We start from the raw sequence: 57,671 nt of genomic DNA, 5'->3' as shown, positions 1-57,671 counted from the left end.
CGAGCAGGTTGAACCCCAGGTTCACCAGGTACATCACGGAGTAGATGGTGAGCCAGTCGCCCAGCGCGAACCCGAGGGTCTTGGTGAAGTAGACCGGCAGGAAGACCGGGAAGCCGAACTGTGAGACGCCGTTGATGACGCGGACCAGCCCCGCCACGGCCACCCTCGGCTCCTGCCAGAGCACGGAGACGCCCTTGACCAGGCCGCGCAGCGGGTTCTCCTCCGGGCGGGCGATCGGGCGGTCCCCGCCGGGCGCGCGGACCCGCATCCCGATGGCCGCGCCGATCGCGATCACCAGCAGGGCCGCCCACAGCGTGGATCGCGGGCCGATGAGGGCGATGCTCTCCTTGGCGATCAGCGGGCTCAGCGTGGAGAAGCCGGCGATGTAGGCGAACCAGAACCAGCCCACGGCCACGCCCAGTTTCTCCGGGCGCGCCGTCCGTACGACCCACATCAGGAACCCGTACGCGAACAGCGGATACCCGAATCCGCGCAGCCCGTAGCAGATGAGCAGCGCCGCCCCGGAGTGCTGCGTCACCCCGAAGGTGACGAACAGGACGTGGAAGACCACCCACACCGCGACGCCCACCGCCATGAGGCGGCGCGGGCCGAAGACGTCCGAGAGGGCGGCGGCCATCCACGCGGACACCCCCGCGGTCACGCCGTAGAGCGTGAACATCAGCGCCACTTGGTGGGAGGGGAAGCCCTGGTCGTTGAGGAACGCGGACAGGTAGCCCTGTTCGACGCCGTCTCCGATCATGAAGAACGCCAGAGCCAGATACCCCGCTGCCAGACTTCGCGGAATGCCGATCCTGTCGAGGATGTTGCTGTGTTCGCTTGCGTCCGGCATCGCTCCACCTTCCGTGTTTCTACGAGCGATCAGTAGCGGTGGCTGTCATCAGTCGGGCAGTCAGGCCAGGTCGGGTCGGGTCGGGAGTGGGTGGTCGCGGCCGCTACTCGACATAGGCGGCGTCGTGGAAGCGGATCTCCGCGGCGAGGACCTTCCCGAAGACCGTGACCAGGTCCGACGCGGTCTCCGGCAGGATCTCCAGGGCGTCGATTTCGGCTTCCAGGAACCGCACCTGCGTGGTGAAGGGCTCTACGGTGTGCAGGTGGACCCAGTCCGCGACCTCGGCACGCGCGGAGGGCGAGCGGACGGCCTCGCCGCACCAGTTCTCGTACAGCGACTCCGCCGCGTACATGCACGTCACGATGGCCGGGTAGCCGAGGGCGTCGGCCGCGTCGAGGACCTCCTCGGTCAGCACCGACGCCTGCTCCTGGGCGCGCGGTCCGACCTCCGGCACGCCGGTGGTCTCCAGCGCCCGGTTGAAGTAGTCGTACTGGTCCGTCACGAGGGCGTGCAGCGTACGGGCGTGCCCGGCCAGCGCCGCGGCGCTCGGCGCCTCGCGCACGGCCGCGCCCGCCAGCCGGGCCGCGGTGTCCACGAACTCCCGCTCGAACAGCAGGTACCGGGCGAAGACGGTGTCGCCGACGGTGTCGTCGGTGACCTCACGTACGAACCGCATGGTGCGCGCCTGGTCCCATACGTCCGCGTTCCGCTCCTTGAGGGCCGCGCTGAGGGGGCCGGGCGGTGCCGACCGCGCATGTGTGTGCCGCTCTTGCATAAGGGGGTACCTCCGCTGTCGCTGCCGGGCGTCGCCGGTGTGGGAGAGGGGTCCGGCGGCCGGGCCGGAGGCGGCCCGCCGCGTCGGCGCGGTCTCCCCGGCCGGTGCTGTCACGGCCGGAAGGGAGTCATCGCCGTCGATGAGAACCCGTCGTTCTGTCGGGGCCGGCGGCTGCTGCGGCGCAGCCGCCGGCGAGGCCGGCGGGCCGTCCCCGTGCCAGGCCTCGTGGGCTGCCGGGGAGGGCGGTGGTGCCGTGCGGCCCACCAGCGGTTCAGCTGTCGATCGTGCCGCTGATCACGGCAGTTGGTAGCCCGCGCGCTCGGCGTGCCGGGTGAACGCCCGGACCTTCGCCTGGTCGACCCGGCCCCACCAGCGGCCGTTCTCCTTCAGCGAGGAGGCCACGATGGCGCCGTGGCACAGGGACAGCAGCCGTTCGGCGTTGTTCTCGGTCATGCCTGAGCCGATGATCACCGGCAGCGAGGTGGCGTCCATGATGCCCCGGACCTCGGTCTCGGCGGCCTCGTCGCCGGTGCGGCCACCGGTCGCGATGAGCACGTCCGCGTCGAAGAACTCGTTGTCCTCCGTCTGCTCGGCCAGGCTCCGGTCGGCGATGATGGAGTGCGAACCGTGCTTGACGTGCACGTCCGCGAACACCTTGAGCTGCTCGGCGCGGAGCGTCGCCCGGTACCGGGTGGCGGCGGGGGCCAGTCCCTCCATGAAGCCCTCGTTGGCCACGTAGGCGTTGGCCCACTGGTTGACGCGGACGAAGGACGACTGGGCGGCCTGGGCGGTGGCTATCGAGCAGTGCGCGCCGTTGGCCAGGACGTTGACGCCGACCGGCAGGCCCGTCTTCTCGCGCACGTGGTCGCCGATCACGGCCAGGTTCGCCGCGGTCTCGAAGCCCTGGTCCTCCGGCTTGGGGAAGGGCAGGTCCCAGGCGTTCTCCACGATCAGGCCGTGGACTCCGCCCTGCTGGTACGCCTTCGCCTCCTCGACGGCGAACTTGACGATGTCCGCGATGGACTCGCCGCGGTAGTGCGGGCTGCCGGGGAGCGGCGGGCAGTGCACGACGCCGATGACGACGCGCTCGGTGCCGAAGATCGAGGTCAGCGCCGACTCCTTGGGCGGGAAGACGCCTACCGTTCGCTCGCCTGCGGTGCTGTCGACGGGGTTGTTCATGATGTCCTTTCCATTGCGCCAGGTGCGGACCCGATGGCCGGGCCGGCCAGTCCCACCTGGTTCGAGAATTCGAAGCAGCTGGTGTATCCGGCGGTGACCAGCCGGGACCAGTGATCGAAGGCCTGTTCGGGGGTGGGGAAGAGCCAGATCTCCACCTCGGAGAAGTCGCTCTGCCCCCGGACGTGGTACGCGCCGACCCGTTGTCCGCCCAGCCGCTCGGAGGCGTCGCGCTCCTTCTGGAACGCCGCCTCGTGCCGGGCCCGGATGTCGGGTTCGAGCTCGAACCACGTGGTACGGGGGAGGGAGTAGTGCAGCCAGAGGGTGTTGTTCGTGTCGCTCATGTCATGTCCTCCGCAAGGCGTCTTCGAGCCGCGTGCGACGGCCGATGTAGTGGCGGGACGTCGTGAACTTGAAGTCCGCCACCCGGGTGTGCTCCCGCATCGCCGTCTGCACCATGGCGACGCTCGGCACCCGCCACACCCCGACGTGGTCCCACTCGCTCGCGCCGTCCAGACGGTGCCGGCCGGCGATGGCGGCTCCGGCCGCCACGTCCGCGGCGAACGCGACGTCGCACTCCAGGTCGTACTCGCGCCGCTGCTGGGCGGAGGCGGCCTGCCAGGCGCTGTTCCACTTCCAGAGCGCGAAGAACGCCCAGTCGTCCTCGGGCCGGGACGCGGGGCCGACCACCGGCAGGAACTCCCGCGGCCCGATGAGCCATTCGGTGCGCAGCGCACGCGCCCAGCCCGCCTCTTCGAGGGCGAGCGTCCCGCGCAGGGCGGCCGACGGGGTGGGGGCCTCGAACATGCCGACGAAGTCGACGTCATGGGAGAACCCGGTGGCGTACACGGTGGGAGCGTCCGCCGTCTCGTGCCCGGTCCCGTCGCCCGCGAGGACGCGGTCGACGGAGAGCCGCCAGCCCTCGGCCTTGAGGGCGTCGAGCCGCTTCATGACCGGCCGCAGGGCGCTGTCGGGGTCTTCGTCGAACGGGGCGCGCAGCCGGGCCAGGAACAGGACGGCGCACCGCTGCCCCGGAGCCGCCTCGAAGACGTCCGTCTCCTCACTCAGCAGCGTCATACGAACCTCCGGGGGATGCGGGCCCGGCCTGCGGCTGTGCGGTCGACGGGGTCGGGGAGGGCGGGGGCGTGCCGGTGGGCCGGCGCAGCTCCGTCAGCTCGGCACGCGTGGCGTACGACAGGTGGCCGCCGAGCCCCGAGCAGCTGTGGGAGGCCGCCGCCACCGCGTAGCGGAGGGCGTCGAGCGGGTCGCCGGAGTCGAGCATCATGCCGACGAACGACCCGGCGAGGCAGTCGCCCGCACCCGTCGTGTCGACCACGGGAGCCGCGCCGGGCGCGACCGGGACGGTGACCTCCGCGGCCCCCGGCGTGCACCAGCGGGCGCCGTGCGAGCCGTCGGTGAACACCACCGAGCGGGCGCCGAGGCCGAAGAGCACCGTGATCGCGTCGGGCCCGATGGCGCGTGCGGCGTGCGTGTTGCAGAACACCGTGGCGGCGCCGTCGATATGGTCCGCGAGCGTCTCGATGCCGTCGGGGAACGTCGCCGGCTCCAGGTCGATCGACCACGGAACGCCGCTCTCGGCGCACCGGGCGATGACGGCTCGCGCGGCGACGGGGTCGTAGACCGCGGTATGCAGCCAGCCCGCGTCGGCGAGGGAGAGCTCCCGGCAGACGGACTCGGAGGGGTACATGCGGACGCCGGGCACGAGGATGAGGTGCTTCTCGCCGTCCTCGGCGATGGTGATGACGGCCCGGCTGGAGGGGCCCTGCGACACCTCGGGCCGGAAGTCCACGCCGAGGCCGCGCGCCTGCTCGGCGCTCTCGCGGCCGGCCATGTCCGTTCCCACGGAGCTGACCAGCGCGGTCGGCGTACCGGTGAGGGAGCAGGCGACGGCCGCGTTGGTCACCACGCCCCCGACCGAGTCGGTGAGGTAGTCGCTGACCACCTTCTCGTCGGCGGCGGGCAGGGAGCCCACGCGGAGTGTGGTGTCGAACACCGTGTCCCCGACGAAGACCGCGGTCTTGGCCTTGCGGGTTGTGTTGTTCGCTGCGCTGTTCGGAGGTGGGGCGTTGTTCATGGGCGAGTGAGCTCGATTCGGAAGCGGTATCTGTCGGCCCGGTAGGTGATCACCACGTACTCCAGGGGTACGGCGGCGGCCGAGAGCGAGCGGCGGCGCGCGATCAGGATCGGAGCGCCCTTGGCGACGGCCAGCCGCTGCGCCAGCTGCGCGTCGGCGACGCCGCCCTCGATGTACTCCTCGCCCGAGCTGATCCGCGTACCGGTGGTGCGCTCGATCCACTGGTAGAGCGAGGAGTCCCGCAGCGCCGCCTCGGGCGGCGGCGTCGCGGGGTCGACGGCCAGCGGCGACAGCCACGAGACGCTGGAGGCGATGGGCTCGTCGTCGGCGAGCAGCACCCGGTCCACGCAGACCGCGTCGTCGCCCTCGGTCAGCCCCAGCTCCTTGGCGACCTGCGCGGGAGCGGGCAGCACGGAGACGGCGACCAGCCGGTAGCCCGGCGCCAGGCCGCGGGCCCGCATGTCGTCCGAGAACGAGGACAGCAGGTTGAGCGGCTGCTCGACCTTGGGCGGCAGCACGATCGTGCCCTTTCCGGACCGCCGGCTGACCAGTTGGTCGCCCTCCAGCTCGTTCAGGGCGCTGCGGGCGGTGGTCCGGCTGATGCCGAAGCGCCGGGTGAGCAGCGTTTCGGACGGCAGCGCGTCACCGGCGGTGAACTCGCCGTCGGCGATGGCCGACCGCAGCAGTTCGGCGATCTGATGCCACTTCGGTACGGGGCCGTCCACCAGGTCTTCGTCATCCCAAGCCATGCCGAAAGTATCCGAACGTCATGACGTTTGGTCAACGGGTCCACTCCGTCAACTTTGGGTGCATCGGTGATCGCTCAGCGTTGCCACCCGTACCCCGTTGACGTTCTCGACGAAGCGCGCTTACGGTGCAGCACCACGGCCCGGATCCGCCGCTCAGCGAGGGCGCGACCGACGGGCGACCGGCGCGACGGCGGCCTCGGCTCCGCCGTCGGCCGGGTGTTTCAGGACCGCACGTCGCCGCCTGGTCCCGCGCTGTCCCGACCCGCCCACGAGGCGGTCGGCCGGCGCGGTTCGACGGGCTGCCGGGCGGCGGTTCCACAGCGAATGGGGTGCCCTTCTTTCATGATCGTCTTCTGCGGGTACGGCAACAGCGACCTCACGGTGAACGTGCCCGTCCTCCCCGGCGCGGGGGACCGGGTGCAGGCGCTCGGCATCGAACGCCACGACGGCGGGATGGGCGCGAACGCGGCGGCGGCAGCGGCGCGGATGGGCGCCGACGCCAGATTCGCCGGGGTGGTCGGGCCCGACGCGCTGAGCACCGCCTTCCTGGACGGACTCGGCGCCGACGGCGTGGATGTGGCGTGGACCTCGCGCCGGGGCCGCCTCACCACCGCGGTCATCCTCGTCACCCCGGACGGCGAGCGCTCCATCATCAGCGAGGACGACGACGTCACCGAGAGCCACGTGGCGGAGGTGGTGCGGCGCTGCACCGCGGCCGGCGGCGGCTGGCTCTACCTCGACGGATACCGCTTCCCCTGGGCGGCGGCCCTGCTGGACGGGGCGACGGGCGTACGTACCGTCGTCGACCTGGACGGCTGCGAGAGCGCCGAGGCGGCGCGGGCCGCCCTGTCGGCGGCGGAACACGCGATCATCGGCGCTTCGCAGGCCGAACACCTCCTCGGCCCCGACCTCGCCGCCGCCGCGGTGTCCCACCGCACCCATCTCCTGGTCACCGACGGCGCCCGCGGCTGGCGGCTGCACACGCCGGCCGGCGACACACGGGCCGGAGCCGCCATCGACATACAGGTCCGCGACGCCACCGGCGCGGGCGACTGCTTCGTCGGCTCCTACCTCGCCGAACTGGAACGCGGCGCCGAACCGGCCGCCGCCGCGAGCTTCGCCGCCGTCGCCGCGGGCCTGTCCTGTACGGGCCCCGGCGCCAGGGAGAGCCAGCCGGACCGGGACGCGGTCGCGGCGTACCTCGCCCGCGGCGCATAGGCCCGCGGGCGGCGCACCGGGCCGGAGCGGTGCGCCCCGGCCCGGCGCGGTGCCGCTAATGGAACATGCGGTCACCGCTGTCGGCCATGCGGTGGGTGCCGCTGTGCCGGTTCACCCAGTCGCGGATGAGGGCGATGGAGTTGGCGCACTGCCAGCTGTTGTCGTAGTCGCGCACACCGGTGAAGGCGCCGTAGCCCGCGATGATGCCGTCCACCCGCGCGTCGCCCAGCAGCTTGTCGACGTACCACGGGTCGTTGTAGGTGGTCGTCCAGGACAGCGTGGCCGCGAGCTGTCCGGCGGAACGCTCGGCGGCGCCCTTCTTCAGTTCCGCGCACGTGTTCCAGGTGGCTTCCGTGCAGTTGCCGAACCCGTTGGCGATATTGGTGTCGCCGTAGTCCATCACCCGGCGGCCCTTCGGGAATCCGGCGCCCAGCCGGTTGAACGTGTCCCGGACCTTGTCGCGGGACCCGGTCGTCGTGATGCCCTCCAGCGGGCCGAGCTTGCCCTCCAGGCTCTTCCAGCCCCGGCCGCCGACGTCCGGGGTGCTGCCGCCGTGGTATTCGAGGAAGCCGTAGAGCACCTGGATGCCGGCGGCCGTCAACCGCTGCGCCTTGTCGCGCAGTCCGGCGACGCTACAGGCGCGGTTCGGCTGTTCTCCGCAGTAGTTCGGGTCCTTGATGTCCAGCCAGACCAGCGACAGCCGGTGTCCCGCCTTGGCGTGGGAGAGGATGCGGTCGATCATGCTGTCGAAGCTGGGGCCGTACCGGTTGTCACCGGCCGAGGAGCAGTCGTGCCACGCGCGCCATTCGTTCGGATTCCACCAGGCGCAGGTGTCGATCTCGATGGCGTTGGCGCCGTGGGCGATGGCGGCGTCCACGCCGCCCAGGGTGTCGACGCGGTGCGCGATGGCATAGATCGCCTGCCGCTGGTCGGCCGCCGACGCCGGGCTCGTGCCGAGGGCGCTCGCGCCGATGATTCCGCACAGCGCCGCCAACAGCGCCAGTACTCTCCGGGGGCGGGCGCCATGTCGAAGGTGAGTGTTCAAGAAGGCACTCCTTCAAGCTGCTGAGACGTGACGGCGACGAGCCGTCCATCGATCGCGAAAATATAGCGCCCGAAGTGGTAAGAGTGATCGATCCTCGGTCCGTTCTAACGGCCAAATGGCCATTTCATGGCGCGAGTTGCGCCAGGTCCGCGCCCGTCACCAGTGCGCCCAGGCACTGGTGACGGGCGCGACCGCGTCACCTCGTCAGGACTCGGGAAGCTCCGCCCGTACCGTACGGGCGGCGGCGACCAGGTTCTCCAGCGCGGCTCGGGTCTCGGGCCAGCCGCGGGTCTTGAGGCCGCAGTCGGGGTTGACCCACAGGCGCTGGGCGGGGATGGCCGCCAGGCCCTTGCGGAGCAGGGCGGCGGCCTCCTCGACGGAGGGGACGCGCGGGGAGTGGATGTCGTAGACGCCGGGGCCGGCCTCGCGCGGGTAGCCGTGCGCGGCGAGTTCGCGGGCGACCTGCATGTGGGAGCGGGCCGCCTCCAGGCTGATGACGTCGGCGTCGAGGTCGTCGATGGCCTGGACGATGTCGCCGAACTCGGCGTAGCACATGTGCGTGTGGATCTGGGTGGCCGGGCGCACGCCGCTGGTGGTGAGGCGGAAGGACTCGGTGGCCCAGGCCAAGTAGGCGGGGCGGTCGGCGGCGCGCAGCGGGAGCGTCTCGCGGAGGGCGGGCTCGTCGACCTGGATGACCGAAGTGCCCGCGGCCTCCAGGTCGTCGACCTCGTCGCGCAGGGCGAGCGCCACCTGCCGGGCGGTGTCGCCGAGCGGCTGGTCGTCGCGGACGAAGGACCAGGCGAGCATGGTCACCGGGCCGGTGAGCATGCCCTTGACCGGCCGGTCGGTGAGCGAGTTCGCGTACGAGGTCCAGCGCACCGTCATCGGCTCCGGCCGCGAGATGTCGCCGGCGAGGACCGGCGGCCGGACGTAGCGGGTGCCGTAGGACTGCACCCAGCCGTGCTGGGTGGCGAGGTAGCCGGTCAGCTGCTCGGCGAAGTACTGCACCATGTCGTTGCGTTCGGGCTCGCCGTGCACCAGGACGTCGATGCCCGTGCGCTCCTGGAAGGCGAGGACCTCGCGGATCTCGTCCTTGATGCGCTCCTCGTAGCCGGCCGCGTCGATGCGGCCGGCGCGCAGGTCGGCGCGGGCGGCGCGCAATTCGCCGGTCTGCGGGAACGAACCGATCGTGGTGGTCGGCAGCAGCGGCAGGCCGAGGTGGGCGCGCTGGGCCGCGGTGCGCTGTTCGTACGGCGCCGAGCGGCGGCCGTCCGCGTCGGTGACGGCGGCGGCGCGGGCCCGTACGGCCGGGTCCCGGGTGATCGGGGAGTTCGCGCGGGAGGCCAGGTCGGCCCGGTTGGCGGCGATCTCGGTGGCGATCGTGTCCGTGCCCTGCGCGAGGCCGCGGGCGAGCGTGACGATCTCCGCCGTCTTCTGCCGGGCGAAGGCCAGCCAGCGCAGGATCTGCGGGTCGATGTCGCGCTCGGCGGCCGCGTCGATCGGTACGTGCAGGAGCGAGCAGGAGGCGGCCACGTCGACGCGGTCGGCGAGGCCGAGCAGGGTGGCGAGGGTGGACAGGGACTTCTCGAAGTCGTTGATCCAGATGTTGCGGCCGTTGACGACGCCCGCGACCAGGCGCTTGCCCGGCAGCCCGCCGACGGCGGCGAGGGCGTCCAGGTTGGCGGCGGCGGCCTCGGTGAAGTCGAGGGCGAGGCCGTCGACGGGGGCCTTGGCGAGGACGGGGAGCGCCTCGCCGAGCCGGTCGAAGTAGGAGGCGACGAGGAGCTTGGGCCGGCCGGTGAGCGTGCCCAGGTCGCGGTAGGCGCGGGCGGCGGCGTTCAGTTCGGCGGGCGTGCGGTCCTGGGCCAGGGCGGGCTCGTCGAGCTGCACCCACTCGGCGCCGGCCGCGCGCAGGTCGGCGAGGATCTCGGCGTAGACGGGGAGCAGCCGGTCGAGGAGGGTGAGCGGTTCGAAGTCGGCGGCGACGCCCGGGGCGGGCTTGGCCAGCAGGAGGTACGTGACGGGGCCGACGAGGACGGGGCGCGCGGTGTGGCCGAGGGCGCGGGCCTCGGTCAGCTCGGCGAGCTGCTTGGCGGAGTCGGCCGCGAAGACCGTGTCCGGGCCCAGCTCCGGCACCAGGTAGTGGTAGTTGGTGTCGAACCACTTGGTCATCTCAAGGGGCGCCACGTCCTGGTTGCCGCGCGCCATGGCGAAGTAGCCGTCGAGCGGGTCGGCGTCGACGGCGGCGCGGTGCCGGGCGGGGACGGCGCCGACCATGACGCTGGTGTCCAGGACGTGGTCGTAGTACGAGAAGTCACCGGTCGGCATCTCGTGGACGCCGGCGTCGGCCAACTCCCCCCAGTTCGCCCGGCGCAGCTGCTGGGCGGTCTCCTTCAGGGCGTCGGCGTCGACGCGGCCCTTCCAGTAGCCCTCGATGGCCTTCTTCAGTTCGCGGTTCGCGCCCTGGCGGGGGTAGCCGTACACGGTGGCCCGTGCTGCCGCGGCTGCGGACTTCGCTGTCACGGAAATCTCCTTCGCGAGATGACTCCTTGAGAATCCCGGCGGCGGGACACGGACGCGAAGGCGACGGACCAGGCGGACTCGCGCCGAGCGCGGTGCTCCACCTGGTATGCACGCCGACCCGCCCACGAGGTCACCGGGATTTCCGTACGCAATCGGTCGCGTACGGGCAACGGGCAGGTCTTCGGACTCGCGGGCACACCTGCCGAGGCAGATTCCTACTGGCCGTCGCTTCCCGGACCCATGGCCGGATCCAGTGCGTATGACGGCGGTCGTTCCCGCTCACCGCTGCGGGGCAGTCCCGGATTCCCACCGGGTTCCCTCTTGCGACGCGCCTGCCTGGCGGGCAGGGCGAACCAGCTGCACGGGTCAGCCTAGAGGTCAGGGGGTTTTCTGGGCACCGCTGTTCACATCCCGGAACGTGATGTGGGACACGGGGCGCACCGCCGCGCGGGAGCCGGGCGCCGGAGGGGGGTGGACTTACTAGGACGTCCAACTATATCTTCGTGGCACAAGGTCCGCGGTGCAGGGAAGCCGGTGTGAATCCGGCACGGTCCCGCCACTGTGACCGGGGAGTGTGCTGCCGTCCACACGTCACTGGCGAGGTCTGCCGGGAAGACGGGCGGCGCGCTGAGATCCGGGAGTCAGGATACCGGCCGCGGAATGTTCCGTGTTGTTGTCCACGAGGATGGAGCAGACACGCATGGCACCGGTTTGTACCCACGACCCTGGTGATCCGGCGGAGCGCACCCGACCCACCCCGCGCTCGTAGACCTTCGCGGCCCCTCGGCGGTCCCGACCCCCGCCCGGCGGCCCGACGCTCGCTGTCCCGCGGCCCGCGGCGGCGGCGCACCCACCCGTGCGCCCGCCGCCCGCCCGCCGCGCCGTCCCCGGATCTCCCCTGACGAGAGCAGGCACCCATGGTCCGCGAACTCACCCACTTCATCGGCGGCAAGCACACCGCCGGCACGTCCGGCCTCTACGGCGACGTGTACGACCCCAACACCGGTACGGTCCAGGCCCGCGTCCCCCTCGCGGGCCGCGCCGACACCGAGGCGGCCATCGCCGACGCGGTCACCGCGCAGCAGGAGTGGGGCGAGTGGAACCCGCAGCGCCGCGCCCGCGTCCTGCTGCGCTTCCTCCAACTCGTCGAGGGCGAGCGCGACTCCCTGGCCCGGCTGCTGTCGGCCGAGCACGGCAAGACCGTGGCCGACGCGCACGGCGACCTCCAGCGCGGTCTGGAGGTCGTCGAGTTCGCCGCCGGAATCCCGCACCTCCTCAAGGGCGAGTTCACGGACAACGCGGGCACCGGCATCGACGTGCACTCGCTGCGCGCCCCGATCGGCGTGACCGCCGGGATCACCCCCTTCAACTTCCCCGCCATGATCCCGCTGTGGAAGGCCGCACCCGCCCTCGCCTGCGGAAACGCGTTCATCCTCAAGCCCTCCGAGCGCGACCCGTCCGTACCGCTGCGGCTGGCCGAACTGTTCCTGGAGGCCGGTCTGCCGCCCGGCGTGCTGAACGTCGTCAACGGCGGCAAGGAGGCCGTCGACACCCTCCTGGAGGACCCGCGGGTCGGCGCGCTCGGATTCGTCGGCTCCACCCCCATCGCCGCGCACATCTACGCCACCGCCGCCGCCCACGGCAAGCGCGCCCAGTGCTTCGGCGGCGCCAAGAACCACATGATCGTGATGCCGGACGCCGACCTCGACCAGGCCGTCGACGCGCTCATCGGCGCCGGTTACGGGTCCGCCGGCGAGCGGTGCATGGCGATCTCGGTGGCCGTACCGGTCGGCGAGGAGACGGCCGACCGGCTGGTCGCCGCCCTCAAGGAACGCATCGGCACGCTGCGCATCGGCCGCAGCGACGACCCGGAGGCCGACTTCGGCCCGCTGGTGAGCAGGGACGCCCTCGACCGGGTCCGCCGGTATGTGGACATCGGCGTCAATGAGGGCGCCGAACTCGTCGCCGACGGCCGCGGCTTCACCCTGCCCGGCCACGAGAACGGGTTCTTCGCGGGCGCGTCCCTCTTCGACCGGGTCACCCCGCGGATGCGGATCTACCGCGAGGAGATCTTCGGCCCCGTCCTGTGCGTCGCACGCGCCGCCGACTACGAGGAAGCCCTCCGGCTGCCCAGCGAGCACCCGTACGGCAACGGAGTCTCCATCTTCACCAGGGACGGCGACACCGCCCGCGACTTCAGCCGCCGCGTGAACACCGGCATGATCGGCGTCAACGTGCCCATCCCGGTCCCCGTCGCCTACCACACCTTCGGCGGCTGGAAGCGCTCCGGCTTCGGCGACCTCAACCAGCACGGCCCCGACGCCATCCGCTTCTACACCCGCACCAAGACCGTCACCTCGCGCTGGCCCTCGGGCGCCAAGGAAGGCGCGAGCTTCACCCTCCCCACCATGGGATGAGCGCCATGACCGCCACATCGCTCACCGAGGACCAGCAGGCCCTCGTCGAAGCCACCCTCGACTTCGCGGAAGACCACCTGGCACCGCACGCCGTCCAATGGGACCAGGACAAGCACTTCCCCCTCGACGTGCTGCGCAAGGCGGCCGGACTCGGGCTCGGCGGCGTGTACGTACGCGAGGAGGCCGGAGGCAGCGGCCTCAGCCGGGCCGACGGCGTCCTCATCCTCGAAGCCCTCGCCTCCGGCTGCCCGTCCATCGCGGGCTACGTCTCCATCCACAACATGGTCGCCTGGATGATCGACCGCTACGGCGACCCCGAACAGCGCGCACGCCGGCTGCCCCGCCTCTGCGCCATGGACGACCTCGGCAGCTACTGCCTCACCGAACCGGGAGCCGGATCGGACGCCGGGTCCCTGCGCACCCGGGCGGACCGCGACGGCGACCACTACGTCCTCAGCGGAGTGAAGCAGTTCATCTCCGGCGCGGGCGCCGCCCAGGTGTACATCGTCATGGCCCGCACCGACGGGGACGGCCCCCGCGGCATCTCCGCCTTCGTGATCGAACGCGACGACCCCGGCCTCTCCTTCGGACCCAACGAGAAGAAGATGGGCTGGAACGCCCAGCCCACCCGCCAGGTCGTCCTGGACGGGGTCCGGGTCCCCGCGGACCGGCTGCTGGGCCGCCCGGGCGACGGCTTCCGGATCGCCATGAGCGGCCTGAACGGCGGCCGGCTCGGCATCGCCGCCTGCTCCCTCGGCGGCGCCCGCAGCGCCCTCAACAAGAGCCTCGCGTACCTCGCCGACCGCCAGGCGTTCGGCGCCCGGCTGCTCGACGCGCAGGCCCTCCAGTTCCGCCTCGCCGACATGGCGACCGAACTCACCGCCGCCCGCGCCCTCGTCAACCAGGCCGCCCAGGCCCTGGACCGCGGCGACCCCGAGGCGCCGCAGCTGTGCGCGATGGCCAAACGCTTCGCCACCGACACCGGCTACTCCGTCGCCGACCGCGCCCTCCAACTCCACGGCGGCTACGGCTATCTGACCGAGTACGGCATCGAGAAGATCGTCCGCGACCTCCGCGTCCACCAGATCCTGGAAGGAACCAACGAGATCATGCGCGTCATCGTGGCCCGCGGCCTGACGGAGGCCTTCCAGTGACGGCCGGCGCGGACGCCGAGGAGTCCGTACTGCTCCGCACCGAGGGCCGCGCGGCCTACCTCACGCTCAACCGGCCCCGAGCCCTCAACGCCCTGACGCACTCCATGGTGCGGCGCGTCGACGAGGCGCTCACCGGCTGGGCGAGCGACCCGGCCGTGCAGACCGTGGTCATCACCGGCGCCGGCGGGCGCGGCCTGTGTGCGGGCGGCGACATCCGCTCCATCTACGAGGACGCCCGCGCGGGCGGCGCCGCCTCCGCCGGCTTCTGGCGGGACGAGTACCGGCTCAACGCCCGTATCGCCTGCTACCCCAAGCCGTACGTCGCCGTGATGGACGGCATCGTCATGGGCGGCGGCGTCGGCGTCTCCGCGCACGGCAGCGTCCGCATCGTCACCGAACGCTCCCGGATCGCCATGCCGGAGACCGGCATCGGCTTCGTCCCCGACGTGGGCGGCACCTACCTGCTCGCCCTCACCGGAGGCGAGCTCGGCACCCACCTGGCGCTCACCGGCGCGCGGATCGGAGCCGAGGACGCCCTGCTCTGCGGCCTCGCCGACCACTTCGTCCCGCACGACGACCTGCCCCGGCTGCTCGACGACCTCGCCGCCCGGCCGGTCTGGGACGCGCTCCAGTCGTACGTACGGCAGCCGCCGCCCGGCGAACTGGCCGCCCACCGGACCTGGATCGACGCCTGCTACCGCGCCGACACCATGGAGGAGATCGTCGCCCGGCTGCGCGGCCACGGCGCACGCGCCGCAGCCGAGGCCGCCGACACCCTCGCCGCCAAGTCGCCCACCGCCCTGAAGGTCACGCTCGCCGCCCTGCGCCGCGCACCCCGCCTCGGCCCGCTGGAATGCGTACTGGAACAGGAGTACCGCGTCTCCTGCGCCGCGCTCACCTCGCACGACCTGGTCGAGGGCATCCGCGCGCAGGTCATCGACAAGGACCGCAGCCCGCGCTGGGCGCCGGCCGGCCTCGGCGAGGTCGCCGACGCCGACGTGGCCCGCTACTTCGCCCCGCCCGCCGGCGGCGAACTCCACCTGACCGCAACCCCGCAGGAGGTGCCCTGGTGAACGGCCAGCACACGATCGGCTTCATCGGCCTCGGCCACATGGGCGGCCCGATGGCCGCCAACCTCGTCAAGGCGGGCCACCGGGTCCTCGGCCACGACCTGATGCCCGACCTGCTCACCACGGCCGCCGGAACCGGCGTGGAACCGGTCGCGTCGGCGGCGGACGCCGCCTCGGCCGCGGACGTGGTGATCACCATGCTGCCCGCGGGGCGGCACGTCCTCGGCCTCTACCAGGAGGAGGGCCTGCTGGCCGCCGCCCGGCCGGGCACGCTGTTCATCGACTGCTCCACCATCGACGTGGCCGACGCGCGCGCCGCCCACGAAGCCGCGGCGGCGGCCGGAACACGCTCTCTGGACGCCCCCGTCTCCGGGGGAGTGGTCGGCGCGGAGGCCGGCACGCTCACCTTCATGGCCGGCGGCGGCGAAGCCGAGTTCGCCGAGGCCGAACCGCTCCTCGCGGTCATGGGGAAGAAGGCGGTGCACTGCGGCGGGCCCGGCGCCGGGCAGGCCGCGAAGATCTGCAACAACATGATCCTCGGCATATCGATGATCGCGGTGAGCGAGGCGTTCGTCCTCGGCGAGAGCCTGGGCCTGTCCCACCAGGCCCTGTTCGACGTCGCCTCCACCGCCTCCGGCCAGTGCTGGGCCCTGTCCGTCAACTGCCCGGTGCCGGGCCCCGTACCGGGCAGCCCCGCGAACCGCGACTACCGGCCCGGCTTCGCCGCCCCGCTGATGGCCAAGGACCTGGGCCTGGCGGCCAACGCCGTCAAGGCCGGCGGGGTCAACGCCGAACTCGGCCTGCGCGCGGCAGAGTTGTACGCCGCCTACGCCGAGGGGGCCGGCACGGACCAGGACTTCTCCGGCATCGTCAACGCCATCAGGGAAGCCGGCTCCTGACGCACGGAGGCCGCCTCGCGAGAGGCGGCCGTCAGCCGCCCGACGCCTCCACCGGATAGGGGACGTACGTACGCCGGTCGGGGTCGACGGCCAGCCGGCCGCCCGCCGGCGGCCGGGCCCGCTGCGCGCAGTCGCGGCGCTCGCAGATCCGGCACCCCAGACCGATCGGCGTCGCCGCCCGGGGATCGTCCAGCGCGATGCCCTCCGCGTACACCAGGCGGTGCGCGTGGCGCAGTTCGCACCCGAGGGCGACGGCGAACTCGGCGCGCGGCGCGCGGTGGCCCGCGCCGCCCCGGGTGACGGTGCGGGCCACCCAGAAGTAGCGCTTGCCGTCCGGCATCTCCGCGACCTGGGTGAGGACGCGGCCGGGGGAGGAGAACGCCGCGTACACCGTCCACAGCGGGCACGTCCCGCCCAGCCGGGAGAAATGGAAGTCGGTGGCGGACTGCCGCTTGGAGACGTTCCCGGCCCGGTCCACGCGGAGGAACGAGAACGGCACCCCGCGCCGCCCGGAGCGCTGGAGCGTACTGAGGCGGTGGCAGACCGTCTCGAAGCCGACGCCGAACCGCGCCTGGAGCAGCTCGATGTCGTACCGCAGCTCCTCGGCCGCCGACTGGAAGACGCCGTACGGCATCAGCAGCGCCCCGGCGAAGTAGTTCGCGAGCCCGATCCGGGCCAGCGCCGCAGCCTGGGCGGAGGTCATCGCGGCGGCGCCGACCAGGGCGTCGAGCAGCGGCCGGTACTCCAGCAGCGCGAGCTGCGTGGCGAGCTGGAAGGCGCGCTGCCCCTCCGTCAGCCACGGCGACAGGAACAGCAGGCCGCTCTCCGCGTCGAAGCGCCGGGCGTCCGCCGAGCGGTCGGGGGACGCCCGTACGACCGTGACGCGGTGCCGGTCCGCCAGCCGCCGCCGCAGGACGTCCGCCGCGCCCTGCGCCGAGTCGAGCCCCCAGTCCCGCGCCGCGCGCTCCGCCTCGCCGTCCAGCGGCCCGATGTGGTTGTGGTGGGCGTAGAAGAAGTCGCGGACCTCGTCGTGCGGTTCGGCCGGCGGCAGCGCGGCGGCCGGGGAGTCGGCCGAGGCCAGCGCGGCGACCTGCTCGGCGGCGTCCCGGTAGCGGTGGTGCAGGGCCACCAGCGCGCGGGCCACCTCGGGGTGGTCGCGGGCGACCGCGACCGCCTCCTCCGCCGAGGCGGACACGCCGGCGGCCTCGTCCCCGAGGGCCGCCCGCAGGTCTGTGGCGAGCCGTTCCTCCGCGGCCTCGGAGAAGAACTCCGGGTCCACGCCGAGGACTTCGGCGATGCGCAGCAGGACGGGCGCGGTCAGCGGGCGCTGACTGTGCTCGATCTGGTTGAGATAGCTCGTCGAGATGCCGAGCGAGCGGGCCAGTTCGACCTGGTTCATGCCGTGCTCGGCGCGCAGCCGCCGCAGCTTGGCGTGCGCGTAGATCTTCCGTACGGGAGGCCGTGCCATGGGTGATGAGCCTCCTCGCTCCCGGCGCACGGTCGTACGCCGCTCCTGCGAAGTTAGCATTCGCACGTTTCGCGGAATTCGCGGATTCGCAGCGTGCGAGCGTACGGAATTCGCAGATTGGAGCCATCGCCAGCGGCCCCGGACGGGGGAAGGATCGGAGCGGAAGGCGCGAGCCCCCTCGGCGAGGGAGGCTCAGCCGCTCAGCCGCTCAGCCGCACACCGCGAGGAGCCCCGTGATCGACCACCAGGTACGCGTCCACCCCAGCGCCGACCGGCTGCCCCGCGAGGAGCAGCTCGCCTGGAAACTGGCCGCCGTCGCCACCGGTACGGGAGAGGCCGCCGGACTCGACCCCGCAGCCGCCGCCATGGCGGTCAACCGGGTCATCGACAACGCCGCCGTCGCCGTCGCCTCCCTGCTCCGCCGCCCGGTCGCGGTCGCCCGCGCCCAGGCCCTCGCACACCCGGCCCGAGGCGGCACGGCAGCCTCAGGCGCGTCCGTCTTCGGCGCGCCGGACGGCTCGCGCGTACCGCCCGAATGGGCCGCCTGGGCCAACGGCACGGCGGTCCGCGAACTGGACTTCCACGACACCTACCTGGCCGCCGACTACTCCCACCCCGGCGACAACATCCCGCCGCTGCTCGCCGTCGCCCAGCACACCGGCCGCTCCGGCGCCGACCTGCTGCGCGGCATCATCGCCGCGTACGAGATCCACGTCGCCCTCGTGACGGGCGTCTGCCTGCACGAACACCGCATCGACCACGTGGCGCACCTCGGCGCCGCCACCGCCTGCGGACTCGGCGCGATGCTGCGGCTGCCGACCGGGACCGTGTACCAGGCCGTCGGGCAGGCGGTGCACACCACGACCGCGACCCGGCAGTCCCGCAAGGGCGAGATCTCCAGCTGGAAGGCGTTCGCCCCGGCCTTCGCCGGCAAGGCGGCGATCGAGGCGGTGGACCGGGCGATGCGCGGCGAAGGCGCGCCCGCGCCGATCTACGAGGGGGAGGACGGCTTCCTCGCCTGGATGCTCGACGGCCCCCGGGCCTCGTACACCGTCGCGCTGCCCGAGCTCGGCGAGCCGCGCCGCGCGATCCTCGACACGTACACCAAGGAGCACTCGGCCGAGTACCAGGCGCAGGCGTTCATCGACCTCGCGCGGCGGCTGCGCGAGAAGACCGGCCCACTCGACCGGGTCCGCTCCGTCGTGCTGCACACCAGCCACCACACCCACTACGTGATCGGCTCGGGAGCCGGCGACCCGCAGAAGTACGACCCGGACGCCAGCCGCGAGACGCTCGACCACTCCGTGCCGTACATCTTCGCGGTCGCCCTGGAGGACGGCGCCTGGCACCACGAGCGCTCCTACGCCCCCGAACGCGCCCGCCGCCCGCGGACCGCGGAACTGTGGCGGAAGATCTCCACGGTCGAGGACCCGGAGTGGACCCGCCGCTACCACGACCCCGACCCGCGGCGCCGCGCGTTCGGCGGCCGGGCCGTGATCACCCTCGACGACGGCACGGTCGTCGAGGACGAACTGGCCGTCGCCGACGCCCACCCGGCCGGCGCCCGCCCGTTCGGCCGCGACGGCTACACGGCCAAGTTCCGCACCCTCGCCGAGGGCGTGGCCGAACCGGCCGCGCAGGACGCGTTCCTGAGCGCCGCGGACCGGCTGGCCGAACTGGACGCGCCGGGGCTCGCGGGCCTCTTCCCGGCGGTCGACGCCGCCGCCGTCGCCGCGTACGACACGACCCTCCCGCACGGCCTGTTCTGACCCCGTACGCCCGCCCCCGCCGCCCGCACCCCTCGCCGGAGGACTCCATGGTCACCGCACCGCCCGACCGCCCCGACATCCGCCGCGGCCTCGCCGGCGTCGTCGTCGACACCACCGAGATCTCCACCGTCATCCAGGAGACCAACTCCCTGACCTACCGCGGCTACCCGGTCCAGGACCTCGCCGCCCGCCGTTCCTTCGAGGAGGTCGCCTGCCTGCTCTGGTACGGGGAGCTCCCCGACGCCGGACAGCTCGCCGAATTCCGGGCCCGCGAACGCGCCCTGCGGCCCGTGGACCGCACCACCGCGGAACTCCTGGCCCGGCTGCCCGGCACCTGCCACCCCATGGACGTACTGCGGACCGCCGTCAGCTTCTTCGGCGCCGAGGACCCCGCCGAGGACGACGGCAGCCCGGCCGCCAACCGGGCCAAGTCCCTCGCCCTCCTGGCGAAGCTGCCGACCGTGGTCGCCGCCGACCACCGCAGGCGGCGCGGGCTCGCGCCGATCCGGCCCGACGCGTCCCTCGGCTACGCCGAGAACTTCTTCCACATGTGCTTCGGCCGGGTTCCCGAGCCCGAGGTGGTCCGCTGCTTCGAGACCTCCCTCGTCCTGTACGCCGAACACAGCTTCAACGCCTCCACGTTCACGGCCCGCGTCGTCACCTCCACCCTCTCCGACCTCTACAGCGCGGTGACCGCCGCCGTCGGCGCCCTCAAGGGACCGCTGCACGGCGGTGCCAACGAAGCCGTGATGCACATGCTGGGCGAGATCGGCGACCCGCTGCGGGCCGAGGAGTGGCTGGACGAGGCCCTGGCCTCGAAGCGGAAGATCATGGGCTTCGGCCACCGCGTGTACCGGCACGGCGACTCGCGCGTACCGATCATGCAGGAGGCCGTCGACCGGCTCGTCGCACACGCCGCGACCCCCGAGGCCACCCGGCTGGCCGGCCTGCACACCGCGCTGCGGGACGCCATGACCGCCCGCAAGGGCATCCACCCCAACCTGGACTACCCGGCCGGGCTCGCCTACCACCTCATGGGCTTCGACATCCCCGCCTTCACGCCGATTTTCGTGATGAGCCGCATCACCGGCTGGACCGCCCACATCACCGAACAGCTGGCCCACAACGCGCTGATCCGCCCGCTGGGCGCGTACACGGGGCGGGAGCAGCGGGCCGTTCCCGTGCCGGACGGCGCCTGTCCGTAAAGATCCGTGAAGATCCGTAGAGAACAGCCGGCGCGGAACACGGGGCCGAGCCCGCGACGCGTCCCCGCGAGGGTCAGCCGGACCCGGTGCGGAAGGCGTCGAGAATGCGCTCGGCGGCGAGGGTGGCGGTCAACTCGCCCTCCTGGACCCGCCGTTCGAGATTGGGCGCCAGGGCGCGTACGGCCGGGTCGGCGTGCAGCCGGCTCAGGAGCTCGTCGCGGACCATCGTCCACGTCCAGTCCACCTGCTGGTCACGGCGCTTGGCGGCCAGGCGGCCGGTGGAGTCGAGGAGCGCACGGTGCTGTTCGAGGCGTTCCCACACCGTGTCCAGGCCCGTCGACTCGCGGGCGCTGCAACTGAGCACCGGCGGCGTCCAGGCGGCGTCGGCGGAGTGCATCAGCCGCAGCGCGCCCGCCAGCTCCCGAGCCGCCCCCCGCGCGTCGCGCTCGTGCGGCCCGTCGGCCTTGTTCACGGCGATGACGTCCGCCAGCTCCAGGACGCCCTTCTTGATGCCCTGCAACTGGTCCCCGGTACGGGCCAGGGTCAGCAGCAGGAAGGAGTCCACCATGTTCGCGACCGCCGTCTCGGACTGCCCGACGCCGACGGTCTCCACGAGCACCACGTCGTAGCCGGCGGCCTCCATCACCACGATCGACTCGCGGGTCGCCTTGGCGACCCCGCCGAGCGTCCCGGCGGTGGGGGAGGGGCGCACGAACGCCGCCGGGTCGACGGCCAGGCGCTCCATACGCGTCTTGTCGCCCAGAATGGACCCGCCGGTACGGCTCGACGACGGGTCGACGGCGAGCACCGCGACCCGGTGCCCGAGCCCGGTGAGCCGGGTGCCGAACGCGTCGATGAACGTCGACTTGCCGACGCCCGGCACCCCGCTGATGCCGATCCGCCGGGCCCGGCCGCTGTGCGGCAGCAGCTCGGTGAGCAACTCCTGCGCCAGGGCCCGGTGGTCGGGCCGGGTGGACTCGACGAGCGTGATGGCCCGCGCCACCAGCGCCCGCTTCCCGTCGAGCACACCCTTCACATAGGTGTCGAGGTCGATCGCCATGGGTGCCGTCGCCGGGCCGTCAGCGGCCGTGGCCGGGATCGGCGGGAACGGCGCCGGAGGGACCGGTACCGGTCGCGTCCTGGCCGAGCTCGCCGTGTCCGAGACCGGCGGCGAGCCGCCGCACCAGGTCGTACGCGGCGTCCGGGATGACCGTGCCGGGCGGGAAGACCGCCGCCGCGCCCATCTCCAGGAGCGTGGCCACGTCCTGCGGCGGGATCACCCCGCCGACCACGACCATGATGTCCTCGCGCCCCTCCTCCGCGAGCTGCTCGCGCAGCGCCGGTACGAGCGTGAGATGGCCGGCGGCCAGCGACGACACCCCGACGATGTGCACGTCCGCCTCGACGGCCTGGCGGGCCACTTCACCCGGCGTCTGGAACAGCGGGCCGACGTCGACGTCGAAGCCGAGGTCGGCGAAGGCGGTGGCGATCACCTTCTGGCCGCGGTCGTGGCCGTCCTGGCCCATCTTGGCGACCAGCATCCGGGGGCGCCGGCCCTCGGCCTCCTCGAAGGAGGCCACCAGCGTGCGGGTGCGCTCGATGGACGGGGAGTCGCCGGCTTCGTTGCGGTACACACCGGAGATCGTACGGATCTGGCTCGCGTGCCGCCCGTACACCTTCTCCAGGGCGTCGGAGATCTCCCCGACGGTGGCCATCGCGCGGGCCGCGTCCACGGCGAGCTCCAGCAGGTTGCCGGTGGACTCGGCGGCGCGGGTCAGCGCGTGCAGCGCGTCCTGGCAGACCTGTTCGTCGCGCTCGGCGCGCAGCCGCCGCAACTTGTCGATCTGCTGGGCGCGTACGGAGGAGTTGTCGACCTTCAGGACGTCGATCTGCTCGTCCGTCTCGACGCGGTACTTGTTCACGCCGATGACCGGCTGGCGGCCCGAGTCGATCCGGGCCTGGGTGCGGGCCGCGGCCTCCTCCACCCGCAGCTTCGGGATGCCGGCGTCGATGGCCTGCGCCATGCCGCCCGCCGCCTCGACCTCCTCGATGTGCTGCCACGCCCGGCGCGCCAGGTCGTACGTCAGCCGCTCCACGTAAGCGCTGCCGCCCCACGGGTCGATCGACCGGGTGGTGCCCGACTCCTGCTGGATCAGCAGCTGGGTGTTGCGGGCGATGCGCGCCGAGAAGTCGGTGGGCAGGGCCAGGGCCTCGTCGAGGGCGTTGGTGTGCAGGGACTGGGTGTGGCCCTGGGTCGCGGCCATCGCCTCCACGCACGTACGCGTCACGTTGTTGAACACGTCCTGCGCCGTCAGCGACCAGCCGGAGGTCTGCGAATGCGTCCGCAGCGAAAGGGACTTGGCGTTCTTCGGATCGAACTGCCGGACCAGCTTGGCCCACAGCAGCCGCGCGGCGCGCATCTTGGCGATCTCCATGAAGAAGTTCATGCCGATCGCCCAGAAGAAGGAGAGCCGGGGCGCGAACGCGTCCACGTCCATCCCCGCGGCCCGCCCGGCCCGGATGTACTCCACTCCGTCGGCCAGCGTGTACGCCAGCTCCAGATCGGCCGTGGCCCCGGCCTCCTGGATGTGGTAGCCGGAGATGGAGATGGAGTTGTAGCGCGGCATGCGCTGCGAGGTGTAGGCGAAGATGTCGGAGATGATCCGCATCGAGGGCTTCGGCGGATAGATGTAGGTGTTGCGGACCATGAACTCCTTGAGGATGTCGTTCTGGATGGTCCCCGCCAGCTTCTCCGGCGGCACGCCCTGCTCCTCCGCGGCCACGACGTAGAGCGCGAGCACGGGCAGCACGGCGCCGTTCATCGTCATCGACACGGTCATCCGGTCGAGCGGAATCCCGTCGAAGAGCTGCCGCATGTCGTAGATCGAGTCGATCGCCACGCCCGCCATGCCGACGTCACCGGTCACCCGCGGGTGGTCGCTGTCGTAGCCGCGGTGGGTGGGCAGGTCGAAGGCGACCGACAGCCCCTTCTGGCCCGCCGCGAGGTTGCGCCGGTAGAAGGCGTTGGACTCCTCGGCCGTGGAGAAACCCGCGTACTGGCGGATCGTCCAGGGCTGGTTGACGTACATCGTCGGGTACGGGCCGCGCAGGTACGGGGCGATGCCCGGGTAGGTGCCGAGGAAGTCCAGGCCCTCCACGTCCTGCCCGGTGTAGAGCGGTTTGACGGAGATGCCCTCCGGGGTCTCCCAGCGGAGGTCGTCCCCGGCGGCGGCCTTCTTGACGGCGTCGTGCCACTCCTCGGCGCTGCCGCCGGGCCTGTCGTCACCGGGCTTGCCGTCGCCGGGCCTGTCGTCGCCGGGCCTGTCGTCGCCGGGCTTCGGCGTCCCGAGGCCGATCCCGGAGAAGTCCGGGATTCCCATCGTTGCCATCAGGACACTCCCATACGGTCGAGGGCGGCGGAGAGCACGGCGACGGCGTCGCAGCCGGCGAAGACATAGGCGTCGACACCTGGGTACTGCCCGGGCCGGCCCGCCAGGAACACATGCCGGGCGCCCGCCTCTCTGAGCGCCCCGGCGACCTGGGCGGCCTGCTCCTCGTACAGCGCGTCGCTGGAGCACAGGCAGACCTCGGTGGCGCCGCTGTCCTCGAACGACCCCTGGTCGACGGGCTCGATGCCGCCCGCCTGGAACAGGTTGGCGGCGAAGGTGACGCGGGCGGTGTGGGCCGCGGCGGGCCCGAGGGCGGCGAGGAAGATCCGCGGCCGGGCCCCGGTCGCCGCGAGGTGGCGGTCGGAGCGGGCCCGCAGGGCCTCGAACGCCTCGTCGCGCCGTACCCGCGGCAGCCCGCCGGACGGCGGCGCCGGGGCGGGTTCGCGCTCCACGGGCCGCTCCGCGAGGTTCGGGAACTCGCTGACCCCGGTGATCGGCTCGCGCCGCTTCGCGAGTTTCGCGCTGCGCGCCCGCCAGGTGTCGGCGAGGTCCTGGCCGAGCCGGCCGGAGCGCAGGGCGGCGGCCTGTCCGCCCAGCTCCTCGACGTGCTGGAAGAACCCCCACGCCGCGGCGGCCAGTTCGTCGGTGAGCCGCTCCACGTACCAGGAGCCGCCCGCCGGGTCGATCACCCGCGACAGGTGCGACTCCTCGACCAGGATCGTCGAGGTGTTGCGGGCGATCCGGCGGGCGAACGCGTCCGGCAGCCCGAGGGCGTGGTCGAAGGGCAGCACGGTGACGGCGTCCGCGCCGCCCACCCCGGCCGCCAGCGTCGCGACCGTCGTGCGCAGCATGTTCACCCACGGGTCGCGGCGGGACATCATGACCGGCGAGGTCACGGCGTGCTGCACCTGCCGGCCCTCGGCCCCGCACACCTCCGCCACCCGCGCCCACAGCCGGCGCGCGGCGCGCAGCTTGGCGATCGTCAGGAACTGGTCGGCGGTGGCCGCGTACCGGAACTCCAGCTGCGCGACGGCCTGCCCGACGGTGAGCCCCGCCGCCGTCAGCTCCCGCAGATAGGCGACGCCGGTCGCCAGCGAACTCCCCAGCTCCTGCGCCGCCGACCCGCCGGCCTCGTGGTACGGCAGCGCGTCCACGGTCAGCGCCCGCAGCCCCGGATACTCCTCGCCGCACCGCCGCGCGAGCTCGGCGACGGGCGCGAAGCCGAACGTGTCCCCCGTACGGGCCTCGAACCCCAGCGGGTCGGCCCCCAGGTTGCCGCGCGCCGCCTCCTTGGCGACACCGCGCTCCCCGTACAGCCGCAACAGCTCCCCGGCGGCGGCCTCGACGCCGTCTCCCGCGTCGAGGACGACGGGCGCCAGATCGAGATAGACCCCGTCGACCACCCGATCGAGTGACGCCACGGGGATTCCGTGCTCGCCCACGACCAGCCACAGCGACGTGACGCCGTTCTCCAGATCCGCCAGCACCGCCCCGCCGTCGGCCGCCGTGTGCTGCTGCCGTACGTCCCACCCCCCGAGCACATTGCCCTCCGGGCGACCGCCCCGGACGAAGGGGGCGAACCCGGGAAGACCGGGGTCGGGCGCCGAACTGTCGGCGGTGTACAGGGGGCGGCTGCGCAGCCCGTCCTCGATCTCGGTGGACAGGGCGTCCTCCGCCGCCGCCCCCGAGAACTCCCTGCCCGACTTGCGCAGGACGCCCTCGACCAGGTGTTGCCACTGCTCATGGGTGGCGTCAGGGAACTCGGAGGCCAGCGAGAGCCCGTCGTCAGGCAGGACAGTCATGCTCGGATGCTAGGCCGCGACCGCAGGTGAGCTGCAGGGGGCACGGCTGTGACCTTGCCCTCTATCGGGTTGGCTTGATCTTGACGGCGGGGCGGATTAGGGCGCCGGACCGGGGTGGCGCATCAGCGCGTCGAGAGAGTTTGCACGCTGCGGAAGACGAAGAGCTGGGTCATCGATCCGGCGGTGCCGCACAGGGCCGATCCGATGAGGAAAATCGCGATAGCGAAGACGAAGACCCGCTTGCGCCCGAAGAGATCGCCGAGTTTTCCGCAGAGCGGCGTGACGACGCTGAAGGCCAGCAGGTACGCGGTGCTGACCCAGGCGAACCGCTCGACGCCGTCGAGATCGCCGCTGATGGCCGGCATCGCCGTGGCGACGATCTGGGTGTCCAGGGTGGCCAGGAGCATGGCGAGCATCAGCCCGATGAAGGACGGAACTGCCTGCCTTCTGGGTGGCGTTGGAGAGGTTGGTTTCTCAGTGGGTGTCGATCGCGCACGTGGCACAGCGTCCCTCTTTTCCTCGTGGGGGCGGGGTTGCACTCGCCTCATGTCAACCTAGGTTGACATGAGGGTGGCGTCAACCATGGGTGACAGGGATGCGTGAATCGCTTGACGTTCGACGCGTTCGTCAGCTTGTGTTGACGTCGTGGATGAGGCGAAGGTGAATCAACTAGTTGCTGCTGCGACGGTCGGTGAGGGCCGTGAAGGGCTGGCCGCCGTGCGGGCGCTGCGGAAGGCGGTCGAGGAGATGGAGGCGCGCCAGGTCGACCGGGCGCGCGAGGCCGGCTGGGCCTGGCGCGACATCGCCGAGCCGCTCGGCATCTCGCGTCAGGCCGCCCATAAGAAGCACACGCGGCGGCCGCACACGGACTGACGGGCCGAAACATGGGCTCGGCGATGCCCGTCAGCGGGCGGGCATCGGTGACGCTCGTCAGTGGGCGAGCGCGGTGCGGCCCGGAGAGGTCCGGGTGCACTAGCCGCCTCATGGCCCCGGCCGCCCGGCCGCCCGGCCTTCCGGTCTTACGGAGCGCGGTCGCCCGGACGCGAGACGGTTCGGACTGTCGGCGCTGCGGTACCCGCAGTCATAGAGGCGATGCCGGACGGGCGAACGCACCAGCCCCCAGGAGCAGCCCGGACCCGGTGACACATTGCCGTGTGAAGGAGCCGGAACCGTGTTCTTCGTCGACACCCTGACGTTCGAGGGCCTGGGCAATCGCAGCTACCTGGCGGGCGGCGCCCGTAGCGCGGTCGTGATCGACCCGCCGCGCGACATCGACCAGGTGATCGCCGCCGCTGCCCGGCACGGGGCGCGGATCGCCTATGTGGCCGAGACGCACGTGCACAACGACTACGTCTCCGGCGGCCTGGAGCTGGCCCGGATCACCGGGGCCCGCTACCTGGTTCCGGCCGCCGCCGACGTCTCCTTCGCCCGGGTGCCCGTCGCCGACGGCGACACCGTCCCCGTGGACGAGGGGCTGGTGCTGCGCGCCGTCGCCACGCCCGGCCATACGCCGCACCACACCGCGTACGTGCTGGAGGACGGCGGACGCGCGGTGGCCGCCTTCACCGGCGGGTCGCTGCTCATCGGCACGGTGGGGCGGCCGGACCTGGTGGAGCCGCGGCTGACCGAGCGGCTGGCCCGTGACCAGCACGCCTCCGCGCACCGGCTCGCCGCCGCGCTCGACGACGAGGTGCGGGTGCTGCCCACCCACGGCTTCGGCAGCTTCTGTTCCTCCGCCCAGGCCACGGGCGACGCCACCACCATCGGCAAGGAACGGCGGACCAACGACGCGCTCACCCTGGACGCCGATGCCTTCGTCGCCCAACTGCTGGCCGGACTGGAGGAGATACCGGCGTACTACGCGCATATGGGCCCGCTCAACGCCGCCGGCCCCGCCCCCGTCGACCTCACCCCGCCCGAGCCCGCCGACGCCGCGCGGATCGCCGAGCGGCTGGCGGCCGGGGAGTGGGTGGTGGATCTGCGCAGCCGCGTCGCCTTCGCGGCAGGCCATGTGGCCGGTTCGTTCAACTTCGAGGGCGACGGCCGGTTGGCCACGTACCTGGCCTGGCTGATTCCGTGGGGCAAGCCCGTCACGCTGCTCGCCGAGACGCCCGAGCAGATCGCCGCCGCGCAGCGGGAACTGGTGCGGGTCGGCATCGACCGGCCGGCCGGCGCCGCCACCGGCGACCCGCTGAGCTGGATACCGGAAGGCGGGCGGCTCGCGTCGTTCCCCCGCGCCTCCTTCGCCGAACTGGCCGCCGCCCGAGAGCGGGGCGAGCCGGTGGTGGTGCTCGATGTGCGCCGCGACTCCGAGCGCGCGGCGGGGTGCGTCGAAGGGGCGGTGCACATCCCGATCCACCAACTCCGCGACCGCCTGGACGAGGTCCCGCCCGGCACCGTATGGGTGCACTGCGCCGGCGGGATGCGCGCGGCCGTCGGCGCTTCGCTCCTCGACGCCGTGGGGCGTCGGGTCGTCGCGGTGGACGACGGTTTCGAGGCCGCCGCAGAGGCGGGGCTGACGGTCATCGACTCCTGCTGACCCCGCGGCTCCGGTACGCGCTCCGGGCGGGCTGTCCGGTCGGCTGCCCGAACCGGAAGCCGGGATACGCCTTTCGGCCTGGGCAGCTCGGTTCGGGCAGCTTGGTCCGGGCGGCTCGGTCCGGGGGCTCGGTTCGGGCGGCTCGGTCCGGGCCGCCCGGCGTTCGGCTCCGCTTGGAGCGAGGGCGTCAGACAGTCGCGACCAGGAAGTCCTCTCCGCTCGACGGGCGGAGGCCGTCGGTCCGCTCGCCGAAGTAGCGCTCGGCGAGCAGGGCCCCCGCCACGTGCCGGGTGTCCTCGAAGCCGGCGTCGCGGGCCAGCGCCAGCATCTCCTGCGGGGTGTAGAAGCTGATGAACGGGGTGCCCGACGCCTGGGCCCGTGGCTTGGTCGCCTCCAGGGCGGGGCGGTCGGCGTCGTCGATGAGCTCGGTCGGCAGCATGAACGTCATGGCGAGCGTCGAGCCGGGGGCGAGTCCGGCGAGCCGGCGCAGGGTCGCCGCGGTGGCGTCTGCGGTCAGGTACATGGTGACGCCGGTGCAGGCGACGACGGCCGGCCGGGCGCGGTCGAAACCGGCCTCGGACAGGCGCTCCCACCAGTCCCCGCCCGCCTCGAAGTCGACCGGCACCAGCCGCAGCCAGTCGGGGACCCCGTAGCCGAGCTCGGTCAGGCGACGGCGCTTCCAGGCCTGGGTGCCCGGCTGGTCGATCTCGAAGACCCGCAGGCGGGAAGCGATCTCCGGCCGGCGCTGGGCGAAGGTGTCCAGGCCGGCCCCCAGGATGACGTACTGGGCGACGCCGCGGCCGGCGTGCTCGGCGACCAGGTCCTCGACGAACCGGGCGCGGGCCACGATGGCCGCCCGGAAGGTGCTCGTCCCGCGCGGGTCCATGTCCGGCCGCTGCCGCCAGCCGTCGTCGGGAGCCGCCAGCCGCAGGCCGACCTCGTCCTCCAGTACGTGCGGCGGCGGGTCGTGCTGTACGTGCAGCGCCCGCCAGAGGGCGACCCGCACGGCGGTGCTGTCCGGTGCCTCGTTCTGTTCGTCCGGCACGCTCGTCCCTCTCCTCGTGGTCAGTTCCCGGCCGGGTGGTCAGTTCCCGGCCGGGGCCTGGAGGCTCCACAGGCGTCCGTCCGGGTCGCGGACGGTCATCTCTCTGGTCCCGTAATGGGTGTCCTCGAAGGGCGTGACCACCTCGACGGCGGGATCGGGCCGGAACGCGTCCGCGTCGGGCACCTTCATCACGAGCTGCGTGCGGGGCTCCCGGTCCTCGGGAACCTCGGCGATGAACACGTAGGGGCCGTCGCCGTTGCGCAACTGGCCGGAGTTGTGGTCGGTCGCGAAGTCCAGTTCGTAGCCCAGTGACTGGAAGAACTTCGCCGCCTTTCCCCAGTTGTGGGTCTCCAGGAACACGGCCTCGATCCCGTCGGTCGCCATGTCAGCTCTCCTTCTCGGGTGGTTGTCGCGGCTGCCCGTGGGTGTCGTCAAGGTGGGCGCGCAGGGCGGCGGCGACCACCGCCGAGAGGGACATGCCCGACTCGATGGCGTGATGCTTGACCTGCTTGATCAGCCCTTTCGGCAGGTACACGTTGAACTGCTTGACCTCTTCGTCACTCACAAGGGTGATGCTAGCACGCTAGTAAGCTAGCAAGTGCGGTAATCGGGTCCGCGGCAATCGGGTCCGCTCGTCCAGGAGGCGGGATTGCGAGTACCGGAACCCGGCCGGGAGCGGCCACACTTGAGGCTTCGGAGCAGCGCAGCGCCACGGGTACGGTCGCCGGCCCTCCGCACGGCGGGGACGGCGGCCACGGGATCACGCGATCACGTGATGAGGACGGCTCGTCGACTTTCGCCACCGCCCGGGTTCCGCCACCGACCGGGCGGGGACGCCGGAGGACACCATGGCAGACGACTCGACGGCGCAGGACCGGCAACTCCTGCGCGAGTACTCCGAGCAGACCCGGAACACGTCGGCGACCCGGCTCCTCGGGGAGCTGCTGCGCCACCTCGACCACGCCGCGTTCCAACGGACAGCGGGCGCGTCCGGCGGCACCACGCGCCATCTCGGCCAAGGGCAGTACGCCATCTCGTACGCTCGCCCCGACGGGATGTCGCACAGCGACCACGTCGCCGTGCTCGTCCACGAACTCACCCACGTCGCCGTCGACGCGGCCTACGGCTCCGACATGCTGAACTTCCCGACGCCCGCGCTGTCCGACGCCGACCGCGACCGGGTGCGGGACGAGACGCCGGGGCGTGAGGAGGACTTCCAGAACGCTCGGCTGCGCGGGGTGGCCGCGAACCAGCGCGACGCCTTCGTCGACCTGGTCCTGCACAACGTCCGGCAACTCGTGCGCGAACTGCCCGGCTCCGGGCTCCCGGCGGAGCGGCAGCGGACCATGCGCACCAAGCTGGTCGACCACGCGCAGGCCCGCCCGTACCACGAGTACGACGGCGTCCTCTCGCACCTGCTGGTCTGGTGCGACCTGGACGGAGCCGACCGCGCTTCCGCCTTCTGCCTGAGCCTGACGGCCATGGTGAACCAGGCCGCCGACTGGCGGGCCGCCGGGGCCGTCACCGTGCCCCGCCGCCGCAGGGGGTTGTTGCGCCGACTGGGCGGCGTCTTCGGGAAGCTGGCTCGCGGCTTCAGGAGGTAGCGCTCCGGGGCGTGGCGGCTCGACGGCGTGCGGCCCGCCTCGCGATCCAGGGCGGCCACCCCGTCCGTACCGTCGGCCGCCTCGCCGGGGGCGGTCAGCGGTTGGCCGCCCCGCCCGGGGTCGGTCAGCGGTCGGCCGTCTCGCCGACGACGGTCAGCGGTCAGCCGTCTCGGCCGGACGGTCGAGGTTGCGCCAGGCCCGCGGGGACAGGCCGTACGCCTGCTTGAACACCTTGCTGAAATGCGTGGCGTCCACGAAGCCCCAGCCGCGCGCGATGGCCGCGATCGTCCGGTAGCGGGCCCGCGGATCGGCCAGTTCCCGGCGGCACTCCTCCAGGCGGTGCGAGCGGATCCACTCGCCCAGCGTCACGTTCGACTTGGCCAGCACCGTGTACAGATGGCGGACCGAGATGCCGTGCGCGGCGGCGATCCGCTCGGCGGAGAGATCGTGGTCGGCGAGGTGCGCGCGGAGGTAGCGCATGATCCGCAGGTTCAGCGTCTCCGCCATGGGGGCGCGGGCCAAGTCGGAGTCGCCCAGCTGCGAGGCGACGACCGCGCGGACCAGCTCGATGCTGGGCTCCGCTATCGCCTCGGCGTTCGGGCCGCGGTGCAGGGCCTCGGTCACGGCCAGTTGCGTGAAGTAGCCGGCCGCGAGCCCGGCGACGGGGTTGTCGGGGCCCAGCGTCGTGGCGGTGATCTCGCGCAGCGACCGTTCGGGCAGCGCGAGCGCCGATCGGGGGAAGCGCAGGAAGTGCTGGTCGACGCCGGAGTCGAAGGCGAGCGTGTACGGGACGGCCGTGTCGTAGAGGGCGAAGTCGCCGGGTTTCAGCAGGGCTTCGCGGCCGTTCTGCACGACCATGCTGGAGCCCGAGAGCTGGAGCCCGAGGAACACCGCCGGCTCCGTGTCCTCCCGCGCCAGCCGCGGCGTCCGATGGATCGTCAGGCCCGTGGCCTGCGCGGAGCAGATGCCGATGAGTCCGACGTTGTCCAGCTCCACCTTGACCGCGAGGTCCGTCGGCGGGAGGTGGTGGTTGATGTCGATGCGCACGACGGCCTCCCACACCGCGTGCCGGATCAGCTCTTCCCGGTCTCCCGGCGGAATGGCGTTGGTGTCCAGCGTCTCGCGCACCCAGACGCCCCCTCCCTGAGAGGCCCTGACGGGCGGTGGCAGTGGCAGTGGGTCTGCGGGGCAGGTGTCGCGGCGCGGCAAGCGAGGTCCGGCGCACAACCGACCAAGTTTCGTGCACGCTCAGCAAAGTCTGCGGGGCACGGCCAGCCTAGAGTCGTCATCCGTCGAAGCGGAAGCGCCGAGGACGACGAAGCGTCGAAGCACGTCGATGAACGGCGGGAATCACGCCAATTGCCTCGCACGGGGGGCGAGACAATTGGCGCCCGCCGGCGCCGAGCGGTATCGGCTCAGCGCTCGCACCCGCCCCGTACGTCTCTACACCGCGCCACGAACGTCCACACCCGGGGGTACGCCGGGGCCCGGTAGCGGCCGTGGCCTTGCCGGTGCCGTTGAGGACGTGCAGGGCGAAGACCGTGCACCGGGGGTATCCGCCGCTGCCCGCACGTGCTTTTCCGGAGCGATGCCGGAGCGATGTCGGAGCCATACCGCCGTTGTGCCGAGCGATGAAGGGCTGTGATCAGCCGGCGCCGGAACCGCGCTGAGCAGCGCCGCGACCGGTTACGCGCGGCCCCAGCGCCATGTCCGAATCCCGCCAGCGAAAGCGATCGCCGAGCCGCACTCTCGAAATGTGACAAGAAATCGCACCAGCGGCGCACACGGGAGAGAGGCGACGACGGACATGACCTTCTACACGACGATCGACAGCCCACTGGGCGAGCTGCTCCTGGTCGGTGAGGAGTCGGAGACCGCCGAGGGCGGCACGGCGCTCGCGTCCGTGTCCATGCCCGGACAGCGGACCGGGGAGGCCGTCCAGGACGGATGGCACCACGCGCCCGACGCGTTCGCGGTCATCACCGCGCAATTGCGGTCGTATTTCGACGGCGGTCGCACCAGTTTCGACATCGAGTACGCCGCCCGGGGCACCGAATTCCAGCAGCGGGTCTGGCGGGCACTGGACGCCCTCCCGTACGGCACCACGACGGCCTACGGCCGCCTCGCCGACCGGATCGGCGTGCCGCGCTCCGCCGTACGGGCCGTGGCCGCGGCGATCGGCGCGAATCCGCTGCTGGTCGTACGCCCCTGCCACCGCGTCATCGGCGCGGACGGCGCCCTGACCGGCTACGCCGGCGGCCTCGACCGCAAGCGGCAACTGCTGCTGCACGAGGGGCAGGCCGCGGGCGAGGAAGCCGTACGGGTCGCCTGACCCTGCCCCCGGCGCGCCCCGGACCACCGACCGACCGCATCCGGTCCCGAAGGCACAAGGAACCACGACCATGACCACTCCGGCCCCGACCACCCTCACGCCAGGCGCCGCGAGCGCACGCGTCGCCGAAGCCGACTGGCAGGCGCTCGCCGAAGAGCTGGACGGCTACGGCTGCGCGACCACCTGCCCGCTCCTCACCCCCGAGCAGTGCCGCGAGCTGGCCGCGCTCTACGACGAGGCGGAGCACTTCCGCTCCACCATCGACATGGCCCGCTACCGCTTCGGCTCCGGCCAGTACCGCTACTTCGCCGACCCGCTCCCCGAAGCGGTGCGGGCACTGCGCGAAGCCCTCTATCCGCGCCTGCTGCCCATCGCCCGCGACTGGGCCGGCCGGCTCGGCCGCCCCGCCCCCTGGCCCGACAGCCTCCAGGAGTGGCTGGAGATGTGCCGCGCGGCGGGGCAGGCCAAGCCGTCCCAGATACTGCTGCGGTACGGGCCCGGCGACTGGAATGCCCTGCACCGCGACCTGTTCGGGGACGCGGTCTTCCCCCTCCAGGTCGTCATCGGCCTCGACGTGGCGGGCGACGACTACACGGGCGGCGAGTTCCTGCTCGTCGAGCAGCGCCCGCGCGCCCAGTCCCGCGGCACGGCCGCCACGCTGCGCCAGGGCCACGGGCTGGTCTTCACCACCCGGGACCGGCCGGTCCTCGGCAAGCGCGGATGGTCGGCGGCCCCGATGCGGCACGGCGTCAGCGCGGTGCGATCGGGCCACCGGCGCACCCTCGGCCTCGTCTTCCACGACGCCGCCTGATGACCGCCGGACGGCCCCCGGCCACGCGCACCTGCTCCCGCCCGTACGAGAAAGCGAGGCCGTATGAACGTTCCCCGGCAGGCCGGGGGGAGCGGTTCACCCAGAATCCGCCCGCCGAGCGCCGACCCGACTCCAGCGCCCGGCGCGCACACCGATGCCGAGCTGGCTTCCGTCGTATGCCTGCTGAACGAGCCACGTCTGCGGGCGTGGTCCGTCACCGTCGGCCACGGACGCGACGCCGCCTCCCGGACCGCCGCTGCGGCGTTCATCCGGACCTGGGAGGGCCTGGGCAGGGAGGTCGTCGCGGTCGTCGACTGGCCCGAGGACGCGGCCTCCTGGCTGCGCCCCGCCCGCCGGCTGACCGGCCCGGCGCCCGACGCCTGGGTACTGGCCGGCGCCCCGCTCGGCGCTGCCCAACTCGCCCGACGCCTGCGGCACTCCACAGGCTGGGCCCCGTCCCGAACCGTCGGCTTCGCCTCGCTCGGCACCGCGCGCACCGTGGAACTCGCGGGCCCGGACACCGTGCACGGGCTGCGCGGCGCCTCGGCGGACGGGGGAGTCTGGGAGGTGGACCACGACCGGCTCACCCACTACGCGCCAGGGTCGGGGACGTAGCGGCGTCGGCCGGGGCCGTGGATTCGTACGCTGCCCCGGGTTCCTAATTTCTGTAACGGGTTCTACTCTGTGCGCGGTCGGCGCGGAGTCCGCGCGATCCCAGCCTCCAGGAGGGCCCGTGCACCTCGAATACACGCCGGAACAGCAGCGGCTGCGCACCGAACTGCGTGCGTACTTCGCGGAGCTGGCGCCCGACAACGCCTACGCCCGCTACGCCGACCCCGCCGCGCAGAAGGGTTTCTACCGGGAGACCGTCCGCCGTCTCGGCTCCGACGGCTGGCTCGGCGTCGGCTGGCCGAAGGAGTACGGCGGGCGCGGCATGACGCCCATGGAGCAGTTCATCTTCTTCGACGAGGCCGCCCAGGCGGGCGTGCCGCTGCCGCTCATGGCGCTGAACACGGTCGGCCCGACGATCATGCAGTTCGGCACCGAGGAGCAGAAGCGGTACTTCCTGCCGCGCATCCTCTCCGGCGAGCTCGATTTCGCCATCGGCTACAGCGAGCCCGACGCCGGCACCGACCTCGCGGCCCTCAAGACCCGCGCCGTGCGGGACGGCGAAGAGGGTGCGGAGGGCGCGGAGTACGTCGTCAACGGCCAGAAGATCTGGACCACCAACGGCGACACCGCCGACTGGGTCTGGCTCGCCGTCCGTACGGACCCGGCGGCCCCGCCCCACAAGGGCATCACCATCCTCCTCGTCCCGACCACCGACCCCGGCTACTCCTGCACCCTCATCAACACCCTCGCCTCCCACGACACCACCGCCAGCTACTACGAGAACGTCCGCGTCCCCGTCACGCGCCGGGTCGGCGAGGAGAACAAGGGCTGGCGGCTGATCACCACCCAGCTCAACCACGAGCGCGTCACCCTCGCCGCCCACGGCACCATGGCCATCCGCGCGCTGGCCGACGTCCGGCGCTGGGCCGCCGAGACCAAACTCGCCGACGGCCGCCGCGTCATCGACCTGGCCTGGGTACGCGGCCGCCTAGCCCGTACGCACGCCAGGCTCGACGCGATGAAACTGCTCAACTGGCGCATGGTCGACGCCCTCCAGCACGCCGCCCTCACCCCCCAGGACGCCTCCGCCGTCAAGGTCTACGGCTCCGAGGCGCGGCGCGACGCCTACGCCTGGCTCATGGAGGTGGCCGCCGCCGCCGGCCCCCTGAAGGAGGGCTCGGCCGGCGCGGTGCTCCACGGCGAACTCGAACGCGGCTACCGCAGCGCCGTCATCTTCACCTTCGGCGGCGGCAACAACGAGATCCAGCGAGAGATCATCTCCTGGATCGGGCTGGGGATGCCGCGGGTGCGGCGTTAGCCCCGTCTGTGACGAAGCTTTTCAGTTGGCACAAGAGCGGGATAGTCGACACTGTGCGTGACACCGGCCTCCGCAGGTAGCGGATCTTGGGGCTTGTGACTTCGGTAGCTGCACCCGTGCCGTTATGTCATTCGGTGAGGTTCGGTTCTCCGGGACATGGCGGTTTGCTCCGAGGCTGCAACGCCGACATCGACGACGAGCGGCTCGTCTTGGTCGCACGCCGAGGCGAGTCGGGTTGCGTAGAGGTTCAGTCGTTGCCGCAGGTGGGTTCTTCCAATACTGCTGGGCGTTGGCTCATGATGAGGTTGTGGGTGCGCCACTGGCGTACCGGGGCGAGGAGCCAGCGTCTGGTTCGCAGATTCATGGGGTGTCGACCCCGGGGGCAGGCCAAGCCCCGCTCGCTGTCGTGAGCGCGAACAAGTATTCGCGGCGAAAGAGCGCGCGGTCGGTCCGGCTCATGTGCGGGCATCTCCGCCACGCAGGCGGTCGGCGCCCCTGCTGCTCGGAGAACCCGCCCAGTGGCCGAACCGGCTCCATGCTCTCCTCCCGCCACCGGCCTCTGCTTATCACCGGTCCGTTTCCGCCGCCAGGTCGGTGACGCAGCGGAAGCCGTCGTGGAAGGTGCGGAAGAGCGGATGGGCGAAGTCACGGGCAGCGGTGCGGGCGAGCTCCGGGCCGTGGTGGAAGGCCCCGCCGCGCAGCACGTGGTATGTCGTGCCGTACTGTTGCGAGCTCTCCCAGGCGTCGGGGTAGGCCTCGTACCAGTTGCTGGTGCGCTCGCACGCGTTGCCGGCGCAATCGAGCAGCCCGTAGGGGCTGGCGCCCTGTGGGAACGCGCCGACGGGGGTGGTCAGCGGGGCGTCCTTGAGCTGGCTGAAAGAGCGCCACCACTGGGCCCTGACGCCGCCGCCGGTGCGCCGCACGTGGAAATCGGCGGTGTTACAGCGCCCATCTTCCCAAGTGTCGCCCCAGGGCCACAGCCGGCCGTCGGTTCCGCGAGCGGCCTTCTCCCATTCTGCCTCGGTGGGCAGCCGCTTGCCCACCCAGGTGGCGTAGGCGACAGCGTCCTGCGAGGCCAGCAACACCACCGGGTGGTCGGGAACGTCGCGCCAGGTGGAGCCGGCCCCGGCCGGACGGGTCCAGTTCACGCCCTCGACCTCGGAGACGTTGTCGCTACCCGGTAGCTTGATGTGGCCGCTGCCGAGAGTCTCCGCGACTGTGCGGTAGCCGGTCGCCTGCGTGAACTCGGCGAACTGGGCGTTCGTTACCAGGGTTCGGTCGATGTAGAACTCGGGCAGGGAGACCGTGCGCTCCGGGCTCTCACTGTAGGTCCACGAACCCTCCATGCCGTAGTGATGCCGGAGGTAGGCGCGCTGACGGTCGCTGGTGCCCATGCGAAACTCGCCCGCCGGGATGCGGACGATGCCGAAGCGCCCGGCTTCACCCAGCCGCAGCAGCGCGTTCTTGGCCGACTGCCGGACCCGCGGGTCAGTGTCGTGGTCGGCGACGGTGTACAGCTGTTCCAGCACCGGCTGTTCCGCGTTGTCCAGCCAGCCCAGGGCGTGCGCGGCCTCGGTACGTTCAGCGGGGGCAAGCGACCCCAGCTGCTCCAGCATGGCGTGGGTGACCTCCGCGACGCCGGCGTTGACCTGGAGGAACTCGCGCCTGCTTGCGTTGCGTTCGATGATCGTCGGGTGCGCCTGGTTCTGCACCAGCGGCGTCTGGCCCGCGGTGTTGCGGTCTCGCTTCTGCGGGACGGGCCGGGACCGTCCCCGCAGGTTGCCCTGTATTCGGCGGTAGATAGTGTCCAGGTCGAGCAGTTCCCCGGCGCCTTCGACGCCGCGCTGGAAGATGTCCAGCAGTTCGGCGGTGAACGCGGTGAACGGCTCGCCGGGGGGTGCCAGCGCAACCTTGTTCTCCGAGGCGGCGGCCAGTATGTACGTACCCTCGGCACTTACCTCGTCCACCACCGTGGTGGCTGGATCGGCCATCGTGCCCAGTGCCCGGCCGCTGTAACAACAGTCGAGGATGACGATGCGGCAGGCGGCACGGCTGTCGAGCAGGATGTCGCGGATGACGTCGTAGGGTACCGCCGTGTAGATCCGCTGGGCGTTGGTCGTGGTGAGCGTCAGATGCAGGTCCCCGCGCTTGGAGTCCACCAGGCCGTGGCCCGCGTAGTACAGCAGCAGGGTGTCGGTGGCCTCGCCTGCGGCGGTGGCGATGGGGTCGAGCATGCCGACATTGGTCGAGGGGTCCTCCACCAAGACGCAGTGCTCGCGGGACAGTCCCCAGACCCGCTCCGACCGCAGGGCCTCGGCCAATGCCGAGAGGTTGTTCCTGATGGCGGATATCTCGGGGAGGTCGGGTCTGTCGAAGTGCCCGGTGCCGAGGAGGACTGCCCGGGAGCCGGCGGGGTCGGGTAGCGACGGCACCGGTCAGTCCTGCTCGCCGGGTGCCGCCTGGTCTGAGCCCGGGCCGTCGGCCTGCGCTTCGTCCAGCGGGACGGGTTCGCCGTCGCGCCGCACGCTGACGTTCGACCGGCGGGAGCGGGTGGCCTTCCACGCGGCGTACGCGATGGCCAGGTTTGCCAACTGGAAGCCCTCGTCGGCCACCAGCTTGATCAAGTCGAGCGCGGAGCCCATGTCGCCCGGTTCCGGTTCGGCCGCGGCCAGGGTGATCTGGGTGTGCCGACGGATGTCGGGCTCGTCCGCCAGCCAGTCGCGCAGCGAACGCAGTTCTGCCTCGGCGTCGTCGCCGGTGATACCTATCTCGATGAGCAAGGTGCTCTGTCCCCTCCCTAAGGATTACCGTTCACCGGCGGCCCCTCCGCCTCGGAACCGGTCCGAGCTTCCGCCTCGCACCGCCGGTCAGCCGACGCGCGTGCCGTTCGGAACGGGCTTCTCCGGAAGCGCGAGCACCGGGATCAACTTGTCGGCGTAACCGATATCGAAGAGCATGCCTTCGGAGAGTTCGCCCATCATCTTGCGTGGTTCGAGGTTGACCACGAAAAGCGCCTGAAGTCCCACCACCTCGGCCGGATTGTCCCGTTCCTTCTTCATGCCGACGATGATCTTGCGCTGATGATCGCCGAAGTCCACAGTCAGCCGGACAAGCTTGTCTGATTTTGGCATGTCCTCGACGCTCTCGATTGTGCCGACTCGGATGTCGATCTTCGAGAGGTCGTCGTGGGAAATTGTCGGTTTGATCGATGCTGTCTCGAACTCGCCTTGCTGCGTTGTCATGTTGCCTCTCCTGAATGGGGTCTGACGGCCCGTCGCCGTTGGTTGAGACGCTACCAGTCTGCGGACTCCGGTCGAGGCCTTCCGCCTGGATCGGACATAGTCAGGGCGCCCTCGCGTACGAGGCGCCCCGCACGCCGAATCAGTCGAAATATGATTCGCATTCACCGGTCCTGCGGATGTCCAGTGTGGCGCAGTGGAATGCGCCTCCGAATAGCGTGTAGTCCTCGAAAGAACACGGAATCGGCTCGAATCCCCATCCCTCCAGCGCACGAATGAGCGGTACTTGGCTACGTTCGACCACGACCCGTCGTTCATCGATGGAGAACATGTTGATCGCGCTCCACTTGCTCATCACACCCCGCGCGAGTTTCGGAGTCACCACCGGCGCCGGCGGGATGAGCAGATCCCAGCCGGACAGGGCGACCGGCAGGTCATCCGGGTCGAGAAAATCTGGATTCACCAGGGCCTTTCCCGGTGCGAGCAGAACCAGCGAGGTGTCGATATGCATCTGGCGCCGGTAGCGTGGCCGCACCTCGTGGACTCGGTACCGGTCGCCCAGGTGCCGCCGCAGCCATGCGACACCCGCAGAGTTGGTCACCTGGCTCTGCTCGATGAAGATGTCCCGCCCACAGCGCAGAATGTCGGCTGCATCGAAGACCGGCTCCACGTCGGTCAGGCCCCAACGGACTGGCTCATCCTGCTCGGGAGCCCGGTATTCGGGCACATACAGGTCGTCCAGCAGTCGCGGTTTGGGCGCGGCCACCCAGCGGGCGCCCTGCCGGAAGTACTCGTTCAGCAACTCCCGGTAGGCCCATGCCTCGAAGTGCCGACCGCGGTCGGGCATCGGCGCCTCGATGAACTCGTCGCCGATCAACAGCAGCACGTCCCGCGGGTTCGCGCACGACCAGCCGTGAGCCTGGGACCATCCGGGAGTGGCGAACGGCGCGGAGTGGTCGGGGAGTTGCGGACGCCGCACGATGGTGCCGGCCTCGGTCAGGATGCCGATGAACTCGTCGAGGCACTGCAGGGCTCCCTCCACCAGCTCCTTCGCGTAGGGGGTGCCAGGTCGGCCGATGACGCCTTCGAGATGAGTTGTGCCCGGCGGGACGGTGGTGTCCTCGATCCGTGTCCAGGAAGGGATCATCGCGCCGGATGGGTCACCGACGATGACCTCCTCCAGCGGCTGCCATTCGGTGTGGGAATTTACCTTTGCCATCGGGTGCTCCTTATCGCACGAAGTTGTGGTCCGCTTCTCGGAACGCCTGCTCCAGCAGGCGGACTCCCTGGTCCAGTTCCTGCTCGGTGATGGTCAGCGGCGGCAACAGCCGCAGCACGCACCCTCCGTCGGCGCCGCGCCCGCCGCGTTCGAGGATGACGCCGGCCCGCAGCGCCGCCGCCTGCACGGCCGCGGCCAGCTCCGTCTCGTCGGCGCCGGTCTCGGGATCCACCAGCTCGACGCACTGCATCAGCCCGACGCCGCGGATCTCGGCCACCGAAGCGCTGCGCGCCGCGATGCCCTGCAGCAGCTCGGTCAGCTGCTGCCCGCGGGCCCGGACGTTGGCCAGCACGTTGTCGCGCCGGATCACGTCGATGGCGGCGGCGCCGCCCGCGAAGGCCAGCTGGTTGCCCCGGAACGTCCCGATGTGCGCGCCAGGGTCCCACTGGTTCAGATCCCGGTCGAAGAGCAGGACCGAGACGGGCAGGCCGATGCCGGACAGCGCCTTGGAGCTGACGATGACGTCCGGTTCGATTCCGTACTGCTCGAACGCGTACCACGTGCCGGTCCGGCCGCAGCCGGTCTGGATTTCGTCCAAGATCAGCGGTATACCGTGCCTGTAGGTGGCCGCCCGTAGCCGTCGCAGGAAGTCGCCGGTGGCGGGAATACCGCCCCCCTCGCCTTGGACGGCCTCGACGATCACTGCCGCTGGCTTCGGCACCCCGCTGTGCGTGTCGTCCAGGGCCCGCTCCAGGTAAGTGACGCAGTTGGTTGTGCAGGTCTGCGGGGTCAGCCCGACTGGGCAGCGCCGGCAGTAGGAGAACGGGAAGAAGTGCACGCCGGGCACCCCGTTGGCCACCCGCTTCCTGGAACCGACGTCGCCAGTCACTGCCATGGCGCCGGCCGTGCTGCCGTGGAATCCGCCCTGGAACGCGATGACCTCGCCGCGCCCGGTGGCGATCTTGCATAGCTTGATGGCGGCCTCGACGCCGTTGGCGCCGGTGGGTCCGCAGAAGTGCACGACGAAGCGGTCCCGCATCGACGCGGGCAGCATCTCCAGTAACAGGCCGGTGAACCGGTCCTTGGCCGGGGTCGGCAGGTCCAGCCCATGGACATACGTGGTCAGCTGGTCAGCGACCGCTGCGACGACGTCCGGGTGGCTGTGGCCGAGCGACAGGACGCCGGCGCCGCTGAGGAAGTCCAGGAAGACGTTCCCGTCCACGTCCTCGACCAGGGCGCCCTGGGCCCGTTGCACCGCTACCGGCAGGTGGCGCGGATAGCTGCGTGCGTTGGACTCGCGTGCCTCCTGCCGTTTCAGATATGCACGGCTGATCGGTCCCGGTATCTCGGTGACGACCTTGGGCTCACTCAGCGAGCGCGGAGTCATGGATGCCAACCCTTCAAATTACACCAAACGGGCGGTGGGAGCCGGGCGTGTCGCAACGGCACGCGGCAGGGTGGTGAGCTCGGTCAGGCGCCGGCACAGGGTGCCCGCGCGCAGCGAGAGCAGGCTGAACGAGCCTGCATCCCCGATGCCGTGGCTGGTCTCGCAGAGCCCGTTGAGGAACAGCGGCGGGGTGCCGTCTTGCTCGGTCACCACCCGGTAGTCGGGGTCGATGGCCAGGTAGCCGTCGGAGTCGAAAGCGAAGCTGTCCGCGACGCCCGCCAGCAGCGGCGGGTAGGGTTCCTGGTGCGCCGCCGGCCCCAGGTCGCGGAATCCGGTCGCCAGGACGATTAAGTCGGCGGTCAACTCCAGCGGTTCTCCGGTGTGCACGTCCTCGGCGGCCAGTACGAGGCCTCCCTCGACGGTGCTCAACTTGCGCACCGCGTGATTCCGGTGCACGTGCACCCGCTGCCGACCCTTGATGCCTTGTTCGTAGAGCAGCAGGTACAGCTCGTGCAGGACGTCGGCGTCCGCCGCAGAGTAATTTGTCGGGCGCATGTAGGCGTCCAGGATGCGCTTGCCCGCCCGCGACGCCTGGTAGTAGTAGTCGGTGAACTCCGGGAAGAAGCCCTCCTCGCTGAACGGGCTGGTGTCCTTCAGCCGCAGACCGAAGGAGCGCACACACAGATGGACTTCGGTGCGCGGCAACCGCCGGGCCAGGTCGAGCACGATCTCCACGGCACTCTGGCTTCCGCCGATCACCGCCACCGAGCGCGGCTCTCGGTCCAGATCGTGCAGCCGGTACAGATAGCGCGTCAGGTGCAGGACCCGGTCGTCGTCCAACGACGAGAACGGCGGCGGCACGTAGGGGGTGCGGCCGGTTCCCATGACGAGCGACCTTCCGCGGTAGCGCTCCCTCTGACGGGTGGTCAGTTCCCACACCCGCCGCCCGCCGTCCCTGACGACCTCGACGGACACCACCGGCCGTCCATAGCCCACCAAGTGATCGAAGCTGCGCCGCACCCAGCCGATGTACTGGGCGTACTCCCTGCGCAGCGGGAACTCCTGCGGAAGGTTGAGGTGGCTGAGCAGGCGGCCCGACTGGTGCAGGTAGTTGATGTAACTGTGCCTGCTGCGCGGGTTGCGCAGGGTGACCAGGTCCCTGATCGGGTTGTTCTGGATGTTCGACCCGTCCAGAAGCATGCCGCCCTGCCAGACTGGATCGACCTCCCCCTCCAGGAACTTCATCGTCGGCAGCGTCCCACCGTCCTCCTCGAAGGCCTCCTCCATGGCCGCGGCCAGCGCGATGTTGGCCGGGCCGAACCCGATTCCGAGCACGTCGTAGCAGGGTGGCGATCCCATCCGTCTCCTTCTCCAACTGCCGTCCGCAAGCGGTGTGCCCGTCAGCGGATCCGTGATACGACCTGGTCGGCGATCAGCCGACCGACCTCGGGTGCGACTTTGACCCCGGTACCGCTGCCAGCGCGGGCGAGCCACACCTCCGGTGCCGCGGTCTCCTGCAGTAGGGCGAGGCCGGCCCCGTGCTGGAACCTGTCGAAGGACCGGACGATCCGCACGGTCGATACGTCGTCGCGCCAGCCCAGCCGCGGGGCGGCGGTGCGCAGGGTGCGTTCGTGGTGCCGCAGGTCCGGTCCTGGCCCGTCGTCCGGGTGCTCCCCCCAGCGCAGCAGCGGCAGGCCGACCAGGGTGTGGCGTTCGTCCACCGGCTTGCCATAGCACCCGGTGCGCAGGTCGACGAACGTGGCGTGCGGGGGAGCGCCGGGCGGGCGGCGCACCACCGAGACCTGGATGGCGCGGGTGCGGGTGCTGGTGCGCGGTGCGCCCGCTCCGGCCGGCGGCCACGCGGCCCACGCGCCGATCGCGAGGACGACCGCCCCGGTGGCCAGCACGTCGACCGCGGTGGTCTTGAGCAGGGTGCCGGCCGTGCTCGGCCGCACCGACATCACCCGGGCGCCGGTCAGGATGCGGGCGCCGCCGGCCAGCGCCTCGCTCAGGTACAGCGTGGTCACCTCCACTGGGTCGACCCATCCGGCGGCCGGCTCCACCAAGGCGGCTGCGTCGTCCCGGTGGATTCCGAGTACCTCCTGCGGCCCGGAGCCGTCCACCACGTGGGCTTCCGCGTGACCGGCGGACCGCAGCGCCTCGGCCGCCATGCCCAGTTCCGCTGTTAGCTCCCGCGGGGCCAGCGTCACCGCGCCGGCCGGCCGCAGCGGCGAGCGCCCGCCGGGCCACCCGGCCGGGTCGGCGTAGCTGACGAGGCTGGCCGCAGCCAGCCGGGTGACCACCGGGTCGGGGTCGTAGGCTCGCACCATGCCGCCGGAGGAGCCCGTGCTCCCGGACGCCTGCGACCTGCCCTCCAGCACCAGCGGCCGGACGCCGCGCCGGGTCAGGGCGGCGGCGCTCGCGGCGCCCGTCACCCCGGCACCCACCACCACGACCTCGGCGTGGAGGGTGTCCGTGCTGCGCGGTCCGGTCACAGGGCGGCCCCCGCGGCGGGCTGTGCCGCGAGGTGTGGGGGCATCTCCAAATGCGTCGCGGAACCGGATGGAAGGAAGGTGCAGGCGACTTCGCGCACCGGGTCGCCGGTCAGCCCGAGCCCCTGCCACAGGGCGCGGCCCAACTCCGGCATCACCGGGAAGACGGCGGCCGCGAACACCTTTGCGGCGAGGTAGTCCAGCGCGATGCTCGTGCGTGCCTCCTCCTGGCGGCCGGGCAGGTCGCGCTTGCCCAGCTCCGCGGCCCTGAACCGCCGGGCCGCCGCGACCAGCGCGTCGAGGTGGCCGACGTACGCGGCGCTGCTGTAGGTGTCCGCCAGCAGCAGGCCGTCCAGCGCCGTGCCGACCGCGTTGAGCTGCCGGTAGAACTCGGTGTGTGCCGGCGACCAGGCGCCGGTGCCGGGTACGGTGGCCGCGCCAGGAAGGTCAGCGAACCCGCGGATCCACTCGCGGACCGCCGCCTCCAGCGGATCGGCCCGCATCGCCGCCAGTTCGGCGGTGTTGACGTCGACCACCTCGTCCTCGGGCGCCCGGCGCAGCAGTCCCAGCCGGACCAGGTCGGCGGGCACCTCTGTGAGCAGGTCGTCGGCCCACACGGCGTGACGACGGCTGGTGGAGAACTTGTCCCCGTCTAGGTGCAGGAAGCGGTTGGAGACGTAGCCCGTCGGGAGCAGCCGCTCGTCGCCTGCGGCCAAGGCGAGGGCCGGCAGTAGGACGCCGTAGTAGAAGCTGTTGTCGAAGCCGAGGAAGGTAACGACGTTCAGCGGGCCGCAGCCGTCCGCCGAGGCCTCGGTCAGCTCCAGTTGGGTGAGGGCCAGTTCGACCCACGGGTCGATGACCTGCCCGGACAGCTCGGGGCCCTCCCATGGAATGCCCCAGATGCCGCCGCGGGTGAGTCGGTAGTCGCCCAGGCCTCCCGAGACCAGTTCCGCGGCCAGCGCGCGCAGGGCGCCGCTGCCCTCCACCCGCGCGAGGTAGGCCAGCAGCGGGCTCCGGTAATGGTCAAGGTCGAGGAGCAGCGTCGCCTCCCGCCGAGTCACGGGGGCCGACCCGCACTGCGAGCAGGTCAGGTCGCGCAGGTTGCGGGCGTCGTTCGGCCGCCCGCACGCCTCGCAGATCTCCCCGTCGCAGGACATCCCGCAGGATGGGCAGAAGCCGTCGGCATATGCTTGGAAGAGGCTCTGTCCGCACTTCTCGCACCAGGGTGTATCCACCGTCGCCGGCCGTACCGAGGCGGCCGACGCCAGGGCCGCGAACCTGGCCTTGACCAAGCGGTCGTGGCTGCCCGTGCGCAGCGGACGGTGCATCCGTCCGACGTCCATGCCGGCTGCTCGGAAGGTACCAGCGATGTCGTCGCCGGCGGACTCGGCCAGCTGCGCCGGGGAGGTGGCCTGCCGGTGCGCGGCCACCGCCACGAACGATTGGTGGTCGTCGGATCCTGTGACGAGTTCGGCCGTGTGTCCGGTGGTGCGTAGGGCGCGGGCGAAGGCGTCGGCCCGGATGTAAGGACCCGCCAGGTGGCCGACGTGCAGGCCGCCGTTCGGCGTTGCTGGTGGGCAGAAGACTACCGTCCGGTCGGCGGTCCTGGCGCGGGCGGGCCGATCGGCGAGCCAGGTGACCGCCGAGTCGATGTCCTCCCAGTAGAAAGAGGCGAGCCGGAACACTCCGTCGGTGGGGTTACTGATGCCATGGACGTGGAAGGGCGTCAGGAAGACCAAGTCGCCGGGGCCGAGCAGCCAGGACTCCTCCTCAACCAGCACCTCGGCTTGGCCCTCCAGGATGTAGAAGATTTCGCCGTCCTGGTGGCAGTGGATCTTCGACGCGCTGCGGGCCGGCACCTCGCCGAACACCGAGCCGAACGGCATGCCCCGTACATCGCCTGCGTCCAGCAGGTGGGACAGGTTCATCTCGTACGACCATTCCATCTGCTCGGAATCGAGGCTACGCGTGATGAGGTGGGGCGCACCGCCTTCGCAGGGGGCCTGCCAGGCGACGCGCAAGCTGTACAGGTCGGAACCAGCGTCAGCTGTCAGCGTGCCGCCGTCGCAGCCAGCCGCGTACACCGCGGTCTGCGGGGTCAGCGGGCGCGCCTCGCCGGTCGGCAGGCGCAGCTGCCCGCGGCCGGAGATGACGACGAACAGCTCCTCCCGGCTGCCGCCGGCGAGTGGCACCGATTCGCCCGCCCGGGCGACGGCGCGGCTCATCGCGAACGGCAGGCCGGGGATGTCGGCGTCGGTGAATCCGCCGGAGATGCCGTGGCGGGAAACCGCCGGATCGGAGGATCGTAAGAGCACCATTCTCGGCCTTCCGATGATCCCGGGCGCGTGCTGCCGGCACGTTCTTCTGCCGGCAGCACGCTGTCGGGTTTTGTCTGGGAGCAATCATGGGGGGAGCTCGGTCCCGCTGCTGTCGGGGTAGGTGTGCCATTGTGCTGCGGTGACGACTACAAGCCGCCGAAACAATATGTGAGGAGTGGCGGGAACCCGTTGAATCCGACCGTCGAGTAAGCCGCGGTGTAAGCCCCGGCATGCAGGAAGTCGACGTAGTCGTCTATGGCCAGTTCCAGGGGGAGCAGCGGTGCGTTGGTCTCGTAGAGGATATCGACACTGTCACACGTGGGGCCGGCGAGGACCACGGGTCCCAGGGGGCTGTCGTCCGATTTTTCTGTGGCCAGCGGATAGATAATCGCCTCATTCTCCGTTTCGGCCAGACCATTGAAGCGACCCACGTCGAGGTACACCCATCGCTCCGGGTTCGTGTACGACTTGCGGGAGACGAGAAGTACCCTGGACCGCAGCACCCCGGCATCTCCGACGATATAGCGGCCGGGTTCGACGACGACCTCGGGCAATTTCTCACCGAACGCGTCGTGGAGTGCAGACCGGATTTCTTTCGCGTATTCCTCGATGGTCCGAACTTCCGGGTCGTAGCGCGAGGGAAAGCCACCGCCGAGATTTACCAACGAAAGGCCGAGGCCGCGTGTGCGCGCCTGCCCAAACAGGGCTGCCACCGTACTCAAGGCGTCGTGCCAGCGGCTCGGGTCGAGCTGCTGCGAGCCGACGTGGAAGGACACCCCGCGGGCCTCCAGGCCCAGCTCTACCGCACGTGTCAGCAGGTCGAGGGCCATGTCTGGCTGGCACCCGAACTTGCGGCTCAGCGGCCACCTGGCGCCGGCCCCGTCCACCAGGATCCGGCAGACCACGGCGCTGCCGGGAGCGGCCGTGGCGATCTTCGCCAGTTCGCCCGCGCTGTCGAAGGCGAACAGCCGGACGCCCCGGCCGAACGCCTGGGCGATGTCCTCGGATCTCTTCACGGTGTTGCCGCACGATATCGAAAGCGGATCGGCCCCCAGGTCGAGGCACAGGTCGAGTTCCGTGCGGCTCGCCACGTCGAACGCGCAGCCCGCATTCACGAGAGTGGCGACGACATCGGTATGGGAATTAGCTTTCACGGCGTAGAGGATGTGAGCCTCGGGTAATGCGGTTCGGATGTCGCAATATTGTTTCCGTACGATCTCTAGATCCACGGCCAGAAATGGGGTGGGATGCAGAGATTGCGCGAAGAACTCAAGGTGGCGTTTGCCTGTGCGATTCTGCATTCTGCTGCCAGCCTATGGTGTCGAAATGCGTGATAATCTGGTGGCCTCGGTGATATTTAAACAGACCGCGACTGCCTGCCGCGCCATAGAGGGAAGCTTAAATTAGGGCGAGGATGATATTTTGTCAAGGCCCTGGGGTCCAATTTTCAAGATTTAATCTACATGGCATTTGATCTCCCGATCGGAATACGTTGTTCCCCTTGTTGGTTGCATATATCGCGCCCGCCTGCATTGATGGTTGCAGAGCTCAGGAGTGCACCTTGAAGATCATTTTTCCTTTCCCGTGTGTTGTCATCGACCACACGCACACCTTCTCATCGGATTCGCCCGGGTATTTCGCTGAAGACTCACTGGTTCTCACGCGTACCGTGGGATCCGAGGAAACGGAGTGGAACGATTTTCGGCTATGTCTGTCCGAGCATTTCGGCACCCACCTGGACGCACCTAGCCACCTGCGCCGCCCTGGCGCCTCGACCGTGGATCTCATCCCGCCGGACCGGCTCATCGGACCCGTCGTCGCCGTGGACGTGCGCGACCGGGCCGCGCAAGACGATGACTACCGGCTGGCGGTCGAGGACCTTCGCAGTTGGGAGGACGACCACGGCCGGATGCCGACGGGCTGCGTCGTCGTCATGAACTCGGGGTGGCAGGACCGCTGGGTGGATCCGGCCGGCTACTGCAACCTGCGCGAAGGCGTCCGCCACTTTCCCGGGTTCTCGGTCGAGGCGGTGCGCTGGCTGCTGGAGCACCGAGACGTCAAAGGTATCGGCGTCGATACCCTCAGCATCGACCACGGCCCCTCAACCGACTACCCCGTGCACCGGCTGCTGCTGGGCTCCGAGCGGTGGGCGCTGGAGAACCTGGCAGCGCTGGACTGCATCATCGGTGCAGAGGGGGTGATGGTGGTAGCCCCCCTCAAGCACCGGGGTGGCTCGGGCGCACCGGCCCGGGTTCTTACCTTCCTGCCGACCGGGGGCGACGCGTGAACGTCCTTCTCAGGCTGGCCGGCTCGCGTCGAGGTCAGGCCGGAGCGCCGCTGCCACGTCCGCCGCCAGCACCGGAATGTCCTCCGGACACAGGGTGGACACAGTCAGCCGTAAGCCGACGCGCGCACCGGACCGGAAGCGTGCGCCGGGCGCGGCACCCCAGCCCCGCTGGATGAGAGCGACGACCGCCGACGTTTCGTCGGGCACCGGGATCCACACGTTCAAGCCGGTGCGCCCATACGCACGGACGCCGCGTTCGGCCAGCGCTCGGATGAGGGGCTCCCGCCGCTCGGCGTAAAATGCGGAGACCCGCGGGCGATCCACCGCCTCGCTGGCCCACAGATGCACGACCGCCCGCTGGAGGACGTGGCTCACCCAGCCGCTGCCCAACCGCTGCCTTCCCCGGACGCGGTTTACGGTCTCGGCGTCCCCGGTGAGTACCGCCAGCCGTAGATCGGGGCCGAAGAGCTTGGCGACCGAGCGGACCACCGCCCAGTGCTCGGTGACCGGGCACCCGTCCTGCATGCAAAGCGGGTGGTATGGAGTGTCGGCCAGGCCGTGGCCTATGTCGTCCTCGATGAGCAGCACGTCGGGCCGCGCCGCGAGCAGCCGTCGCAGCTCGACGGCGCGCTGCGCGCCGATCGCCGCCCCCGTCGGGTTCTGCCAGCGGGAGGTCACCACAAACGCGGTCACCCCGGAGGCCAACGCGCGGGCCGCGTCACCGGGGCGCGGTCCATCGTTGTCCACCGCCACACCCACCGTGCGAAGGCCCAGCGCGGGAAGCAGGTCCAGCAGGTTGCTCCAGGCCGGGTCTTCCACCGCGACAAGGTCCCCGGGCCGCAACCGGGCCTGAAGTACCCGCTCGATCGCGTCGAGCGCGCCGGAAGTGACGGCGATCGGCCCAGGTGGCAGCCCGTCCGACAAGTACTGGTCGAGGGCCAGGTCCACCAGCCGCTTGTCCTCAGCGGGCAGGCCGTACAGCAGGGGCTCCCGCGCGGTCTCGTCGGCGACCCGCAGCAGCGCCTCGCGCAGCGACGGCAGTTGGCTGGCTGCCGGGTTACCGTGCGAGAGGTCGCGAGCGCCGGGCGGCAGGTGTAGCGGGATCTGGTGGCGGGGAGTGTGTGCGGGTCGGTGTAGGACGCGGCTGCCGCGTCGTCCCGCGGTCTCGATCACGCCCCGCTCGCGGAGCAGACGATACGCGAGGCCGACGGTGTTGGGGTTGACGCCGAGTTCCGCGGCCAGTGCGCGCAACGTGGGAAGCGAGCTGCCCGGCGACATCGTGCCGGCTGCCACAGCTGTTTCGATTGCGGCAGCGATCTCGGCCGCGCGTCGCCCGCGAATCCTGTAGGCCTCTGGCATGCCCTGCATTGTGCCGGACCGGGTGCGGGCGGCAAGGTGGTTTCGGGCGCTGCGCTGTGCGTCGCTGAGCCGTTTTCAACCTGTGGTGGGGGCTGTCGAGTTGGGCGGCTTCGGGAGGCGGCGAAGCTCCTGGCAGGAGGTGTCACGACCAAGATCCACCGTGCTGTCAGGAGCTTCACGTGCTTGTCTCCCCTGCGTCCATCGACCTGTCCAGCCGGACTCTGCGCTTGCTGACTCGGCAACTCGCCGCTCGGCTAAGCTGCTGACGGGCCTCCGTGCCACCGGTCCGTCCCAGTGGCGGCGTACGGCCGTCAGGGTCGGCACTCCGGCCCCGGAGGTGAGCAGAATGCGGCACGGCCTGTTCAGTCGGAACAACCCGATCAGCCAGAACGGCGCGGTCAGCCAGAACGGCGCGGACCCGGGACTCTTCGGCCCCGGATCGGTCACCTGGCAGGTGCACGGCGACCCCATGATGTGGGTGGCGGGCGTCCGCGCCCTGTGGCTCCAGGCGCTCCACCCGCGCGCCGTGCGCGGCATCATGCAGAACTCCGACTTCCGCCGGGACCCCTGGCGGCGGCTCCTGCGCACCGCCGGGTTCGTCGCCACCACCACCTACGGCACCGCCGACGCAGCCGAACGGGCCGGGGCCGCCGTCCGCGCCATCCACCGCAGGCTCACCGCCACCGACCCCGGCACCGGCGAGCGGTACCGCGTCGACGACCCTGAGCTGCTTCTATGGGTGCACTGCGCCGAGGTCGCCTCCTACCTCCATGTGGTGCGCGCCTCCGGCCTGCCGTTCACCGACGTGACCGCCGACGCCTACATAGCCGAACACCGCCGCTCCGCCCGGCTCGTCGGCCTCGACCCCGCCCGCGTGCCGGCCGACGCCGAGCAGCTCGCCGAGTACTTCGAGAAGGTGCGCCCGCAACTGGCCGCCACCCCCGAGGCGTTCGAGGTCGACGCGTTCCTGCGCCGCCCGCCCGTGCCCCCGCTGCTCACTCCCGCGCGCCGGCTGATCTGGGGGCGCGTGTCCGCACTCGCGTACGCCTCCCTGCCCCGGCACGCCCACGAGCTGTACGGCCGGCCCGCGCCGGCCCCGGACGCCGTCGCCCGGCGGCTGCGCGCCGCCGGCCTCGCCCTGCGGCGCGTGCCCGCGACCGTACGCTGGCAACTCCCGCCCAAACACATCCTCACCGCCGCCGCCCGGCTCGGCCCCGGCAGCCGACCCTCGGCCTACAAGCTGCGCAGCCTGGACGCCATACTGGACGGGCCGGGGAGGGCAGCAGTGCAGCGAGACGACGGGGGCGGCGGCGGAGGATGGCGGACACCAGGCTGATCCAGGGCCGGTACCGGCTGCTCGACCTGATCGGGCGGGGCGGCATGGGCGAGGTGTGGCGGGCGCTCGACGAGTCGCTCGGCCGCCGGGTGGCCGTCAAATGCCTCAACCCGCTGGGGCCGCGGCACGACCAGTCGTTCATGCGGGTGCTGCGCGAGCGGTTCCGGCGGGAGGCCCGCGTCGCCGCCGCCCTCCAGCACCGGGGCGTCACCGTCGTCCACGACTTCGGCGAGTCCGACGGTGTCCTCTACCTGGTCATGGAGTTGCTGGAGGGCCGCAACCTCAGCCAGCTCCTGGAGGACAACAAGCACCACCCGCTGCCCGTGCCGGACGTCGTGGACATCGCGGAGCAGGTGGCCACGGCGCTCGCCTACACCCACCGGCAGGGCATCGTGCACCGCGACCTGAAGCCCGCCAACATCATGCGGCTGGCCGACGGCAGCGTGAAGATATGCGACTTCGGCATAGCGCGCCTCGGCCACGACATCGGCCTCACCAGCCGCCTCACCGGCACCGGCATCGCCATGGGCACCCCGCACTACATGTCGCCCGAGCAGATCGCGGGCGGCCACGTCGACCGGCGCAGCGACCTGTACTCGCTCGGCTGCGTGCTCTACGAAATCTCCACCGGAGCCCCGCCCTTCGACCTCGACGACGCCTGGGCCGTCCTCGTGGGCCACCGCGACACCACGCCCGAACCGCTCCGCAGCCACCGCCCGGACCTCCCCGAACCCTTCGAGCGGATCGTGCTGGACCTGCTGGCCAAGGACCCCGAGGACCGCCCGCAGGACGCCGCCGACCTCGGGCACCGGATCGCCGAGACGCACGGCACGGGCCACCGCTGGCCATCGCCCCGGCCGACCGTCGCGACGGGCGGGCTCGGTGCGGCCGTCCCGGACCGGACCGCCGGGACGGTGGCCGGGCCCGAGCCCGTATGGCCGGTGGCGGCACTGCCCGAGCCGACCCGGCTGCCCGGCTGGGCCAGGGGCATGACCACCGGTACCAAGGCCACCGCCGGCTCTCTCCCGCTCGTGCCGGCCGCTCCCGCCGACGCGCTGACCGGCTCCTGGACCCGGCCCGACGACCCGCGCCGGCCCGTGCCGCCGCTCCCCGGGTCCGCCCGCCCCAGCGTGCCGCCGGAGGTCCTCAAGGAGCTGTCCGCGCGGCACAGCGCGGGGCTGAGCCTCGGGCGGCTCGGCCGCTGGGAGGAGGCGGGCAAGGTGCACCGCGCCGTCGCCGCCGAGCGCGAGCACGTCCTGGGCGCGGACCATCCCGACACCCTCGCCAGCCGGTACGAGGTCGCCTACACCCTCAGCCGGCTGGGCCGCCCGGCGGACGCGCTGCGCGAGTACGGGCAGGCCGCCGCCGGCCGGGAGCGGGTGCTCGGCGCCGAGCACGCGGACACCCTCGCCGCGCGGCAGGAGACCGCGTACGTACTCGGTCAGCTCGGCCGGCACTTCGAGGCGCACCAGGTGTACGCCGCCGTGCTCGCCGTGCGGGAGCGCACCATGGGCCCCGACCACCCCGACACGCTGCGCTGCCGCCACAACCTCGCCTACAACCTCAGCAGGCTCGGGCGCCTGGAGGACTCGTACGAGATGGCGCGCGACGTCGCCGCCGCCCGCGCCCGCGTCCTGGGTGCGGGCCACCCGGACACCCTCGTCACCCGCTACGAGGTCGGTTACGCGCTCGGTCAGCTCGGCCGCTGGTCCGAGGCGCTCGACACGTACCGCGAGGTCGCCGCCGGGCGCGCCCAGGCGCTGGGGCCCGACCACGCCGACACGCTCGCCGCCCGTTACGAGGCGGGCATCTGTCTGGGGCGGCTGGGCCGCAGCGCGGCGGCCCTGGAGCTCTACCGCGACCTCGTCGACGACCGTACGCGCGCGCAGGGCGCGACGGACCCCGAGACGCTGCGGGCCCGGCACGGCCTCGGCGTCAACCTCGGCCGGCTCGGCCGCTGGGAGGAGGCCCTGTCCGAGGCCCGCGACGTGTCGGCGATCCGGGAGCGGGTGCTGGGGGCCGAGCACACGGACACGCTCGTCAGCCGCCGCGAGATCGCCGTCGGGCTCGGCTGGCTCGGCCGCTGGACGGACGCGCTCGCCGTGTACCGGGAGGTCGCCCAGGCGCGGCAGCGAGTGCTGGGCGCCAACCATCCCGACGCGCTGGCCAGCCGCAACGACGAGGCCCACTGCCTGGAACAGCTCGGCCGCTCGACGGAGGCCGTCGAGCTGTACCGCCAGGTCGCGGCGTTGCGCCAGCAGCGCGGGGCGCCGGGCCGGTAGCCCCGGCCGTTGCCGGGCCGCGTGCGCGGGCCCGCTGAGACCGGCCTCGTGCGGGTGGAGCCCTCAGACCCTGCCACCGGCGCCCGAGAGGGCTGAATCGGTTTCCCGGCCCCGCTTGCGACCGCCGCGCCGTGACGGTTCGGCGCCGCAGGTGACGGGTGACCTTGCCAACGGCCGAAAGAATCTGACGCTGCATCAGAAAATCTCTTCCCTCGCACGCCCCGCTGCGGCATCCTGCCCCGCATGGAGACGGAGCTGAGCAAACGGCTGGGGATCGAACACGCCATCTTCGGCTTCACGCCGTTCCCGGCGGTGGCCGCCGCGATCACCCGAGCGGGAGGGCTCGGCGTCCTCGGCGCGGTGCGCTACGGCGCCGTCGAGGACCTCGCGCGCGACCTCGACTGGATGCAGGAGAACACCGGCGGCAGACCGTACGGCCTCGACGTCGTCATGCCCGCCAAGAAGGTGGAGGGGGTGAGCGAGGCCGACATCGAGGCGATGATCCCGCCCGCCCACCGCCAGTTCGTCGCCGACACCCTCGCCAAGTACGGCGTGCCGGAACTCGCCGAGGGCGAGGCGTCCGGCTGGCGCATCACCGGCTGGATGGAACAGGTCGCCCGCGGCCAGCTCGACGTCGCCTTCGACTACCCCATCGCCCTGCTCGCCAACGCGCTCGGCTCACCGCCCGCCGACGTCGTCGAGCGCGCCCACGCCCACGGCATCCTCGTCGCCGCGCTCGCGGGCAGCCCGCACCACGCACAGCGGCACCGGGACGCCGGCATCGACGTCGTCGTCGCCCAGGGCTACGAAGCCGGCGGCCACACCGGCGAGATCGCCTCCATGGTGCTGACCCCCGAGGTCGTCGACGCCGTCGACCCGCTCCCCGTACTCGCCGCCGGCGGCATCGGCAGCGGCGAGCAGATCGCCGCCGGACTCGCCCTCGGCGCCCAAGGAGTGTGGCTCGGCTCGCTCTGGCTCACCACCGAGGAAGCCGACCTGCACTCCCGCGCGCTGACCCGCAAACTCCTCGCGGCCGGCTCGGGCGACACGGTCCGCTCCCGTTCCCTGACCGGCAAACCCGCCCGCCAGCTGCGCACCGAGTGGACCGACGCCTGGGACGGCCCGGAAGGCCCCGGCACCCTCCCCATGCCGCTTCAGGGGCTGCTCGTCGCCGAGGCCGTCTCCCGCATCCAGAAGTACGAAGTGGACGCCCTGCTCGGCACGCCCGTCGGTCAGATCGTCGGCCGGATGAACTCCGAACGCAGCGTCCAGGCCGTCTTCGACGACCTCACCGCGGGCTTCGAGCGGGCCATCGACCGTATCAACCGCATCGCCGGACGCGCCTGAGCGCGGAGAGGAGCGCCTTCCCATGACGCAACCCCCGAACGGCTTCTGGGCACAGGCGGCCGCGGACCCCGGCCGTACGGTCCTCATCGCGCCCGACGGCGAGCAGTGGAGCGCGGGCCGGCTGCACGCCGACTGCAACCGGCTCGTGCACGGGCTGCGCGCGGCCGGACTGGAGCGCGGCGACGCGTTCGCGGCCGTGCTCCCCAACGGCGTCGAGTTCTTCACGGCCTATCTCGCCGCCTCCCAGGCCGGGTTCTACCTCGTGCCCGTCAACCACCACCTCGTCGGCCCCGAGATCGCCTGGATCGTCGCGGACTCCGGCGCCAAGGTGCTCATCGCGCACGAGCGGTTCGGCGACACGGCGACGGCGGCGGCCGACGAGGCGGAACTGCCCGCCACGCACCGCTACGCGGTCGGCGAGATCTCCGGCTTCCGCCCGTACAGCACTCTTCTTGAGGGGCAGCCCGACACCCCGCCCGAGGACCGCACGCTCGGCTGGGTCATGAACTACACCTCCGGTACCACAGGCCGCCCGCGCGGCATACGTCGCCCGCTGCCCGGCAAACCACCCGAAGAGACGTACCTCGGCGGCTTCCTCGCGATCTTCGGCATCAAGCCCTTCGACGACAACGCGCACCTCGTCTGCTCGCCGCTCTACCACACGGCGGTCCTCCAATTCGCGGGCGCGTCCCTGCACATCGGGCACCGGCTCGTGCTGATGGACAAGTGGACGCCCGAGGACATGCTGCGGGCCGTCGACCGCCACGCGTGCACGCACACGCACATGGTGCCGACCCAGTTCCACCGGCTGCTCGCGCTCCCGGAATCCGTGCGCGCCGCGTACGACGTCTCCTCCATGCGGCACGCCATCCACGGCGCCGCGCCCTGCCCCGACCACGTCAAACGCGCGATGATCGACTGGTGGGGCACGTGCGTCGAGGAGTACTACGCGGCCAGCGAGGGCGGCGGGGCCTTCGCCACCGCCGAGGACTGGCTGAAGAAGCCCGGCACCGTCGGCAAGCCCTGGCCCATCAGCGAACTCGCCGTCTTCGACGACGACGGGCGACGGCTTCCCGCGGGCGAACTCGGCACCGTCTACATGAAGATGAGCACCGGCGGCTTCGCCTACCACAAGGACGAGAACAAGACGCGGAAGAACCGGATCGGCGACTTCTTCACCGTCGGCGATCTCGGCTACCTCGACGAGGACGGCTACCTCTACCTCCGCGACCGCAAGATCGACATGATCATCTCCGGCGGCGTCAACATCTACCCCGCCGAGATCGAGTCCGCGCTGCTCGCCCACCCCGCCGTCGCCGACGCCGCGGCCTTCGGCATCCCCAACGACGACTGGGGCGAGGAGGTCAAGGCCGTGGTCGAGCCCGCCGAGGGGCACCCGGCGGGCCCGGAACTGGCCCAGGAGATCCTCGCCCACTGCGAGCGGCAACTCGCCGGCTACAAGCGCCCCAAGACCGTCGACTTCATCGAAACCATGCCCCGCGACCCCAATGGCAAGCTCTACAAGCGGCGGCTCCGCGACCCGCACTGGGCGGGCCGGGAGCGCACCGTGTAGTCACCTCAGAGGTGAGCGGTCAGCTCAGTGCTCGCTCACCCGCACCACCCGCAGCTCCGGCGACGCGAGGACGTCCTTCGCGCAGAACCGCTCCTTGACCATGCGACCGGCCGAGTACAGCTCCGTCTGGTCGCTGTAATGCGGCGAGTTCGGGTTCGAGGACTGCGAATAGGTCAGCAGTGTCCGGGCGACCGGGCAGCCGCTGCCGTCGAAGCCGACCGCCTGGATATAGCTGGAGCCCAAGGACACCTCGCTGTAGCCGCCCTTCGCAGCGTCCCAGCGCGATTCGGTCTTGTTCCAGACGCCCAGCGATTCAGTGCCGCCCGGAAGCGGGATGCGCTCGCCGCCCCGCACCACGAACTGGTGCTCGCCCAGCGGCGCGTCGAGCGCGATACGGGCCGTCCGCAGCTCGCCGACCGCGTCCGCCAGCGAGCGCGCGAACCGCGGGTCGGCCGTGTTCAGGGTGTTCGGAGTGGCCACCGGATCGGCGGCGGAGAACGGCACCCGCCACAACTCGCCCTCCGGCACGGCGTCGGAGAGCTTCCGCCAGAAGCGGTCGAAGAGCAGCGCCCCCGCGCTGTCGGTCCGCACCGTACGGTCCCACCCGGCCAGCACGTCACAGGCGTCCGAGACGTCCACGCGCTTGCCCTGGCTGTCCACCGCCGTGCCGCCCGGCAGCGCCGCGCACGCCTTCGCGGCGTCGGACGCGGCCAGATCGGCCGCGGGCACACGGTTGGCGAACTGCTGCTTCTGGAGATCGGCCACGGTCAGCCGGCCCCGATCCGCCATGGCGTCCACGTCCTCGATCGCGCCACGGGTGCGCATCGAGCGCTCGGTGCCGATGTCGCCGAAGACCCGCGGGTAGCCGGTGAGCGGCTGGTCCGCGTTGGCCAGCCACGCACTGTCGTTGGAGTTCTCCGCGTACGGCGCGTCCTTCACCGTCGGCATCGCGGACGGACCGAAGATC

Annotated in this window: 48 protein-coding genes and 2 riboswitches (2 of these 50 cut by a window edge); of the genes, 19 read left to right on the top strand and 29 right to left on the bottom strand. The window is 71.6% G+C overall.

The features are described from left to right. The 7 genes from AB0I22_RS28175 to AB0I22_RS28145 all read right to left on the bottom strand — a co-directional run. On the bottom strand, positions 1–850 hold the 5' portion of the coding sequence (locus AB0I22_RS28175) for an MFS transporter (RefSeq protein WP_363133738.1). It extends 437 nt beyond the left edge of the window; 850 of the gene's 1,287 nt are visible here — the first part of the coding sequence; it begins with the start codon at positions 848–850; its stop codon lies off the left edge, out of view. A gap of 103 nt (positions 851–953) precedes the next feature. Continuing rightward, complete coding sequence (locus tag AB0I22_RS28170) at positions 954–1,625, bottom strand: TenA family protein (protein WP_363133736.1); 672 nt, start codon at positions 1,623–1,625, stop codon at positions 954–956. A 294-nt stretch (positions 1,626–1,919) separates the two neighbouring features. Then, entirely contained in the window at positions 1,920–2,804 is an 885-nt protein-coding gene (locus tag AB0I22_RS28165; protein WP_363133735.1) for a BtpA/SgcQ family protein, read from the bottom strand. Then, entirely contained in the window at positions 2,801–3,145 is a 345-nt protein-coding gene (locus AB0I22_RS28160; RefSeq protein WP_363133734.1) for a hypothetical protein, read from the bottom strand. Before AB0I22_RS28160 ends, AB0I22_RS28165 begins: the two co-directional genes overlap by 4 nt. Before the next feature lies 1 nt (position 3,146). Next, the gene (locus AB0I22_RS28155; protein WP_363133733.1) at positions 3,147–3,878 is read right to left on the bottom strand and encodes a hypothetical protein; all 732 of its coding nucleotides are present in this window, start codon (positions 3,876–3,878) and stop codon (positions 3,147–3,149) included. Further along, positions 3,862–4,896, bottom strand: a complete 1,035-nt coding sequence (locus tag AB0I22_RS28150) for a carbohydrate kinase family protein (protein WP_363133732.1) — start codon at positions 4,894–4,896, stop codon at positions 3,862–3,864. The genes AB0I22_RS28155 and AB0I22_RS28150 overlap by 17 nt, the downstream gene beginning before the upstream one ends. Further along, positions 4,893–5,645, bottom strand: a complete 753-nt coding sequence (locus AB0I22_RS28145; protein ID WP_363133731.1) for a GntR family transcriptional regulator — start codon at positions 5,643–5,645, stop codon at positions 4,893–4,895. Before AB0I22_RS28145 ends, AB0I22_RS28150 begins: the two co-directional genes overlap by 4 nt. 342 nt (positions 5,646–5,987) lie before the next feature. Here AB0I22_RS28145 and AB0I22_RS28140 point away from each other — a divergent pair, with 342 nt between their 5' ends. Continuing rightward, positions 5,988–6,863, top strand: coding sequence for a carbohydrate kinase family protein (locus tag AB0I22_RS28140; protein WP_363133730.1), 876 nt, complete (start codon positions 5,988–5,990; stop codon positions 6,861–6,863). Positions 6,864–6,918: 55 nt separating this feature from the next. Here the strand turns inward: AB0I22_RS28140 and AB0I22_RS28135 are convergent, their stop codons facing one another. Both AB0I22_RS28135 and metE read right to left on the bottom strand, forming a co-directional pair. Next, positions 6,919–7,908, bottom strand: coding sequence for a phospholipase (locus AB0I22_RS28135; protein WP_363133729.1), 990 nt, complete (start codon positions 7,906–7,908; stop codon positions 6,919–6,921). 204 nt (positions 7,909–8,112) lie between these two features. Beyond that, entirely contained in the window at positions 8,113–10,431 is a 2,319-nt protein-coding gene (gene metE / locus AB0I22_RS28130; RefSeq protein WP_363133728.1) for a 5-methyltetrahydropteroyltriglutamate--homocysteine S-methyltransferase, read from the bottom strand. Between the two features lie 154 nt (positions 10,432–10,585). Continuing rightward, positions 10,586–10,804: riboswitch (cobalamin riboswitch) on the bottom strand. Between the two features lie 114 nt (positions 10,805–10,918). Continuing rightward, positions 10,919–11,104: riboswitch (cobalamin riboswitch) on the top strand. A 244-nt stretch (positions 11,105–11,348) separates the two neighbouring features. Here metE and AB0I22_RS28125 point away from each other — a divergent pair. From AB0I22_RS28125 to mmsB, 4 genes are read left to right on the top strand one after another with little or no spacing between them, the layout of a single operon-like run. After that, complete coding sequence (locus AB0I22_RS28125; protein ID WP_363133727.1) at positions 11,349–12,848, top strand: CoA-acylating methylmalonate-semialdehyde dehydrogenase; 1,500 nt, start codon at positions 11,349–11,351, stop codon at positions 12,846–12,848. 5 nt (positions 12,849–12,853) lie between these two features. Next, positions 12,854–14,002, top strand: a complete 1,149-nt coding sequence (locus AB0I22_RS28120; RefSeq protein WP_363133726.1) for an acyl-CoA dehydrogenase family protein — start codon at positions 12,854–12,856, stop codon at positions 14,000–14,002. Then, positions 13,999–15,075, top strand: coding sequence for an enoyl-CoA hydratase/isomerase family protein (locus tag AB0I22_RS28115; protein WP_363133725.1), 1,077 nt, complete (start codon positions 13,999–14,001; stop codon positions 15,073–15,075). Before AB0I22_RS28120 ends, AB0I22_RS28115 begins: the two co-directional genes overlap by 4 nt. Beyond that, positions 15,072–15,971 (top strand): 3-hydroxyisobutyrate dehydrogenase, encoded by a 900-nt coding sequence (gene mmsB, locus AB0I22_RS28110; protein WP_363133724.1) that lies wholly within the window; start codon positions 15,072–15,074, stop codon positions 15,969–15,971. The genes AB0I22_RS28115 and mmsB overlap by 4 nt, the downstream gene beginning before the upstream one ends. Positions 15,972–16,002: 31 nt before the next feature. On the opposite strand, the gene AB0I22_RS28105 is transcribed toward mmsB, so the two are convergent. Then, positions 16,003–17,439, bottom strand: a complete 1,437-nt coding sequence (locus AB0I22_RS28105) for a short-chain fatty acyl-CoA regulator family protein (protein ID WP_363133723.1) — start codon at positions 17,437–17,439, stop codon at positions 16,003–16,005. Between the two features lie 233 nt (positions 17,440–17,672). Here AB0I22_RS28105 and AB0I22_RS28100 point away from each other — a divergent pair, with 233 nt between their 5' ends. Together AB0I22_RS28100 and AB0I22_RS28095 are read left to right on the top strand one after the other, a co-directional pair. Further along, a complete protein-coding gene (locus tag AB0I22_RS28100; RefSeq protein WP_363133722.1) occupies positions 17,673–19,208 on the top strand; it encodes an MmgE/PrpD family protein in 1,536 nt (511 codons plus the stop codon). A 47-nt stretch (positions 19,209–19,255) separates the two neighbouring features. Further along, positions 19,256–20,413 (top strand): bifunctional 2-methylcitrate synthase/citrate synthase, encoded by a 1,158-nt coding sequence (locus AB0I22_RS28095; RefSeq protein WP_363133721.1) that lies wholly within the window; start codon positions 19,256–19,258, stop codon positions 20,411–20,413. A gap of 73 nt (positions 20,414–20,486) precedes the next feature. Here AB0I22_RS28095 and meaB read toward each other — a convergent pair whose 3' ends face one another. From meaB to AB0I22_RS28075, 4 genes are all read right to left on the bottom strand, one after another. After that, complete coding sequence (gene meaB / locus AB0I22_RS28090; RefSeq protein WP_363133720.1) at positions 20,487–21,473, bottom strand: methylmalonyl Co-A mutase-associated GTPase MeaB; 987 nt, start codon at positions 21,471–21,473, stop codon at positions 20,487–20,489. 19 nt (positions 21,474–21,492) lie between these two features. After that, on the bottom strand, positions 21,493–23,793 hold the full coding sequence (gene scpA, locus AB0I22_RS28085) for a methylmalonyl-CoA mutase (RefSeq protein ID WP_363133752.1): 2,301 nt from the start codon (positions 23,791–23,793) through the stop codon (positions 21,493–21,495). Between the two features lie 8 nt (positions 23,794–23,801). Next, positions 23,802–25,604, bottom strand: coding sequence for a methylmalonyl-CoA mutase family protein (locus AB0I22_RS28080; RefSeq protein WP_363133719.1), 1,803 nt, complete (start codon positions 25,602–25,604; stop codon positions 23,802–23,804). A gap of 122 nt (positions 25,605–25,726) precedes the next feature. After that, positions 25,727–26,152, bottom strand: coding sequence for an MFS transporter (locus tag AB0I22_RS28075; RefSeq protein ID WP_363133718.1), 426 nt, complete (start codon positions 26,150–26,152; stop codon positions 25,727–25,729). A 112-nt stretch (positions 26,153–26,264) separates the two neighbouring features. Here AB0I22_RS28075 and AB0I22_RS28070 point away from each other — a divergent pair, with 112 nt between their 5' ends. Next, the gene (locus AB0I22_RS28070) at positions 26,265–26,477 is read left to right on the top strand and encodes a helix-turn-helix domain-containing protein (protein WP_363133717.1); all 213 of its coding nucleotides are present in this window, start codon (positions 26,265–26,267) and stop codon (positions 26,475–26,477) included. Positions 26,478–26,775: 298 nt separating this feature from the next. Next, positions 26,776–28,143 (top strand): MBL fold metallo-hydrolase, encoded by a 1,368-nt coding sequence (locus AB0I22_RS28065; protein ID WP_363133716.1) that lies wholly within the window; start codon positions 26,776–26,778, stop codon positions 28,141–28,143. Positions 28,144–28,330: 187 nt separating this feature from the next. Here AB0I22_RS28065 and AB0I22_RS28060 read toward each other — a convergent pair whose 3' ends face one another. The 3 genes from AB0I22_RS28060 to AB0I22_RS28050 are packed head-to-tail and all read right to left on the bottom strand — an operon-like array spanning position 28,331 to position 29,753. Continuing rightward, on the bottom strand, positions 28,331–29,188 hold the full coding sequence (locus AB0I22_RS28060; protein ID WP_363133715.1) for a class I SAM-dependent methyltransferase: 858 nt from the start codon (positions 29,186–29,188) through the stop codon (positions 28,331–28,333). A 39-nt stretch (positions 29,189–29,227) separates the two neighbouring features. Then, the gene (locus AB0I22_RS28055) at positions 29,228–29,572 is read right to left on the bottom strand and encodes a VOC family protein (RefSeq protein WP_363133714.1); all 345 of its coding nucleotides are present in this window, start codon (positions 29,570–29,572) and stop codon (positions 29,228–29,230) included. A 1-nt stretch (position 29,573) separates the two neighbouring features. Continuing rightward, entirely contained in the window at positions 29,574–29,753 is a 180-nt protein-coding gene (locus AB0I22_RS28050) for a CopG family transcriptional regulator (RefSeq protein WP_363133713.1), read from the bottom strand. 283 nt (positions 29,754–30,036) lie between these two features. Here AB0I22_RS28050 and AB0I22_RS28045 point away from each other — a divergent pair, with 283 nt between their 5' ends. Beyond that, the gene (locus AB0I22_RS28045) at positions 30,037–30,792 is read left to right on the top strand and encodes a hypothetical protein (protein WP_363133712.1); all 756 of its coding nucleotides are present in this window, start codon (positions 30,037–30,039) and stop codon (positions 30,790–30,792) included. Positions 30,793–30,945: 153 nt separating this feature from the next. On the opposite strand, the gene AB0I22_RS28040 is transcribed toward AB0I22_RS28045, so the two are convergent. After that, complete coding sequence (locus AB0I22_RS28040) at positions 30,946–31,920, bottom strand: helix-turn-helix domain-containing protein (RefSeq protein WP_363133711.1); 975 nt, start codon at positions 31,918–31,920, stop codon at positions 30,946–30,948. Between the two features lie 679 nt (positions 31,921–32,599). Here AB0I22_RS28040 and AB0I22_RS28035 point away from each other — a divergent pair. From AB0I22_RS28035 to AB0I22_RS28020, 4 genes are all read left to right on the top strand, one after another. Further along, complete coding sequence (locus AB0I22_RS28035) at positions 32,600–33,124, top strand: methylated-DNA--[protein]-cysteine S-methyltransferase (RefSeq protein WP_363133710.1); 525 nt, start codon at positions 32,600–32,602, stop codon at positions 33,122–33,124. A 70-nt stretch (positions 33,125–33,194) separates the two neighbouring features. Further along, a complete protein-coding gene (locus AB0I22_RS28030) occupies positions 33,195–33,935 on the top strand; it encodes a 2OG-Fe(II) oxygenase (protein ID WP_363133709.1) in 741 nt (246 codons plus the stop codon). A 63-nt stretch (positions 33,936–33,998) separates the two neighbouring features. After that, positions 33,999–34,550 (top strand): hypothetical protein, encoded by a 552-nt coding sequence (locus tag AB0I22_RS28025; RefSeq protein WP_363133708.1) that lies wholly within the window; start codon positions 33,999–34,001, stop codon positions 34,548–34,550. Between the two features lie 118 nt (positions 34,551–34,668). Next, entirely contained in the window at positions 34,669–35,865 is a 1,197-nt protein-coding gene (locus AB0I22_RS28020; protein WP_363133707.1) for an acyl-CoA dehydrogenase family protein, read from the top strand. Between the two features lie 566 nt (positions 35,866–36,431). On the opposite strand, the gene AB0I22_RS28015 is transcribed toward AB0I22_RS28020, so the two are convergent. The 9 genes from AB0I22_RS28015 to AB0I22_RS27975 all read right to left on the bottom strand — a co-directional run bounded on the left by AB0I22_RS28015 (position 36,432) and on the right by AB0I22_RS27975 (position 47,821). Further along, a complete protein-coding gene (locus AB0I22_RS28015; protein ID WP_363133706.1) occupies positions 36,432–38,297 on the bottom strand; it encodes an SUMF1/EgtB/PvdO family nonheme iron enzyme in 1,866 nt (621 codons plus the stop codon). A 3-nt stretch (positions 38,298–38,300) separates the two neighbouring features. Further along, the gene (locus AB0I22_RS28010; RefSeq protein WP_363133705.1) at positions 38,301–38,645 is read right to left on the bottom strand and encodes a hypothetical protein; all 345 of its coding nucleotides are present in this window, start codon (positions 38,643–38,645) and stop codon (positions 38,301–38,303) included. Positions 38,646–38,732: 87 nt separating this feature from the next. Next, positions 38,733–39,107 (bottom strand): hypothetical protein, encoded by a 375-nt coding sequence (locus AB0I22_RS28005; RefSeq protein WP_363133704.1) that lies wholly within the window; start codon positions 39,105–39,107, stop codon positions 38,733–38,735. Between the two features lie 139 nt (positions 39,108–39,246). Next, on the bottom strand, positions 39,247–40,323 hold the full coding sequence (locus AB0I22_RS28000; protein WP_363133703.1) for an amidinotransferase: 1,077 nt from the start codon (positions 40,321–40,323) through the stop codon (positions 39,247–39,249). 10 nt (positions 40,324–40,333) lie between these two features. Continuing rightward, the gene (locus AB0I22_RS27995; protein WP_363133702.1) at positions 40,334–41,710 is read right to left on the bottom strand and encodes a diaminobutyrate--2-oxoglutarate transaminase family protein; all 1,377 of its coding nucleotides are present in this window, start codon (positions 41,708–41,710) and stop codon (positions 40,334–40,336) included. An 18-nt stretch (positions 41,711–41,728) separates the two neighbouring features. Next, the gene (locus AB0I22_RS27990) at positions 41,729–43,069 is read right to left on the bottom strand and encodes a SidA/IucD/PvdA family monooxygenase (protein WP_363133701.1); all 1,341 of its coding nucleotides are present in this window, start codon (positions 43,067–43,069) and stop codon (positions 41,729–41,731) included. A gap of 41 nt (positions 43,070–43,110) precedes the next feature. Then, entirely contained in the window at positions 43,111–44,205 is a 1,095-nt protein-coding gene (locus AB0I22_RS27985; protein WP_363133700.1) for an FAD-dependent oxidoreductase, read from the bottom strand. After that, positions 44,202–46,520, bottom strand: a complete 2,319-nt coding sequence (locus tag AB0I22_RS27980) for a class I tRNA ligase family protein (protein ID WP_363133699.1) — start codon at positions 46,518–46,520, stop codon at positions 44,202–44,204. The genes AB0I22_RS27985 and AB0I22_RS27980 overlap by 4 nt, the downstream gene beginning before the upstream one ends. 146 nt (positions 46,521–46,666) lie before the next feature. Further along, positions 46,667–47,821, bottom strand: coding sequence for a type III PLP-dependent enzyme (locus AB0I22_RS27975; protein WP_363133698.1), 1,155 nt, complete (start codon positions 47,819–47,821; stop codon positions 46,667–46,669). 260 nt (positions 47,822–48,081) lie between these two features. On the opposite strand from AB0I22_RS27975, the gene AB0I22_RS27970 reads away from it, so the two are divergent. Continuing rightward, positions 48,082–48,807, top strand: coding sequence for a cyclase family protein (locus AB0I22_RS27970; RefSeq protein ID WP_363133697.1), 726 nt, complete (start codon positions 48,082–48,084; stop codon positions 48,805–48,807). A gap of 9 nt (positions 48,808–48,816) precedes the next feature. Here the strand turns inward: AB0I22_RS27970 and AB0I22_RS27965 are convergent, their stop codons facing one another. Next, the gene (locus AB0I22_RS27965; protein WP_363133696.1) at positions 48,817–50,166 is read right to left on the bottom strand and encodes an aminotransferase class I/II-fold pyridoxal phosphate-dependent enzyme; all 1,350 of its coding nucleotides are present in this window, start codon (positions 50,164–50,166) and stop codon (positions 48,817–48,819) included. Positions 50,167–50,512: 346 nt separating this feature from the next. Here AB0I22_RS27965 and AB0I22_RS27960 point away from each other — a divergent pair, with 346 nt between their 5' ends. From AB0I22_RS27960 to AB0I22_RS27945, 4 genes are all read left to right on the top strand, one after another. After that, on the top strand, positions 50,513–51,502 hold the full coding sequence (locus AB0I22_RS27960) for an oxygenase MpaB family protein (protein ID WP_363133695.1): 990 nt from the start codon (positions 50,513–50,515) through the stop codon (positions 51,500–51,502). Next, the gene (locus AB0I22_RS27955) at positions 51,484–53,784 is read left to right on the top strand and encodes a serine/threonine-protein kinase (protein ID WP_363133694.1); all 2,301 of its coding nucleotides are present in this window, start codon (positions 51,484–51,486) and stop codon (positions 53,782–53,784) included. The genes AB0I22_RS27960 and AB0I22_RS27955 overlap by 19 nt, the downstream gene beginning before the upstream one ends. Before the next feature lie 243 nt (positions 53,785–54,027). Continuing rightward, the gene (locus AB0I22_RS27950) at positions 54,028–55,131 is read left to right on the top strand and encodes a nitronate monooxygenase family protein (RefSeq protein ID WP_363133693.1); all 1,104 of its coding nucleotides are present in this window, start codon (positions 54,028–54,030) and stop codon (positions 55,129–55,131) included. Between the two features lie 22 nt (positions 55,132–55,153). Then, a complete protein-coding gene (locus AB0I22_RS27945) occupies positions 55,154–56,704 on the top strand; it encodes an acyl-CoA synthetase (protein WP_363133692.1) in 1,551 nt (516 codons plus the stop codon). Between the two features lie 24 nt (positions 56,705–56,728). Here the strand turns inward: AB0I22_RS27945 and AB0I22_RS27940 are convergent, their stop codons facing one another. Continuing rightward, positions 56,729–57,671, bottom strand: partial view of a penicillin acylase family protein gene (locus AB0I22_RS27940; protein WP_363133691.1) — the final stretch only. It continues 1,478 nt past the right edge of the window; the window shows 943 of its 2,421 coding nt (coding positions 1,479–2,421); the start codon falls outside the window, past its right edge; its stop codon occupies positions 56,729–56,731.

It is taken from the genome of Streptomyces sp. NPDC050610 (genome assembly GCF_040654875.1).
GTDB lineage: Bacteria > Actinomycetota > Actinomycetes > Streptomycetales > Streptomycetaceae > Streptomyces.
Note: the sequence above shows the minus strand (reverse complement) of the source record. Positions and strands in the feature narration are given on the sequence as shown.

Bases quoted from the DNA above. Each gene is read 5' to 3' on its own strand.
- AB0I22_RS28170 (WP_363133736.1), bottom strand. From the start codon at position 1,625: ATGCAAGAGCGGCACACACATGCGCGGTCGGCACCGCCCGGCCCCCTC.
- AB0I22_RS28165 (WP_363133735.1), bottom strand. From the start codon at position 2,804: ATGAACAACCCCGTCGACAGCACCGCAGGCGAGCGAACGGTAGGCGTC.
- AB0I22_RS28160 (WP_363133734.1), bottom strand. From the start codon at position 3,145: ATGAGCGACACGAACAACACCCTCTGGCTGCACTACTCCCTCCCCCGT.
- AB0I22_RS28155 (WP_363133733.1), bottom strand. From the start codon at position 3,878: ATGACGCTGCTGAGTGAGGAGACGGACGTCTTCGAGGCGGCTCCGGGG.
- AB0I22_RS28150 (WP_363133732.1), bottom strand. From the start codon at position 4,896: ATGAACAACGCCCCACCTCCGAACAGCGCAGCGAACAACACAACCCGC.
- AB0I22_RS28145 (WP_363133731.1), bottom strand. From the start codon at position 5,645: ATGGCTTGGGATGACGAAGACCTGGTGGACGGCCCCGTACCGAAGTGG.
- AB0I22_RS28140 (WP_363133730.1), top strand. From the start codon at position 5,988: ATGATCGTCTTCTGCGGGTACGGCAACAGCGACCTCACGGTGAACGTG.
- AB0I22_RS28125 (WP_363133727.1), top strand. From the start codon at position 11,349: ATGGTCCGCGAACTCACCCACTTCATCGGCGGCAAGCACACCGCCGGC.
- AB0I22_RS28120 (WP_363133726.1), top strand. From the start codon at position 12,854: ATGACCGCCACATCGCTCACCGAGGACCAGCAGGCCCTCGTCGAAGCC.
- AB0I22_RS28105 (WP_363133723.1), bottom strand. From the start codon at position 17,439: ATGGCACGGCCTCCCGTACGGAAGATCTACGCGCACGCCAAGCTGCGG.
- AB0I22_RS28095 (WP_363133721.1), top strand. From the start codon at position 19,256: ATGGTCACCGCACCGCCCGACCGCCCCGACATCCGCCGCGGCCTCGCC.
- meaB (WP_363133720.1), bottom strand. From the start codon at position 21,473: ATGGCGATCGACCTCGACACCTATGTGAAGGGTGTGCTCGACGGGAAG.
- scpA (WP_363133752.1), bottom strand. From the start codon at position 23,793: ATGGGAATCCCGGACTTCTCCGGGATCGGCCTCGGGACGCCGAAGCCC.
- AB0I22_RS28080 (WP_363133719.1), bottom strand. From the start codon at position 25,604: ATGACTGTCCTGCCTGACGACGGGCTCTCGCTGGCCTCCGAGTTCCCT.
- AB0I22_RS28075 (WP_363133718.1), bottom strand. From the start codon at position 26,152: ATGAGGCGAGTGCAACCCCGCCCCCACGAGGAAAAGAGGGACGCTGTG.
- AB0I22_RS28055 (WP_363133714.1), bottom strand. From the start codon at position 29,572: ATGGCGACCGACGGGATCGAGGCCGTGTTCCTGGAGACCCACAACTGG.
- AB0I22_RS28045 (WP_363133712.1), top strand. From the start codon at position 30,037: ATGGCAGACGACTCGACGGCGCAGGACCGGCAACTCCTGCGCGAGTAC.
- AB0I22_RS28035 (WP_363133710.1), top strand. From the start codon at position 32,600: ATGACCTTCTACACGACGATCGACAGCCCACTGGGCGAGCTGCTCCTG.
- AB0I22_RS28030 (WP_363133709.1), top strand. From the start codon at position 33,195: ATGACCACTCCGGCCCCGACCACCCTCACGCCAGGCGCCGCGAGCGCA.
- AB0I22_RS28025 (WP_363133708.1), top strand. From the start codon at position 33,999: ATGAACGTTCCCCGGCAGGCCGGGGGGAGCGGTTCACCCAGAATCCGC.
- AB0I22_RS28005 (WP_363133704.1), bottom strand. From the start codon at position 39,107: ATGACAACGCAGCAAGGCGAGTTCGAGACAGCATCGATCAAACCGACA.
- AB0I22_RS28000 (WP_363133703.1), bottom strand. From the start codon at position 40,323: ATGGCAAAGGTAAATTCCCACACCGAATGGCAGCCGCTGGAGGAGGTC.
- AB0I22_RS27995 (WP_363133702.1), bottom strand. From the start codon at position 41,710: ATGACTCCGCGCTCGCTGAGTGAGCCCAAGGTCGTCACCGAGATACCG.
- AB0I22_RS27990 (WP_363133701.1), bottom strand. From the start codon at position 43,069: ATGGGATCGCCACCCTGCTACGACGTGCTCGGAATCGGGTTCGGCCCG.
- AB0I22_RS27980 (WP_363133699.1), bottom strand. From the start codon at position 46,520: ATGGTGCTCTTACGATCCTCCGATCCGGCGGTTTCCCGCCACGGCATC.
- AB0I22_RS27975 (WP_363133698.1), bottom strand. From the start codon at position 47,821: ATGCAGAATCGCACAGGCAAACGCCACCTTGAGTTCTTCGCGCAATCT.
- AB0I22_RS27965 (WP_363133696.1), bottom strand. From the start codon at position 50,166: ATGCCAGAGGCCTACAGGATTCGCGGGCGACGCGCGGCCGAGATCGCT.
- AB0I22_RS27960 (WP_363133695.1), top strand. From the start codon at position 50,513: ATGCGGCACGGCCTGTTCAGTCGGAACAACCCGATCAGCCAGAACGGC.
- AB0I22_RS27955 (WP_363133694.1), top strand. From the start codon at position 51,484: ATGGCGGACACCAGGCTGATCCAGGGCCGGTACCGGCTGCTCGACCTG.
- AB0I22_RS27950 (WP_363133693.1), top strand. From the start codon at position 54,028: ATGGAGACGGAGCTGAGCAAACGGCTGGGGATCGAACACGCCATCTTC.
- AB0I22_RS27945 (WP_363133692.1), top strand. From the start codon at position 55,154: ATGACGCAACCCCCGAACGGCTTCTGGGCACAGGCGGCCGCGGACCCC.